The following is a 57,671-nucleotide window of genomic DNA, read 5'->3' on the forward strand; positions in this document are numbered from 1 at the left end:
AAGGTCAGCCAAAATACCCAGAGCATCAATTAAGTTATCTACACCAGCAAAAAGCATATAGATTGCAAAATGCTTTACTCCACCAGGATAAGGAACACCTGAAATAGCATAAGCTCCTGCTGCAGTAGCATAGGCTGCAGATGCAGCTGTATAATGAATCTTGCTCACTTTATCAGTTTGTACGGCTAAATCATATCGGCCCACGTGCCAATCCTCCGCAACATGCTTAAGTAGCTCAACACCTTTGCTCTGTACAGCCTCTAATGGATGGTAGGTCTTATCTATTAATAGTGATTTGAATGTACTGATAACATGAGTCAATGTAAGGTTGATTTGTTCACTCATTGTATTAACGTTAAGCCCACCTCCTCCTCCAAACTTATTTGATGGATCTAAGGCAGTTTTCACATCCTGTTTAATCATTGCCCCAATAGAAATCTGACTCCTGATAGCCTCAATTTTATCAGCAAGTCTATCTTTGGTGTTTGTAGCAGATTGAACAGCCTTTTGTTTCTGAAAACTGAGGTCTTTAATCGAGTTATAAACAAGTGTGAGTACTTGCTGCACATGTGTAGAGTCCGTACCCGCTATAGGAGTATAATCACTAGCGGGAGTGTGAAGTTCAGATTTTTGAAAAGAATCAATTTTCAACTTTAAGTCATCCTCAGCAGGCAAAACAATATTCGAGACATTAACATCACCACTCAGTAATGCAATAATCCAGTCATCCATAGCCTCTTTACTCTCAACATCTTCAACATCATCAGGAATATCAACAATCCAGTCATTATACATCTGTTTATGATAAGTGTATAAATTAGACTTTATACTCGTTTGCCCCAATGCAAATGTTGAAAATGACCAATTCTCAGGCATCGTGTTATTATTAATAGTTGAACTCACTTTATTAACAATAGCTTTAGTCGTTTGAATAATAGCATTCAACATCAATTCAACATTTTCTGCATTATTCGTAGCGGTTAGTTCTCCACAATTGCCTACAAAAGTAAATTTACCTCCAGTTACTCCAGTTATTGTAAACAAAGGATCCTCGAAAACAAAAGAATCCTCCGATTCAGTATTGTGATCTATTGCACATACCACACTCTGCATAACCTTTTTAAAGTCTTGAACTGATTTTTGCTCATTGGCGTAGTTCATAAAGCCCTCTATTGCTACTCCACTAGCTAACTGACTAGTTTCATCGGGCTGTGTTAGGTCGTATAGCCCAGTTGAGAGCCGAGCCACCAAAGCAGAGCTGCTTGTTACAACGCCTCCGACCATATGCTGAATAGTCCCCATACCATCTGATAACGGAATTAATGCAGCAAACCCAGCTAAAGTTCGCACCATTACCCAAGCATTTATTTTTCTACCTATTCCTTTCCCTTCAGATGCAGCCAATGCCCCTGCATAGAAAAGACTTCCTACCGCAACGGATGTAAGGACCAGTATAATTCCAGTATTAAATATTTTAATAATTAGATGCAGCAAATCCATTAAAGGTGAGGTCTTCTGGAGTGTTACATAATAAGCAATTTCAGCTGCAAATTTCGATTCCGTTGATACCACTTCAGCCCACGCTAAATTTGATAAAGTTAGCCCTAGCAATAACAATAAACGCATCATCCAACGCTCCCTGCAATTGATTTACCACCTTGCTGAGCACCCATTGCTGATTTTTGTACCGAAGCCAAGGCAGAAGCTTGCTGCTGATTAAACATTGAGTATATTCTTTGGATGGTTTGTTGATCCAAGTTACTTTCAACTTGCCCACCTACCCAGCGAATCACCATATTAGGAACACGATATGATGCGCTTAAGCAATAGGTCATCAAAGTAGCCGAAATGTAAACCATAAAGACAAGCGTTGATAGCACATAAATAGCACCCCAAGTGCCATCGGCCTCACTCACAGAATCCGCTAATATTGGGACTACCATTTTCAGCATCATCGCTAACCCTACTGATAAAAAGAGCATGCCGAAATAAAAACCAACTACAATTAATGGCGCTCTAATAAACACACTAAGTAACATTATCCCTGCTTGTTGTGCTGACCCCAACAAATCTTGTCCTTGTGGGAATGTTAAGCCCAGGGCAACCAAAGGTATCCCAACCACAGCTTCACCTACTGCTAAAATCCAGCCTAGTATCGCTACAAAATAGGTAATTGAAGGCAACATAGGTATCCAAATAGATAGCAAGTTAGTTAATACCATAATCGGAGATACACCGGCTATGATATAGCCAAAATATTGGTAATCAGCTGCCGTATTTGTTTTAACCATCCAGGTAACAGACATTAATCCCTCAGAAACACTTTTAGCTACAGTAGCTGCTATATGTATACCTGTAGTAACTCCAATTTTAATACCGTTTTGTATCAATTGAGCAAAATAAGCAGGATTAGGCAATGGTGCAGGAGCCGCTGGAATCATCTGCGGATTACACATAACGACCCTTGGACTTGGCTGTGGCGCTAATGGAACCAAGCAATAAAACTCATCCCATGCCTTTTGCTGATAATAACCTGAGATTGCAGTTGTAATTTTATTCGTAGATTGAACAGCGAGAAAAGTCCATAATGTTTTATATGCAATATTCATTTGATTTGATACTACATCCCGAGATATTGTTAATACAAAGTACATCAATGAGTCTGATAGCTGGTTACATAGCTTACCTACTTCAAGCGCTGGATTACGTATAACCTTATGTGTATTTTTCACAAAACTATCTAGCCATAAATCAACCGTTTCATCCATTACCGCATTCAATGGCTTGTCAATAGCATCAATCTCAGCAAAGGTTGACGTTTCTCCTTCGTAATCTATTTCAGGAGGTTTATCCCAATAATCCTTAACCTTAAACGAATTAACCACAGCGCCAGCCTCGGGAGGGTCCTTGATGCGAAGATGATTCAAAGACTCTTTTACATCTGATGAAAGCTTCAGAATAGTAGGTGAGCTTTCAAGATCATCTGAGGATTTAATTAGACTGTTAGATTTACTTAAATCCAATTGTAATAGCTCTGGAGGGTCGTAATCTATCCTGACATCAGCTAGCCCTCGAAAGGTTGGCCCCACAGCACTTGGTCTGCCTATTGAAGTAATAATACCTTCAGGACTTGATAAATTACTTGCACCAGCAGCAACAGACTGATACAGCCAGGGGAACTTAATCCAATCGTAGCTGTAATCTAAGCCCACATTATCTGAATTAGAAAATACGATTGGAACTACAAAATTAACCGCATATGACTTTGCTAAAAAGAACAACTTGCTTGCCAGGTTAGTTTTCCAGTCAAGTTGCGCCTGCTGGAGCTCAGTATCTGTTGCTTCTAAATCAATTTCCTCCATTTCAAAATATCGAATCAAATATCGTGTAATCGAATGAATGTTATCTCTGTAATTTCTTATATCTAATTCAGACAAATCATCCAACTTACTAATTGTAACCGGATTACCGCCACCCTCTGGCTGAATCGTGATACTATTGTTGCCCTTATTATTCTCATCATAATTATAAGTTACAGTCGGTTGACCACTAACTTCCTCATCCTTGTTTTTAAATGAATCATAAGTTACTTCTGCTAACTTATTATAGATAGACATAGCGGTTCCACCATAACCGGCTTCTACAACATTACTATAGCTCTGTTCATTATTTTCAGAACCCTCTTTTGTTCCCATTACATCAGCAATAACACGGGCTTGATCATACTCACTGTAGCTAGCCAGTATTTTCCCTGAAATCTGACTCGCCATATCGCTACTTGTGAGCACCAGCGAAATAACTAGGTACTGCAAAAAAGAGTAGCCATTATATACTGGCATAACCAGAGCTAAACCAGATACTGTCCTAAAAATGGTAAAATAGACTGACTGTATTCCCCGCTTACCCATCAAGACACCTTGAAAAGCAGTTTGAGCAACTCCTTGTATTACTGTAATGCTAGCAAAAGCTCCACCTATAAATGCAATAGCAATATTAAAAATCTGAAAGACCTTACCCAGAATAGTATCGCCTCCTCCCATTAAGCCATTTACTGACCCAAATATATCCTGCAAAAAGATATAGGATAACTGGTTACTAGCAATATCCTGGGCATAAACCAGAGCTGAGGTGCATAGGCATATTGATAGAAGCAAACGCTTGCTAAACTGCATAGACGACCACCAATAACCTTAATTTGTTTTTCATCACTTCACTCATTATCTAACACCATCGCCACCGCCACCGCCATCGCCATCGCCATCGCCATCGCTATCGCCACCTTCAGCTTCAGAACCCTCAGCATCAGCATCAGCACCAGGCTTATTACCCTCTAGGCTAGGTATAGAAACACTACCTTCTTTAGCACCCAGCTCTGGGCCTTTAGTCGATGAGCCAAGTCCAGAACCAACCTGACCAGCAGCTTGTTGCGACTCACCTTTAGCCTGCTCTGCAAGCTGTCCAGCCATCGACTGATCAGGTGGCCCACCAATCCATCTTAATATCCGATCTGGAACTTGATAGATTAATGAATAAGACTGCTCTATAACACTTAACATTGCATATACATATACCAAAATAATCCCAGCGCTAATCATCCCCAGAACAACCATACTACTCTCTTGCTCCACCTGTGTTGCATACAAGCTTATAGCAACAAATGCAAAACTCATGTTAAATAGTTTAAATACAACTTGCGCAACAACAATTGCAATTAAAATACCAAACAATAAAGTAATCGGCCTGATGAACACACCCAATAGAAGTATTAGCGCTTGTTCAGACTTTCCTAATAAATCATGTCCCTCAGGATGAGTCATCCCCAATGCAACCAGAGGTGCTGCTACGATAGCTTCTACAACAGACATTAACCAACCAACAGCACCAAATAAAAACAACAAGAAAGGTAACATAGGTATATACACACTCATTATAATCCCCATTGTAAGTAGTGTCCCTGCTATTGCTGTTCCTATAGGAATATACATCTCTAATGCAGTACGTGTTCCACCATAAGCCATTTTAAGACCATTAACCGTAATTGCTGCAGCAATCTTTGCAGCAGTACCAACAGGTGCTCCTGCTGTGCCATAAGGAGCTGCCGCGGCTATATCAGCAGCTAACGATGGTCCAGTTGTTGAACCATAATATGCCCATGCCATCTTTTCCATTTCTGCATACAGCGTAGTCAATGTATTTTTGAAATAGTCAGTAGAATATTCAATTAATTTTCTACCTATTTTCTCACACGCCTCCAAAGGATCAATAAACTCAGGTTTAAAACTAGATAGCATTCCCCCATCACCATTCAAAATGCTAGCAATATCAATATCAGTAGCATTAATGATAGCAATGTTGATAGCATTAAACAGTTTTCTTGATTTATTTGTTTCCAAGAGCCCAGTTACCTGGGTATTTGGCACCTTATATTCAGTTAAAAAAAGATTTGGATCAATATGAGCAAAAGAAACAAGATGATCACCCAGTATATCAACGCCCATAATCGCTTGCGCAGAGCTTATAGACATTCTTGCCAAAAACTGAATAGGCATCGTGACATCAATACCCCACATCCAACTTGTTTTACCAGCTAATTTACCCGATATCGGGGGAATTAATTCAAATGCTTCCGTACTTTTATAAGTATATTTGGAAACCATATTGATATTATCGCGCATCCTTACAAGGTTATTAAGATATTTTGAAGGAACTACTACAGTATCACTAACAATCATAGCTTTCGTAGCATTTATATCAATAATTAGTTGCTTAGAGTATCCACCCTGCTCTGCTTTAAACGAATCAAACTCTTTACTGAATTCCTCAACACTATTTGAGCCACTGAAGCTAAGAGGCTCGACTACATTTATTGGACTTAGTCCGCTTTTAGGCGGCGCTGTAGAAGCACCAGTTAACTTTCGATAATACATGCCTGAGGACAACCAGCCTTTTCTCTTTGCTTCTAAATGCCAAGAAGGTGTTTCTGTTTCTGCATCGATATCTGGCAGTTTTTTTGTAAACTTATAAATTTGGGACATATCATAGGCACGCTGATAAATTTGCTGCACTATACTTTTATGAAGCCTATTCTCATTCGAAAAAAACTTATCTATGAAAACTTTTTTTATATCTATGTCTTTGCCTACCCACTCATTACTTAACTCTGATTCTGACTTAGGAGGGTTATCCTGGTAATTACTTTGAATTAACATAAAACTATCAAAACTAGCACGTATATGATCAATAAATGCTTTTTTTCTAGTGGAATGTTCTAACTGAAATCTAACATTATTTTTTTCTTGATCTAATTCATGTACAGTTGTATCTTTACACTCAAATTTAGCAACCCCTGGAGCCGCACTCGGCAAAAATGAACCATGCTTCAGCGTATTCTTTTTAGTTTGTGATTGTAAACATTGAGCATATTGGTCTAATTCACTTAAGTAAATGTTTTTATAGGCGTTATTCATGGCCTCAATATTAGCTTTCTCATTCTCTAAACGTGCTGTCTGAACCTCATAAGTAGAGTCCACCGCCAGTGTCGTGCCCTGTTCTGACAAGTTAACAACCGTTACCCAGGCAGTATTAGCAAACCCTACCCCCATCAATACCACCTTCATCACCAGGATCTGTAGCGCGCAATACCCATTGCCTAATGGAACCATTAATGAAGCGCCCCCCACTGTTCGAGTCAGCACCCAAGGACTAACACGTGTTGAGAAGGCACCAGACCCATCTTGCGAAGAGCCAATGACACTCATAATTACAGTATAGCCAATTATGATACCTAAGACCGACAGCACTCCTAGATTGAAGATACGAAAGACCTCACCTGTGATTTTATTAAGAGAACCTGAGCCCACTATAGGCCCAAATAAAACGCTCAAAAACGTATACGACATGTCCGCTTTAGTATCAATCAGGTTGAAGATAAATGAGCCACCTGAAGTCTCTCCCATCGTTTGAATATCTAATAAATCAATTTGTTCAGGTGAAGTATATACATCAGAACTCTGTGCTAAAACAACAGAGCTACTTAGCCATGAAAAAACAACTAATAAAAAGACTTTGATACATTTAGTCATGAGTTTATGCCGTTCAACCAATCCATAAAGGTTAACCCTAGCTTTCGTTTACGAATTTGTAGCGCCCAGAAACTTTCTCTGAAATAAAAACTAAAAATCATTAACATGAACGGTATCATTACCATAGAAGCCATGTAACTTTTAGTATGCACTAACCAAATGGTATAACAAACTGATATGAACAATATACCGAAATAAACAGTTGCTGCTTGCTCAAACTTATCTTGTTGCTCTTTAAGGAATGACTCTGTATATCCATATTTTTCTATTGCTTCATCGAAAGTTTCTTTAACAAAGGATCGCTTTTGGCGACCGAGCAATAGCCCATATGATTTATGAATCATAGATGCATTACTTTTCATAGAGTCCCATGCAACCCATGATTTCACATCAAATAACGTTTTTACAGTGTGCTTGAATCCAAACTTCATTTGAATCTCCTACTTTCTCAATCATGCTACCAAAATGCGTTTATAATTGCACCTGGTAATTCGACTCTTAACCTCGCACGTTCGTATCTTGCTGTAATGCACCACCACCCGCTGAGGAAGCACCCGCTCCTGCGGAGCCTACATCCTGAGTTACACCTGAAGAAACAGCATGTATAGCGCCTGCACCAATTCCACTACCCGCAGCCTCAGATGGGCTACCAATCCACTTCAAGACACGATCCGGAATCAGATAAATCATGGCATAGCACTGCTCTACAATCACCATCAATGCATAAACATATAACACCACTAAGCCCGCGACAAAAAACATATTAATAATGTGATCTTCCGAATAGCCAGGACTTATGACAGGACTTATGGATTCAATAGACTTCATAAACACCACGATTGATGTTAAAAACGTCATATTAAACATTTTAATAGCGGTAAAGGATAGCGATATCCCTACAACCATCCCAATCAATGTCAGCAAAGGACGCAGGAAAACACCCAGTAACAGCATGACTGCCTGTTCAGACTTTGCCAGCACCTCATGCCCTTCTGGGTGCGCAACACCTAAAGCAATCAGTGGTGAGGCGATCATTGACTCAACGACTGAGAACAGCCAAGCCATTACCGCAAAGATGAAAATTAGGCTGGGTATAAACGGAATATACACCGCTAATATTAGACCTGCTACAAAGTACACAACTGATAAACCGTTCACCAACGGTCCATATACACCCACAATAGCTTTAGCTGATGTTGTAGCAAAATTAATAAGCCCTGCCACTACATCTGACATAATTGAGACCCCAGTTTTCCCAGCTACTAGGCCGGCTGTGCTTGTAGCATCCGCCGATGGCACTTTCAAATTTGCGTCGCGCCTAGCTGCAAGGTAATAATCTATCGTTCCTTTAGCCGACACTGCTGCTGATGTAATTCCAAGTCCAGCTAACTGAACATCTTTTATCTGCCCATAAATGTCCTTAACCGACTCTTTCCAATAGGTAGTAACAGCAGATATAAACTTATTCCCCATCATGCTGAGGACCTTTAACTGATTCACATTCTTTTTCCCATAGGACTCAAGACCATACGTTCCATTACCTATCAATGCATCCCTTACTGTTTTTGCCATTGTATAACCCAGCTTAATTGTACTTAATGAATCAATCTTCAAAGCACCTGTAGAGACTTTTGGTCCCGGCTTCCATAATGTAACTGTATCAACAAGCCCTAGAGGTGCTAAGTATTGCGAAATATTAATTCCATCTGCGGTAGGCATGGTCGATTTAGCGCGCCCTGAAGCACCAGACACTGACTCCAACAATCCTGATAACCAGCTATTTATATCTGCTCCCTTAGGATCAAGAATTAACGCCCTGGGCTTCCAAATATGTTTTGTTTCCCCACCATTACCATACTTAAACTCATAGTTTAATAACACTAAGCTATTTGGCACGTAAAGTTCAGATTCAATAAATTGCGATAACTCAACGCCCTCAGCATTTCCCTCAATGACCGCCTCTATAAAATCTAAATAATAAATGCCCGCACCTAACCAACCCCAGCCCCTTGCATCTATTGTCCAATCCTCTTCTGCAGCACCAACTGACATAGGAGCATCTTTCTTTAAGTGACCCGCACCCTCTCCCTCATCTGCTAGTACTTCAAAAGCTTGTTCTCTATATGTTTTAAACTTAGCCTTATCACCTGCTGTTCCTTTCATTGAAGCCGGGCGTGGTCCTTTCAAAGTCTGAGAATAATCATCCCAAACCTTATTAAAGATAGTCTCAACATAGCGAGTCATCGAGCCATGTAATAGAGTGTCTTTTACTCGGTCATCAGATTGTGACTGAATGGAAAAAAGAAGAATATCATTTGGACGGGCTGTTTTGCCCTCTGCTTGGCCATCTAAACCTATACCAAATTTTAACGTAAATTCTGTTTTCAAAACATTCTCGCCCACTTCACGTATGAGTTCATACTCAATACTTGGCACAAAGTCATACAAGTAACTTCCCGAAGCCTGACGCTTACTGTCAATGATTGAAATCGCATTTAAAGTAGCTATATCGAGCTTTGTTAATAAACCATCCAATGAAGAACTTTTCAGCAAATCATACTTATAGTGACTCCCACCGACCACCTCCTCTCCTTCCCAATTACGCACACTATTATTTAATATTGTAAAATCTAACGCTGTCTCTACTGGATCGGGCTTAGGCTTAATAGCATCTTTCTGATAATAATCCATCATGCTCCCCCAAGCGGTATTAGCAGCCATTACTCCAGAAACAACAACATACATCACCATCTTTTGCACCAATGAGTACCCACTTGCTGTCGGCACCAGAATGGCAAACCCAAATACAGCACGACCCATTGCATAAGGGGAAGCCCTATTAGAGCCAACAATTCCTCCATCATGTGCTGATGAGGATAGACCAAACATAGAGCTATAAATAACCAGTAAAACTAAAGCAGATAAAATCCCTGCATTAAATACCTTAAATAGATGCATAACCATAGGGTTGTCACCCACAAGGTCAGCGATATTACCAAATATCAATCCTAAATAAGATAACGAGATATCCCCAGCATCCACTTTATAAAATATCTGATCGATAATATTCTCATTGGAATTTTGTGCATAAGAAAAAACAGTGCTAAACAGCAACGAATACAGCAACCAATTATTTAGTTTTCGTGTACGCACGATCAAATCACATAAGACTTAATCTAGTGTACCAAATTTTAAATGAATACTCACCTACTATTCAAACCTGAATGATCATTGTACCAACTAGACCCCTTAGATGTATCAACTACAATCACATTTTTCTGTGATAATTGATCTCTAATTTCATCCGCCTTTACAAAATCTTTTTGACGTCTAGCATCAGCACGTAGTGCTAATAGGTTATTAACCCATTCTACATCGACCCCTGCTTGTAAAAACGCAACCGGGTCCTTATAACCTACCCCTAATATATTCAACATTTTGAGAAGGGTTGCCCGCTGATTAGGATGCGTCATACCATCTGCATAACGATGCATTAAGCTTAAAGCCTCTGCTATATTTAAGTCATCTGCTAAATAAGCCAAAAACTGTATCCAGTCCGGATCATTTGCATCATGAACCCCAACTTCAACCTTTAAATGTAAATAGAAGTTTAAAACATTACGCTGTGCTTGCAACATTCCTTGCTCAGAGAAATCTAATGGCTGTCTGTAATGCGTCTTGAGCATATACCAGCAAATAACTTCAGAATCATAGCGCTTTAAAGCATCAGCAACGGTAATAAAGTTCCCTAAAGACTTAGACATTTTTTCACCATCAACCAATAATGGGCTTACATGCATCCAGTTTTGAGCAAAGTCTCCACCAGTAGCACAACATGCTTGTGCAATCTCATTTTCATGATGTGGAAACTTTAGATCCAAGCCACCTCCGTGTAAATCAAAGGTATCACCAAAAATATCACATGACATCGCTGAACATTCTATATGCCAACCAGGCCTACCCAGGCCCCATGGTGAATCCCAACTCGGCTCTTGTGGCTTGGCTTGTTTCCATAAAACAAAATCATGTGCTGATTGTTTCCCCCCTTGATCAATGCGTGCAGCTTGCACCAATGCGTCAATTTTTTGCTTAGAGAGCTGACCATACTCTGGATAGGAAGCAACAGAAAAACAAACATCACCTGAGTCACTCACATAAGCGTGCCCTTTAGTAATGAGCTGTTCTATCATAGCAATCATTTGTGGGATATACTCTGAAGCCTTAGGCTCAACATCGGGTTGAATCAAATGAAAGATACCTTCTTGACGTGCAACATCTGCAATAACCTCTTGCGTTAAAGCTTCACATGAGATATTCCGCTCATTAGCCCGCTTAATAATTTTATCATCAACATCAGTAATATTACGGACATATTGAACAGAATAGCCTGATTGGCGCATTACCTTGACCAAAAGATCAAAGACTAACATTGTCCGCAAATGACCAATATGGGCTTGGTCGTAAACAGTTAAACCACATACATATAACTTAAATACCTGCTCACTTTTCAAAAACTCTGTTTTACTTTTTGAACGACTATCATAGACTTTCATCATATTTTCACTCATTTAAATTCTAAAATGCCCCACAGCGTATAGCCAAACTGCTTTAATACAATTTGATACACTACGATACCACTAACTATTTGAAACAACAACTCAAAAATTGCTCGGACACTCATGAATGAAAAATTATATTTCAGCATCGTAATCGCTAAACACATACTGAGAGTAGAACAAACTGTTGGCTTTAGTAATTTAACCTTCCGTAATGGATGCAAGCTTAAAGCTCGCCAGAACAATATGCATTGTAACCAAGCCGATATAAAAGTAGCCATTGGTATTGCTAAATACCCATACCTTGAAATTAACGAGTAGCACATACCTACATTAACCACAAATGCACACAATGTGACCCAAAAAACTTGATCTGTGCGTTTTTTAGCAAATGCAGCTGCAGTCAGTAACTTACTCAACATGAATGCCGGTAATGCTAATGATGAAATCTTTAAAGCTGAAGTAACTGAAACGATATCTATTGAATCTTTGAAAAAAACTGTGGCTATAGAATCTGCAACTAAATATAAACCACACATTGAAGGAATCGCAAATGCTAATGATACATTCACACCATAGCTCAAAGATTCATAGAATTGAGCAATATGATTATTATGAATAGATTTTGAGATCCTAGGCAATAACAAATTTGCAAGCGTAACCGAGAATACACCCAAAGGCATTTGCACCAAACGTTCAGCAAAGTATAACCAAGAAACACTTCCCACTGCTAAAAAAGACAAAAACCATAGCTCAACAATACTCGACAAATACTGCATAAGTTGTGCTAGAAACCCATGTGACACATTTAACATTAACTGCTTCATCTCTCCATTCATCATAAAACGTGATGGAACAATCACCTGTTGCTTGGCCTTACACAAATAGAGGCATAAAGCGAGCTGTAAAACACCCGATACAAATACAACCTTTGCAAGCATATTGGCGGTCAACGGGAAATATAAAAGCCCCGTAACAAAACCAATGTTCAAAATAACTGGCATCACTGAGGTCGGCCATAATTGATTACTCATATTTAATTGTACGGTATAAAACCCACAAAGACTGATCATAAACAAATAAGGAAAAACCCAAGGCATAATACTCAGCACCTTCTGGTATAAATCCGAGTTTAAATCAAGCCCCGGTAAAATATGAGGAAGAATATGATCTACCCCTAGCATAAAAACAAATGAAAAAATAGATAGAACAAGCAGCCAACCCGTAAGCAAGCTCCGCTTAAATGCTTCAGGACTTGAAGCAGACGTAACCGCTGGAACCATTGACTGCATAAACACGCCTTCCGCAAGAAAACGTCGAAACATATTTGGAATTTTAAAGGCCAATATAAAAGCATCTAAATCTAGAGAAGGTCCCATATAACGTGCAAACAAGAAATCCCTAGCAAACCCCAATAATCGCGAACAGAGGGTAATAGAAGCATTATTGATAAGCTGCCTCTTCACCCATCAATCCATTCATAAGATACATCAACCTGACATCCAATCACACAATCTGAACACGTTTGCCTTTGCTGTAAACCACCACGATTGAGCCAGAAATTTAACAGACTACTTGCTACTGAAAGCTCAATCCCATAGTACTGAGCAATCTGGCGAACCGTTAAGCGTCTCCTAACCTGAAACAATGCTTTTACTTTTAGTGGTGTCATAGACTTTCCTAAGCGCTACTAACGCAGCCATACTGAATAATAAAATAAATGTTTCAACCCCTAGCCCATTATAAGCAACTCGAGCACCCCATACCGCTAATATTGAAGACCATGTGAAGGACAAAACGGCCCAAAATGTGCCACACTCAGTGCGAATCGCTGCAATAGTTGATAAACACGGCAAATATAATAAAATAAATACCATATATGCTAGTGCTTGAGAAGGTGTAAACCAACCCTCTAATAAAACACTCGATGTAACCTCTCCGCTACCAAACCAGGATAGCAAAGGCCCTAATAAATTATAGAAAAAATCAGACCAAACTTCACAAAACTGATCAAAAAATGATATAGACTCAACCCCAGATATTTGAATCAGACTGTATAAAGTTGTTAACACCACCTCTTTAGCCACAACACCTGCAATAAGAGACACAATAAGGGGCCACTGATCCGCACCTATCCCCATAAATGAAAAAGCTGGAGCAATCCACTGACTCAATAGTGCCAGCACTGACTCCGAAGCGGAAACCACTTGCCCATTTATCCCTATGCTTGCAAGCACACCTATAACCCCAGAGAAATAGACAATCAAACGCGCAGTGCTCTTAAAAAACGATGCTACCCTAATGCGTACACTTTCTACAATATTAGTAAATGAGGGCTTCAAGTACGGAGGTAGTGTTATTACAGCACTTTGACTTACCTGCATCCCCAATAAATAACGAAACCATAGCGCACTCATTACCGCCAGAATAATACTCAATATATATAGAGACATAATGAGCAAAGGCGCACTATTTGAAAAAAAAGTAGATGCCATCACAACGAATATACTCAACCTTGCTGTACACGCCATAAAGGGCACCATCATAGCTGTTAAAATACGCTGCTCATTTCCTTCGATAAAACGAGTTGCACTAACAGCTGGAACATTACAACCAAAACCCAGCATTAAAGGTATAAATGATCGGCCATCCAACCCAAGCGGTCTCATTAATAAATCAGATAACAAAGCAACCCTAGCTAAGTAACCTGATTGCTCCATATAGGCAAGACAAAAAAACATAACTGCTAATATCGGAACAAACGATGAACACATTGCAATCCCTGACCCGACTGATTTAATCACGACCCAAATTAATGAAGTACTCGGTAATAAATTGATAAATAGCTCCATGAGTTGTGCACTCAGCTCTCCAAATGCGCCACCGACATTAATCGTTAAAAAAAACATCGCATACATAGCTAAAAAGAAGATCGGCAACCCAAACCATGTATGAAGCACCATCTTGTCGAGCCATAAGTAATTGTCTGTACGCTTCAGTATCAGCCCACTTCGATTGAGTCGCGTTAATACTGTTTGATAAAATGCCTCATGGGCTAAAACCCCAACCGACTCATTTTCAAAAGAATCTGAACTCTTCATTAAATGCTGCATACGTGCATATGGGGTGGACATCTCTAATTGATGCCAGTATTTTGAAAACCCTATGGGCCATTCTATAACTGAATCAAAAGCGACCGATTGAGCTTGAGAGACAATCGTGAACATGCGCTCTAATGTTAATTCAGGATCTAACAGGATAGTATTTGAAGGGACAACCTCTCTTAACCGCTGGACTTGTTTTCCTGATGTATGGCTTAACACTGAAATAATCGGCTTTTCCAAGACTAATAGCTGAGTTGCTAATACCAAATCACGATGCAAATGCCGCACATCGATTACATGAACAATAATATCTGCCGCATGAATACACGCTAACGCTTTTTGTGCATCCAACTGATCAAAGTCATCAAAAACACTTGCTATACCAGGCAAATCCGTAAGTTTAATTTTATTCTTGCCCTCCCCCACTGTTTTGCTAAATGCTTTAACAGTAACTCCAGACCAATTACCCGTCTTTAAATTATGATGTGTTAATCGGTTAAATAGTGTAGTTTTACCTACATTAGGTAGTCCTACTAAAACACACTCAATCATCACACACCTTATGTAGTTTTAATTTTTCTAACAAGCTGGTTCTTAAGCCATGCGTTTGTGTTCCTGCTGAAATAATAGCGTAATAACCAAAAAACCAGATATGTTCTATTTTCAATCCAATCCCTGGAATAAAACCCATAGAGATCAACTTATTTCTCAGATCAATACAGTCTGTCTCATAACCTAGAATATGATAAATCTGGCCAGCGTTCATTATCGGGACTCAATATGTTCCGACCAAAATAAAGCCACATCCGATAGTTTAGCTTGAACAGTTGCCCGCGAGATTAACAAATCATAGGCAGCACGCACTCTACTAGATCTTAACACCCGCTTCAGCATCTTATCCCTCATAAGGAACTGATACTGCAAATGCCAAATTTCTATAACTGCCTCTGAAACCCTAGGAGGAATTTCTAGCTTCACCTTTACCAGTATATCCTTTGCTAGTTCCTCTGAAAAACCTCGAACCCGCTTTTTTCTCATCATGGACTCACACACCGGCCAGTAAAGAACAGCCATTAAATACGCCACGCTTAAGCGTTCATTTTGTGCAAAGCGTTTATCAGCATGGCCTGTAAATCGAACTAAAATCTGTTTAGATAAATTTGTATTAGCTTTAACAGTTTCAGAAAATAAAATATCAAAAACACCATATTGCCACATTAAGTGATTGGCATCTCGCGCATAACCTGAATAATAAATCTTTACAACCTCTAAAAACATTCTCTGGGCTGGAACATCAAGCAAGAGATCCCGGTATTTACCAATAGCTTTCTGAATTTCCTCGTCTACCGTTAAACCTAACTTTGCCTCAAACCGAATAGCCCTCAAAATTCTAATCGGATCTTCTTTAAACCGCTCAAAAGCATTACCAATACTTCGCAGTCTTTTATGCTTTAAGTCGTCCCATCCACCTACATAATCTAATATTGCACTATCATGGTAACGTAAATAAAGTGCATTAATCGTGAAATCACGCCTAAGCACATCATCATGGATTTTCCCATAAACATTGTCTCGCTTAATCATTCCTTTTGCAGAGAACTCTCGACCTCGTTTTGCAACAGATCTAAACGTAGAAACCTCAATATAAGAGCGGCCAAATAATACATGCACCAAACGAAAGCGTTTGCCAATCATGATGCTTCGTTTAAAACATTTTAAAATTTTATTGGGCCGAGCTGAAGTAACAACATCACAATCCTTAGTCGTCAACCCAGAACCCAAATCACGTATCGCACCACCCACTAAATATGCATCATACTTATTTTTATTCAAAGTATGTAAGACTTTAATTGCATTGGGATCCACAGCATCAAATGTAATCCCATGAATACTTTTATCAATAATCTTCTGGGGTGGTTTAGACCCTTTGAATAATTGACAGATATAGCGCATCATGGTAAAATTCTCAATAATTGACATAGCATACTCTATACAATTAGAATTGTCATGGAAATTAATGATGAAGATTACAACCTTTGGATTTGCAATTAATGCTGATCCCTCCCAAATTGATCAATGCTTGGTTCCAGCGCTCTTAGCTCACGAACAATCACTCTCAAATTTAAATTGGGTTGACAATATTTACCCAAAAGAAGGTGACCGCTCAAACACACTTGCCAAGTCCAAACTATTAAATTATTTGGTGTTCTATAAAACACATACAATTTGCATTATTGCAGCCAGTGATCTAGGAATTACAACTTGTCTCGAAACCTATGATCAGGGACACAGCATCCTATTTTCTGAAAATCCACCTACTACCGTTTATGATGAACAAAACCTGCATAACCGTTATGTATTAATTGACCACAATAACAATAAGCATGAAAGCTTTCCAACATTGAACCTTTCTCAAACCAACCTGAAAAAATTAAACGCTATATATATTGATCTAAATTCATTCTTAAAGAATAACATACAACATATATATGAAATCATAGGAAGAACACAGCCTCAAATTTTATATTTATATGGCTTAAAGTCAAAAGATATTGATAAAGGAATTGAAGTTATTTCGAAACTAACACAAGCACTTAAATCCAATTCTTCATCTGACCTTTAAGTACTTCGCGCTCTTTTATAAAATCACCAGAGAGCGCAAAGCCAACTAGCTCATCCCCCTGATAAGCAACCGCTCTCACACCCTTGTCATGACGCTCTACCCTCCATTCAGCAGGAACCTCAGAGTAACAAAAGGTAACTGGATAATCTGGTGTCTTAACGCCCACAGGTAAAGGTGGGTACACAATGCCTTGCTTAACACCACAAATATGTTTTGCTATGGTGTCTGCGCAAATCTTAAGTGATGAGACATAATAACGTTTAATGCCGGATACTGAAGCGCAATCACCTAGCGCATATATGCTTGGATCTGATGTTTGACCATACACATCGACATTGATTGCATCATCACATATGATGCCAGCTTCTTGTGCTAATTTAATATTTGGCGACAAACCCAAGCAGGCCAGCATGACATCTGCGGAAATCTCCTCTGACTGTGTCCTGACACAAACCGAATCCTTTAACGCAGTCACTGCGGAAACTGCACAATTAACTTTTACATCAACCCCTCTATCCTTCAATGCAAGCGCCATCCCCATCCCTATTTCTTTTGGGACAAAACGTGATAAGAGTGTTGATTCACTTTCAAGTAAAGTAATTTTTCCCGCTATTGCTGATAAATCATGCGCAAATTCACAACCGATTAGACCACCTCCTAAAATCAACAAATGGCTCTTATCATCAATAGCTTGATGGAAAGTATCATAGGCATCTAAATCATTCACTCGATAAACGGGATGACTATCCGGCAACCAGTCATAGCAAATAGGGCTTGCACCTAATGCTAGAACCAGCCGGTCATAAGGGACTTGAGTATCTTTTAAATGAACCAACTTATTAATCTTATCTATACGTGCTACCTGCTGCCTAGTGATCATTTCACAGCCCCAGTCTTTCTCTATTTGCTGCTGAGTCATTTGCACCAAATCCTTTACCTTTTTTCCTTGCTTTACAACGTTCGACAAACTGGGCTTAGAATAGAACACGCCACGCTCTTGAGTAATGACTGAAACTGACCCAGAAAACTTTTGATCATGCAGATTTTTAGCAACCAGCAAACCTGACAATCCAGACCCTATAATAACAACCTTCATACTTATCCCCTATATACACTTACTACTAGTTTCAACTGCTGCAAGCTTTGGATAACCAAACTTAAGTGCTCAAGTGATTGCACACGGATGGTTAGATCGTACTGATTTAACTCACCATCTACAATACGTCTAAAGCCAATCACACTCACCCGCATATCAGTAAGCATCGCAATACAACTAGATAAACTATTATAATCATACTTTAGCTGTATCGAGCATACACTCGTATACAACTGCTCAGAGGGCTCGCCCCATGATACAGAAACACACTGATTTGATGGCAATACATCCAGCTGTCTACAACTCTTCCTGTGCACAGTTAAACCTGCGCTAGCAGAAAAACAGCCCGCAATACAATCGCCAAAAACAGGATAACAACAGGCTGCTAAAATATCTGTATCTCCGCCATTAACGGTTATGGGCTTAATAGAATCAGTATAACGACCTTCTGTGTAGTAGTCTCGGCATGCATCTACTACTTCTTCAACTAAAAGCTCACCTCGACTTAATTGACCGTAAACTTCAGGAATACGATATCCCGCATGGCTTAAGGTATCATCTACAATTTTTCGATGTGCCATATAGCCTAGGCCTGCTTGCTCCAAACGATAAACAAGTATATTGTGCCCAAGCTGATCCTGCGTACAGACCTCTTGCTCCTTTAGAAAAGCCTTAATACTTTGCTTTGCCTTTGAAGTAGTCACAAAATCAAGCCAAGATGGGCGCACCATCCGCTTATCACTTTGGACGATCTCTACCGTTTGTCCATTTTTCAACCTGTGAGACAGTGGAACTTTTTCACGGTCAATGATCGCATACTTAGCCTTAAAGCCTAAATCAGTATGAATATAAAATGCCATATCTAGCGCAGTTGCACCGACCTTCATCTCTACAATTTTACGCTGTGGAGTTAGCACATATACTTCATTTTCTCCCACCTTAGTCTTCAACAAATGCAAAGCAGTTGCATCATCTGAACACACCGTTTTAATTTTTGTTAAATCATCGAACCAGACTTGATGCTTACGACAATTAAATTCTGTTTGCCCACTTTTATACAACCAATGCGCAGCCACACCTTGTGTAGCAACTAAATGCATCTCCTGGGTTTTTACCTGTATTTCAATCATTGCTCCATTTGGCCCATATAGCACCGTATGAAGCGATTGGTAACCATTTCTTTTGGGAGAAGCAATATAGTCTTTAAAGCATCCCGCTTTGGGCATATACATGGCATGCACAATTCCGATCACCGCGTAACAGTCTTGTAATGAATTCACACATACCCGAAGTGCATATACATCCATAAGATCTGAAAAACGCTTTTTCTTGATCATTTTTTGATATATACCATAAAACTGCTTTTCACGTGCAGTAATCTCAGCAACTTCAATTTGCAAAGACTTTGCCTTTACTTTAATTTCACCTTCAATGTGTTTAAGCAACTCAACCTGACCGCCACTCACACGATACATATGTGCTAATAGTATTCTATAACGAAATGGATAAAGTGCAGAAAATCCTAAATCATCTAACTCTATAGATACCATTTGCATACCTAATCGCTTGGCAATCGGTGAGTAAAGTTCTAGAGTTTCCATCGCCATTTTCTTACGCTTAGGTGCAGGCAAAACCTGAATTGTTCGCATATTATGCAAGCGATCTGCCAGCTTAATGATAATCACGCGAATGTCTTTAGACATTGCCAAAAACATTTTACGATAATTTTCTACCTGATACCGCTCAACTGAATCATAGCGAACCCGACTAATCTTCGTTACTCCTTCAACCAAGTCAGCAACCACCGTGCCAAATCGATCACTCAAGTTCTCTCTAGTAACCTCTGTATCCTCTACCACATCATGTAGTAGTGCCGCCATTAGAGACTCCGCGTCTAATTTTAACCCTGCTAATATGTAGGACACCGCAACTGGATGACAAATGTAAGACTCACCTGATATTCTAGTTTGTGTAAAATGCGCTTGTTTTGCAACTAAATATGCATCCCGTACACGGGCACAATCTTCTGGTGATAAATAGGACAACCGCGTTTGAAGATATGAAAATGATAAAGGTGAATCCATTCTAAATCAGTATTAGTACTCAGAATCCTCGTCAAAATCTTGTTGGGCTAATCCTTCTGACGTCAGATTCCCAGCAGCAATCTCTTTCAATGCCACAACAGCCGGTCTATGTCCTTGCGCTTCTACGGTTGGCTGCATTCCATCATGTAATTGTCTTGCACGATCTGCTGCAACTTGAACGATTTTAAAAGGACTTTGAATGACTGCCTGACAGTCTTCCATTGTAATTCTGGCCATTTGTATTACCCTAAATAACTTATATCAAAAAGAATTATATACAATTATTCATATTTATCAAGAATAATTTAACCAATCTTTGACTGAGCCCATGTAGTAATATCTTGTTTTGCTGTTTGCAAGTCATCATTCACAAGCCGACAAGAGAACTGCTTGGCTTGAGCTAAATCAGACTCTGCGTAACGAATTCTATCATCATTGCCTGAACGTTTAACTAAGCGCTTTGACAATACTGAAATATCCTTAGGTTCTATAAAAACGACATCAGCATTATACTGCGCTTCAAGCTTTTTGGCACCCTCCCAGTTCATAACGAGCAGCACTGGACTTTTCAACAACAATGACTCTAAATCAGCCGATCGCAATCCATAGAAGGTACCGTAATGCTCATTAAATTCTACAAACCGATTGGATTGAATGAGCGCCTCAAAATCGAGTTTAGATAAGAAAAAATAATCGACACCATCTTTTTCAAACTTCCTCGGAAGTCTTGATGTACAAGTCACACAGCGCTTTATCCCCAGCTCCTCGACTAAATGATTGGCTAGCACTGTTTTCCCCACACCCGATGGACCTGTGATGACTAAAAGTCTATTCTTCATGCAAAACCCCAAAAAAAGTTCAAAATATCATTTACTTTACTCTAATTATCAGCAAGAATAAAGCGCTTAACACGGTGATAACATTCAGTATGATACGTACAATTAAATTCCAAGAACATACTTCACATCCTGCAGCGGGATGTGTTGAGGTTAATGCTGGCAACACAAAAATATTATGCACTGCCAGCATCATTAACCAGCATGTGCCCAGATTCCTTAGAGACCAGCACCATGGATGGCTTACTGCAGAATATAGTATGTTACCTGCTGCAACCCATTCCCGAACCGATCGTGATGCGACCAAAGGAAAAGTATCCGCTCGAAGCTCTGAAATACAAAGATTAATTGGTAGAGCACTTCGCAGTAGCGTGCGTTTAAAGCAACTTCCTCAGATGACCCTAATTCTTGACTGCGATGTCATACAAGCTGATGGTAGTACACGGTGTCATGCAATTAATGGCGCTCAAATAGCACTAGTTCGTGCACTACAACGCCTACAGATTACTAAATCATTACGTAAAGACCCACTCAAAAACCTGGTTGCTGCCGTTTCTGCTGGGATTATGGATGGTCAAATCGTACTCGATCTCGACTATCAAAAAGATAAAAATGCTGATGCAGATATTAATATAGTTATGTCAGAGCATGGAGATTTAATTGAGATTCAGGGAACTGCAGAAAACAAGCCTTTTAGCCCTGCACAGCTCAACCTGGTACTTGATAAAGCTTGGCCAGCTATCGAGTCTATTATCCACATGCAAAAACAATTACTTGAAAAACCCTACCCCTACACGATTGATTAAACTGTCATACGCCTTAAAACATATGGAAGTATGCCACCCTGTTGATAATAAAGTAGCTCTGAGTCGGTTTCTAAACAAGCACGTATCTTAAACTCAATATTTGAACCGTCAATTGTAGCAATCAACTCTGATTGTGGCTGGCTCATATCAGCAATACCTTTAATGCTTATTTTTTCAGAGCCCGTCAGTTCCGGAGCGGCGCCTACAAACTGACAAGGCAAAACGCCCATGCCCAGTAAGTTTGAACGATGGATGCGCTCAAAGCTTTGTGCAATCACCACTTTAACACCTAACATCATCGTACCCTTTGCAGCCCAGTCACGCGATGAACCCGTGCCATATCGACTACCTGCAATCAAAACCAAATCACAATTATCCTTTTGATATCGAGTTGAAGCATCGTAAATCGACATTACCTCACCACTAGGCATATGACGCGTATAGCCACCCAGCTGATCCTTAAGCATTAAATTATTAACTCTTGGATTAGCAAACGTTGCCCGGACCATGATAGCGGAATTACCCCGCCTAGAACCATAAGAGTTAAAGTCAGACTTCTCCACACCTTGTGCAAGCAAATGCTCTGCTGCAGGGCTATCATGTGCAATATGACCCGCTGGTGAAATATGATCGGTTGTCACATTATCGCCAAATAATGCAAGTATATGCGCCCCAGATACGTCTGATCGGCTACTAGGATTTGCACCTATATCAGTTAGAAACGGGGGCTTTTTAATATAGGTGGAACTTTGATCCCAATCATATAATAAGCCTTCCGGTGCAACGACTCGATCCCATGCTGACCCACCCTGCTCTATTGTTGCATATTCTTTTTTAAACATAGATTGACTCACAGCCATTAAGGCCTGATCAATATCAACCTGCGCCGGCCAAATATCATGCAAATAAATAGGTTGACCTTTGTGGTATCCAACGGGATCTTTGCTTAAATCCAAAGCCATTGTTCCAGCAATTGCATAGGCAACCACCAATAAGGGTGAAGCCAAGTAGTTAAACTGCGTCTGCGGATGTACCCGCCCTTCAAAGTTTCTATTCCCAGAAAGGACAGAGCATACATTCAACCCCTGATCCTTAACCTTCTGTGCAACCCATTCATCTAGCGGCCCTGAGTTGCCGATACACGTCGTACAACCATAACCCACTAGATAGAAGCCTAACTGCTCTAACTCACTCACCAAACCTAATTTATTCAAGTATTGCATGACGACTGTTGAACCAGGCGCTAATGATGGCTTAACCCACTTAGGTAGTGACAAACCTAATTCATTAGCTTTTTTTGCCATTAATCCAGCACCAATTAATACCGATGGGTTTGAAGTATTCGTACAACTCGTAATGGCAGCGATCACCACTGATCCATCTGACAACTGTTCTCGTGAGGCCCCATTATTTAATACTAATGTATCAGGAACATTTGGCAATAAAACCAATTGCTCTGGACGCTTTGGTCCAGCAATACAGGGATAAATTTCTGACAAATCAAATACAGCTGTTTGTGAATATTCAACCGCATGATTATTATCGTAGAAAAGCTGCATCTCTTTTAGATAAACCTCTACTAAACCTATATGCTTAGGATCTCGTCCTGTTAAGTTCAAATAGTCTAATGTTTTTTGATCACATGGGAAAAAAGCACTCGTTGCACCATACTCTGGCGCCATATTTGCTATGGTTGCCCGCTCTGCTAAATCAAGCTGTTCAAGACCCTCTCCATAAAATTCAACAAACTTTCCGACTACATTCATGCCTCGTAAAAACTGAGTCATGGACAACACCATATCCGTTGCGGTCACCCCATCTCGAAGCGCTCCCTTCAACTCAATACCTAAAACCTCAGGAATTACCATACGAATCGGCTGCCCAAGCATTGCGGCCTCTGCCTCAATACCTCCTACACCCCAACCTAAAACTGAAATACCATTAATCATCGTCGTATGACTATCCAGGCCTACTAGCGTATCTGGGTATAACCAACCTTTGTTGTTTTCAACCACTGTCGCTAGGTACTCTAAGTTTACCTGATGACAAATACCTTTACCTGGAGGAACAATCCGTACACCATCAAAAGCTGATTGAGCCCACTTTAAGAATGAATAGCGCTGCTCATTATTAACAACTTCCTCAGAAGTATTTTTCTCCAAAGCATCAGGTTGCCCGTAATGGTTGACCGTAACTGAGTGATCTGCAACCAAGTCTACACGGCACAACGGGTTAACACTACTCGGATCATGGCCCATAGCTTTACAAGCATCGCGCATTGCAGCCAGGTCAACAAGGGCTGGCACACCCGTCAGATCCTGCATCAACACTCGACCTGGGTAGTAATTAACCATAGGTGAACCCTCGCCCTGCACCCACTGCTTAAATGCATCGACTATTGCATCTTGCTCACTGAGCTGATTCCTACATGCATTCTCTAATAGAATCTTTAAACTATAAGGCAACCGACTCCAATACGCTATTTGGGATATATCGATCACATGATAGGTATTGTCATCAACGCTAATCCGTCCCTGGACCATAATTTACTCCTAACCAACCTTAAAAAGGAATATCATCATCAGCTATATCACTTGCAACCGGTGCTGCAGGCTTATTCATTGCTGGTGCTGGCATATCACCTCCAGCTGCTTGCATTCTGCTATCTAACATCTGCATTTCGTTAGCAACAATTTCAGTTGTATAACGCTCTGCACCCTGATTATCAGCCCACTTTCTAGTACGGATGCTTCCTTCAATATATAACTTAGTTCCTTTCTTAACATACTTTCCAGCAATCTCAGCTAGCTTTCCATACATAACAATCCTGTGCCACTCAACTCGATCTTGCTGCTGCCCGGTTTGCTTATCACGCCAACTTTCTGATGTAGCGATGCTCAAATTAACAACTGCCTGCTCATTAGCTGTATAGCGAATATCTGGATCTTGGCCTGCATTACCAATAATCATTGCTTTATTTAATCCTCTACTCATTTATATACCTCTCATACGTTAACTGCTCATACCTTACCAAATGATTCACACGCATGCTATAAGGTTATTAATAATTCTGACAAGAGATTTTTTTAAAGCATAACTCTACTAATAAAAACAGGAGAAAATCATGAGTGATTATCAAAAAATAAGCCCTTTAGCTTTTGGCTTAAGCTTTGGCATTTTATGGGCTATCGGACTAGTGATTATCAGCATACTTGCATTATACACTGGGTTTGCAATGAGCATGGTTAATGTATTTAGTACATTATACTTAGGTTATGAACTAACAATACTTGGCGTGATTATAGGAACATTATGGGCCTTTGTTGACGCATTTATTGGCGGGTTTCTTGTTGCCTACTTATATAACTTATGCCTAAAATGCATACGCTAAAGCTTCTATAATAAATTGCATGGTGTATACTCTGCACTATGCAATGCGTTATTTATTACTACATCGGGCAACTACCCGTTGCTCCTCAATCTTTTTTGCTGCTCCATCATGAGCAGCGAAGAATAGATTGCATGGAGAAAAATAAAGCACGCACCTATCAAAACAGCCGAAACTGGATTAAACACCTAATTATCCAAAACCAGTGGCAGGTTGAAGACTTTAAGTATAACACGGCAGGAAAGCCGATCATGAACACTCAAAACCAATACTTAAGTGTGACCCACTCAGCTCAGCTCTGGGCGGTAGCATTTAGCACAGTTCCTATTGGCATTGACTGTGAGTCAAAAACACCCAAAAATCTCGAACGTTTTGCAGACTATTTTCAAATTAAATCGACCCATCTACCCGATATTCAAAAAGACTGGATGCTCAGAGAAGCATATGCCAAGCTCTCTGGAGCTAGCATTATGCGACTAAGAAAAAAAAGTATTCAATCACTCCTAGATTCAGAAAACATACAGCATAGAATACTTAACCTAGAAGATTATATACTTACGCTCATTGGACAAACCCACCACCCTATTGATGTACATACCTACACCCTGAGAGATATTCTCAAATAGCCCACTCTAAAGCAGCTTTAAAGGTAGTGTATAAGGCGACACGAAATAAACGTATCTTTTAAGATTACTACTGGATTCACAGCAATAAATCGATTAATATTAACATTAGGAATCGGGAGTATACAATGCCAGAGCTGGACCTTAAAAGCACACGTGCTTTTTGGATGACACACATGAGCGGTAGTGTTTTCAATGTTATCAACTTTCTAGAAAAACATGAACAAGACCTTCTCGCTGACAACCCCGAAGTGCAAACCCATCTCTCATCGCTTGGATTTTTACTGAGCCAAGCCGATAAATTAAGTGATGACAGATTACAAGATGCAGTCAATATTTCAGCCAACCTGCATATGAGTCAAAAACTCAGATTAATGCAATTACTAGACAGCGTTCAGCCTGGGTTTGCGTCCAAAATGATTAAGCAAGCAGAAGTTGATATGGATGATGATGAAAACGCTGCTACCTTTATAGAACGTAATACAAAATTTGAAAGGGTGCGCATCTTACAAGAAGTTTATGCCCCTGAACGTATGACTATGATTTCGGAAATTTATGAGCAAAATTAAACCCCTTATCCTAACCCTTCTTTTAGTGCCAACTGTAAGTTTCGCTCGAAACTACGATGCATTCTGTTTAAACCCACCCTCCACTCATGCCAGGTTGCTCTGTAAGAAAATAGGCAGAAAGCAAAATTACCCCAGTTATGCACCAAAGTCATCTATTTCATCACCCAAGAGCACAAAAGAATCAACACAATCTTTTAAAACTGAGCGCATAGAAAAGAGGAATCAAGAGAAGCAAAGGATGAGTAGTCATTCAACACCTACTGCTCCAACCACTCATATTGAATTCAAACCTTATACTCGAGGCGCTTACACCAAAAAACAAACCAGTTAGTCAGTTATGTACATCCAAATGCTTACGTTAATCCTTCTTTCGACTTCCTTTGCACTAGCACAAGATACAGGAGGCGATAATAATACTCAAGTCAAAATTCTAAAGGAAATTCGTGACAATCTTGAAATAGACCCTTCAGAGACAATGGCAGTAAAAACCTGGGGGAGTGCTAATGTTAGTGCTAAACTTGATCCATTTTTGGGTAACCCAGGGGATTTAATCAGCGCACTTGTTGACACTTCATCATCTAGTGCTGAAACAAACATAGCATTCATTCAACTTACTCTAGACGCCATCTTATTTGACCTAGAGGAAACCAGCCCGATGAAATCAAAATCCGTTACCTCCTACCGTGAAGTAGTCGATATAAGAGACCGAGCTAAGAGTTGCCTTAGTTATTGGCATGCAGCTGACCCTAACCGTATAGATGATCCAACCTCAGCACCCCCATTAAAGATGTATGTTGGAACAGATAAAGATTTAAAAGCAAAGCTTGTAAGTCAACCTGACAAACTAGGAAGGTTTCAGTGCCTGGCAACTGATAATAACAAAAATAGCGGATACGATGTCCTCACAAAAGACGCGAAAAAGTTAAAAATATCCTTGGAAGGAAAAGAGACGCTGCTTACCAAAGAAATCGAGGATAGCTTTAAAAAGATAGAAAAGCAGTTAGATCCACCAAAACTCGAAGGCGATGATGCGCAAAAAAATACGACTGCTAAAGCATATATTGAAAATATAATATCAGCGCTAGAGCCGCTAGAAAACCTGTTGCAACTGCAAGTAATCAAAGAGATAAATGCCAACCCAGGTGTCAAAAAAATGCCGGCATCGTCAGACATTTACCGAGCACACCAATATGGTTTATCTCAATCGGTGCTACGTGAAACTGTAATTGCCGAACTTAACACTTTGAATACAATAAACGGTGAAGCAACCAATTTAATTTTTACCGAAGAGAAAGAAGTAGACAGCATTGCACTCATGAAAGAAGTTGCAAAATCTATGACCGGAATGGGGACTGTTCCCTTACCATTCCTACGAGGATTGCCTAATGGTGGAACAGAGAAAGAGGTTAAGGTCCTTGCATCAGGTGTGCGCTTAACATTCAAGAAATCCTCTGGATTTTGGGTTGCATCACTACCTGGCAACAAACGGAAAGTCGGACTCACTCATGATGTTATGACAAAAATACAATCTGATCGACAAAGTATTAGAAGTAGCATCGAGCAAAGCAGAAAAACCTTAACTGACATGGCTATACAGTCATTCCTGAAGAAAACCTCATCTTACGGCATTATTGAAGATATCATCAACTTGAGAGGCAATAAACAAGTATACAAAGGACAAGGCACTGAGATACAAGCAACTCCAATGGAGATTATTGCACACAACAGTAGCTGGAGACTCATGGCGAGTAAAACAGACTCCTGGATGGACAGCATTGCGACCATGGATACTGCAAACCTCCTCCGAGAAATAGCAGTATTACAAGCACAAAATCTACAAATGCAGTACTTCATTTTTGCTGAACAACAAAAAACCAACTTCCTAAACGCAATCAGCAACTCATCTGATGATGGCTCATCAAATACTGCAGGCGCCACCTATATGCATGTCGGGACAATTGATGACTTCAACTCTGGCGTAAAAGGAATGAGCCCCTTCACACCAGCAGATATTAGCGGAACAGATTTAGCTCAGCTTGCAGAAAACACCCCTTCTGGTAACGAATTATTACAGGGAAATCCAGAACCTGGCTCCAGCGGGATGGGTTATTAATAACTAACGGTAGTTAGCCCAGCTATTTTAGAGCCTTTTGCAGTGAGCGCACGCCCCCTTGGTGTACGAACTAAAATACCAGACTGAATTAAAAAAGGTTCGAGCACTTCTTCAATCGTTCCCTTCTCCTCACCTAAGCTTGCAGCCAGACTTTCTAGCCCAACAGGGCCACCATTAAAGTGCTCAGAAATAATAGCCAATAACTTTCTATCCATATCATCCAAACCGTGCTCATCAATGCCTAGCAACTCTAAAGCTTTATCAGCAGAAACCTGACCAATCTCCAGCTCTGAGCTTGATACCTGATGAAAGTCCCTAACACGTCTTAGCAATTTATTAGCGATTCTAGGCGTTCCTCTTGATCTATTCGCAATTGATTGTGCTGCCAATCCTGATATTTGAACATCTAATATCCCAGCAGAGCGTGTGATGATATCCGTCAGCTCTTCATAATCATAGTACTGCAGGCGTAAGTTAATCCCAAATCGATCTCTAAATGGTGCTGATAGCAGCCCTGATCGTGTTGTTGCACCAATGAGGGTAAAAGGAGGTAGATCAAGTGTAATAGTACGGGCAGAACTACCCTCTCCGATAATAATATCTAACTTATAATCTTCCATTGCTGAGTAGAGTGTTTCTTCTACTGAAGCATTCATACGATGGATTTCATCAATAAATAAAACATCACCCTTTTGTAAATTAGTCAATATTGCCGCTAAGTCCCCTACCTTATCCATCCCAGGGCCAGTGGCCTGAATAAGCTGTGCTGATAGCTCATTAGCCACAATATGCGCAAGCGTTGTTTTACCTAGACCAGGAGGACCACATAAAAGCGTATGATCTAATGACTGACCTCTAGCCTTTGCTGCCTGAATAAAAACACTCATCTGGCTTTTAACCTGATTCTGTCCTATATAATCAAGTAATTTTCGAGGACGCACACTGGCTGATACCGCCTGGTCGACCTCCATTACTGTTTCTTTTACAATACTCATATTAAGCCTGTTGTAATGCTTGTTTAATCATTTCTTCTACTGACTGCGCTTCAACGCCTTTTAACATATCACGGGCCTTACCCTCTGAAAAGCCCAACTTAGATAAAGCTTCTACCGCTAGCTCAATGGTATCTGGAGACTGCATGGAAAGATCAGGCTGCGCTCGACAGATAATCTTACCCTTTAGATCAATAACCAGTCGTTTTGCTAATTTTTGTCCTACTCCTTTAGCGCGCATCAATGCTTGATAATTCCCTTGAGCAATTAACAAACTCAATTGATTGGCATCATGAAAATCTAAAATACTCAGCGCCATTTTTGGACCTACGCCACTGGCTGTATTTAAAATAATAAATGCTTCTTTATTTTGTCCAGACAAAAAACCATATAGCGTAGCACTATCCTCTCTATAAATAGCAGCTGTATGCACTTGGACCACCTGATCATTTGCTGGCAAACGACCTAAATCAGATTGCATCATCAACACTTCATAACCAATACCCTGTACATCAATAATACATGAATTAAATGTACGACTATGGATAACACCCTTTAACCACGCAATCACAAACTTACTCCTCGCTTTTGAGATGTATATACCATATGACCACAGCTCAACGCAATACTGAGTGCATCAGAGGCATCCTCTGACAATATTTGATTTAGCCCCATAATTCTTCTAATCATACTCGCAACCTGCTGCTTAGTTGCAGAACCACTCCCAGTGACACACTGCTTAACAAAGCGAGCACTTAGCTCAATAGGCTCAACCCCATGTTGTGCACAAGCAAGCAGTGCAACACCTCTAGCCTGACCTAATTTAAGCGCTGACTGAACATTCTTTTGCACAAATACAGTTTCTATTCCAATATGTACTGGCTGGTGTTCTTGAATAACTTCAGTTAGCCCTGAATGTAAATGCATTAACCGCTCAGTAAAAGAGTTCTGTTTTAGCACTATTCTACCTGCAGCAATACAGTGCGACTGACTAGGTGCATAATCGATAACCGCCCAGCCAGTAAAACGGGACCCAGGGTCGATGCCAAAAACAATCATAACTCATCACAATTGTAATAAATATCCTGTACATCATCTAATTCATCTAGCGCCAGATACATCTTATTGAATGACTCCAATTGATCGGCATCTAGGCTCACCATTGCCGTTGGGAGATAAGTCACCTTACTCTCTTCAATTGTCCAATCCGTTTGTGATAAGGACTGACATAAGTCATTAAGGTCACTCGGCTCTGCTTGTATTAAAACTATATTTTCATCGATTTTTTCTACTGACTTAACATCAAAGTCTAATACGACTTCTAACACCTCATCGACATCATCATGTAGGCAAGTAATATACGCAACCCGCTCAAATAAATAGCCCACGGACCCTTCTGCACCTAATGTTCCACCATACTTATTAAAAATATGTCTAACCTCTGCAACCGTTCGATTTCGATTGTCAGTTAAGCAATGTACCCATAGCGCAACACCATTGGGGCCATACCCCTCATAGCTTACCTCATGCACAGACACACCCGGCAACTGCCCTGTAGCTTTTAATATTGCCTTTTCGATAGACTCTTTGGTCACGTTTGCTTTATTTGCGCGTTCAACTGCTAAACGCAGTGATGGGTTGGTTGCTTTATCTGAGCCACCCATTCTAGCAGCAACCATAACCTCCCGAATTAACCGGGTATTCAGGCGACCTCGCTTAGCATCCTGAGCACCTTTTCTATGCTTAATATTCGCCCATTTACTATGACCTGCCACATCAACCTCCTGACTTCACCTTTTTAAACTTCAATGATAACTCCTGCCACTGTATATCATCAACCAAACCAGGTGCTTTAGTCAGCGCACAGCTTGCCGTTTGTGTCTTTGGAAAAGCAATCACCTCACGTATTGAGTCAAGCCCCTGTAAAACCATACAGACTCTATCGATCCCAAACGCTAAGCCACCATGGATGGGTGTTCCTTGAGTTAAGGTATGTAGTAAGTGACCAAACTCTTGTTGCGCATGTGCCTCATCAATGCCTAGTAAACTAAATACTTCTTGCTGTAACTTTGTATCAGCAATACGAATAGACCCACCACCTAGCTCATAGCCATTGAGCACCAAGTCATAAGCTTGTGCTTTAGCCTGGGTTAAGTCTTGATAATCTTCCTCAGGTGCTGTAAACGGATGGTGCACTGCATGTAATGTGCCATCGACACGCTCAAACATAGGAAAATCTCTAATCCAAATAAAGTGTAACCCAGGTTCAAACAAATCAAAATCAGTGGCTAGCTGCTTAGCCAACGCGTGCAATGTCAAATTCACCAAACGGTTTTCACCCGCACCAAAGAATACGACATCACCCACTTCAACCTGTAGTTCATTGACTAAATTTTTCAACGTATCATCATCTAAAAACTTTAAAATAGGTGATGATATCCCAGCCCTCAAATCAGACAAATCATTTATTTTTAAATAAGCAAGTCCCTTAGCACCCAAAGCCATCACCTGTTTGGTATAACCATCTAAATCTTTTCTACTGAGTTTTTCACAACCACCCGCTAGCTTAATAGCGGCTACACGCCCACCTTCATCATTTGCAGGTTGACTGAAGACCTGGAAATCACACCCTTTTAATACTGAGTCTAAAGGAATGAATTTAACCGGGTTTGCTAAGTTAGGCGCATCCGTTCCATGGTAAAGCAATGCATCATCATAACTCATCACCGGGAATGTAGGCAAAGCTACATCCAACATTTCTTGAACAACATGCTTCATTAACCCCTCAGCCCATGCACAGACCTCATCTGCACTCATAAATGACATCTCAATATCTAGCTGGGTAAACTCAGGCTGCCTATCCGCTCGCAAATCTTCATCTCTAAAGCAACGTGCAAACTGGTAGTAACGATCGATCGCCGCCATCATCAGCATTTGCTTGAATTGCTGTGGCGACTGAGGCAATGCAAATGCATGTCCTGGATGTACACGACTTGGTACAATATAGTCTCTTGCACCCTCAGGCGTCGGCCTGGTTAATATAGGGGTTTCCACCTCGAGAAACTGATCATGATCTAAGTAACTCCGCATTGCGGCCATCATCTTAGCACGAAAACGTAAACTCTTTTGCATCGTATCACTACGGATATCGAGCACACGGTTGCTGGCACGTACCGCCTCTGTGACCTTAGGGTCATTAACATCATAGCCCAACGCTTGCGCTGTATTGTGCCAAGTAACTTTTTGGATGGCTACCTCTACCGAACCACTCGATAAATTTTTATTCTCAGTTCCTTCGGGTCTTGACTGTACCAAACCTTCTACACACAAAACACTATGTGTTGTTAATCTTTCTATTAATGAGAAGTCGTTCATTTCAGGATGGGCAACAATTTGAACTAATCCAGTATAGTCGAATAAATCAATAAAAATAACACCCCCATGATCACGCGCTCGAGAAACCCAACCACACAACCTAACTGTCTGATCAATATCATTTTTGCCCACTTGTCCACAATAGTGGCTTCGTCGTTTCATTTATTCTACTCCTCTCTATTATTGGTAATTAGCATACCCAGCTCATCTTGGGATATAGTGCCTAAAGATATGATATATTTCAAGGCCTCATCCACACTCATAGCAACTTTCTTCACGTCCTGCTCTGGGATTAATAAAACATACCCTGATGTTGGGTTAGGTGTTGTCGGCAAAAATACCGTCCATAATCCATTTTCGAGATCTTTTTGAGTCACAAGTGCAACCGCCCAACTGGTATTGTTTGGGAATGGGACCAATACCACTTCTGAAAAAGCATGACTATTAGGTGCTACTACAATTTCCAGCCCTTGCTTAACACCTTGGTAAACCGTTCTGACCAATGGAATTTTAGTCAGTATACGCTCCCAAACACGCATGACCCGTTTACCGATAAAGTTTGCTACTAAAACACCCGTAAACCATAATAAAAACAAGACCAGGAGAACCTCACTACCCGGTAAATCAACACCTAAATAAAACTCTGGATTAAGTGATTCAGGTACGTAAACCATTACACTAGAAAAAATATTCCATAAAAACTGTATGGTTACGACTGTAACCAGTAATGGAACCCAAAATAGCAACCCTGCGATTAAATGTCTTCGAATCATAGATTATCCACACAACTCCTTTTGCTTTACTATGTTATACCTCCTATTCACAAAGATAAACATTTATTACATAAAAACTACCCAAAGTTATTTCTTTTTGATAGATTGGCAACATGAACGATTACCAACACCTACAAAGACTGATTACTCAAGCAACACAACGTTACTTAGAGCATGCCGGCACATCCGGTAAACTATTGCACGACTTTACCCATAACATCGAAAAAAACATTATTGAAACGACGCTTTCATTCTGTGAGGGAAACTATAGCACTACAGCTCAATCCCTTGGCATTAGCCGAACAACACTATACAGTAAGCTCAAAAAACATAATATCATTAAATAATCTATCTTCTACCTAGCCCCGTGTTATCAACAACAAACCAAAGGGTTGATTTATAGACAATATTATTATAACATTCTTTAAAAAGAATAAGACAATGATTAATAGATACGAAATAACAAAAGCACTCAATCAATTTAAAAGAGCATTTAAGTCACAAATCTCTCCTTATGAGAACAACGTGGTAGAGGAGCATTTACTGTATAAGATACGCCGACATCATCTCAAACGATATAGTGATCAAGAACTCATTAGAGTCACCCAATCAATCATTAAGAGCATTAATCAGTTTCAATCCAACCGTACCAGCCCACATAAAGGACTATCTCAGTTTACTAAAAGTCTAAACGAACTCATTGAAGCATAAAAAAAGGGGCTGTAACGCCCCTTTCTTTGATTAAGCCAATAACTCATTCATCCGTTCAATAAAGACGTTAGGGTCATCCAACTGACCTCCTTCAGAGAGCAGTGCCTGATCAAACAGTACCAATGAGATCTGCTCAAACGCTTTATCAGACTGTTCAGCCAGCAACTTTTTCACCAAAGTGTGCTTAGGGTTTAACTCCAATACAGGTTTAAACTCTGGTACAGGCTGACCTGACTCCTTTAACAAACGATACATATGAGGGCTCATTTCATCAGAACCAGCAACCATGGACGAAGGAGCACTCACCAATCTTGCAGTAAACTTCACATCAGATACTTTTTCTGATAGCACAGCTTTAATGCGGTCTATATCACCTTGGTGTTCTTTTTGTGCTTCTTCACTAGCCTTCTCAAGCTTTTCATCCTTAACAGCATCATCTGGTTGTGCTACAGAATGAAACTGCTTGCTTTCATAATCCTTAAGTGTATTCATCATAAATGGATCAACACGGTCGGTAAGTAGCAACACATCGTAGCCCTTTTGACGATAACGCTCCACATGTGGGGAATGCTTAGCAATTTGCTCATTCTCAGCAATCAGGTAATAAATCTTATCCTGACCTTCCTTCATATTTTTAACATAGTCATCTAGCGATACCATACTACCTTGCGTACTATTAAAGCGGAGCAACTTTAAAATTGCATCACGGTTTGAAAAATCCTGTGCTGCGCCTTCTTTTAATACTGCACCAAATTCATTCCAGAACGTTTTAAAATCATCAGCTTTATCTTTAGCTAACTTAGCAACCATCTTCAATACTTGCTTGGTACAACTTGACTTAATAGACTTTATCTTAGCATTAGATTGCAACATTTCTCTTGAAACATTCAATGGCAAATCACCACAGTCAATGACCCCTTTTACAAAACGTAAATATGACGGCAAGAACTGTTCTGCTTCATCCATAATAAATACACGGGACACATAAAGCTTAAGCCCTTTTTTACTGTAGTCTCTAAAATAAATATCCATAGGCGCTTTAGCAGGAATATACATTAGGGATGTAAAAGCAACGTTCATGGTTTGAACATGCTTGTGATCATAAGTCATTGCTTGACCACTGTCATGCGTTAGTGCTTGATAGAAGTTTTGATACGCTTCCTCAGAGATCTCTTTAGGCTCTTGTGCCCAAAGTGCATTAGCATCATTAACTTGCTCATAACCTGACTCATCCTCACCCTGCTTTGCCATCATCACTGGAATATCTAAATGGTTTGACCAATTCGCAATGATCTGCCTAACCTGCCAATGCTGTAAAAACTTATCTAGAGACTCATCCTCTCTTAAATGCAAAGTAACAGTTGTACCTACCTCTGATTTATTTTCATAAGCAACCGAGTAATTTGCAATACCATCCGATGACCATAAAACCGCCTGATCTTCTGGACTACCTGCTTTACGACTGTGTACTGTAACTTTATCAGCAACGACAAATGATGAATAAAAACCGATACCAAACTGACCAATTAAACTTGATTTTTGGTCTTCCTTAGCTTCTTTCAATTTAGATAGAAATGTTTTAGTTCCGGATTTAGCAACCGTACCTAAGTGTGCAACAATCTCATCATGAGACATACCCACCCCTGTATCTTTAATAACAAAAGATCGCTTATCTTTATCAACATCTACATAGATGCAGTGATCCTGTGGTTCAAGACCTTCTTTCAGGCTTAATAAATCATACTTTTCTTTAGCATCTGCTGCGTTAGAAATTAACTCCCTAACAAACGCTTCTTGGTCACTGTACATTGAATGGGCAATTAAATGCATTAATTGCTCCATATCAGCTTCGTACTTATATGTTTGTGCTTTACTCACGGTAATCTCCTTAATTCATATCTGAAATATAGGAACACATTGAAAAAGCTCAACCATAAAGTTTAATATTCTAGCAACCCTTACTGCGACTCATTGATGAATCAGACTCTAAACTATAGTCCTCTGTGATAATCGGCGTCTTAGCTGGCGCTGAGAATAATGAAACACGAGCTAGACTATCAGAGCGCGTAGCTTGAACATTAAGCGTACCTTTATCATGGTTTGCAGCTTTGCGACTGAGTGTTAATAACAATGCATCTATTTTCACTCTAACACGCTCTTTGTTCCACTTCTTACTTGAAGCAGCCGTCATGGTATCTGCAATTTCTTGTAGATTATACTCACGCCCCTCAAGCCCATAACGCATAACCAACAATGACTGACTTTGTTGATCAAAATCACTAATAAAGCGTTTCACCAGTTCAATCTTCTCTTCACTTAAGCAGTGCTCTTCACTACTGGGTGTGCTCGCAGCAACTTGCTCATGTAAATACCCATCATGCTCAGAGGTATAAGCGGTATCCAAAGACTCAACTCTCGGGATCAGTCGTATGAGACTTTTAACGGTTTTAACCGACTCATTCAACAACTCGGCTATATCCTCAATCGACTTACCTTCTTGCACCTTAGCACAGACTATTGCAAACTTTTTATGCTTATTATCTGGTACACGAATGAAATCCACCTCCCCTTTAACACAACGTGTCATTGATTGTCTAATCCACAAATAAGCATGTGTTACTAAACGAACATCATACTCTGGATCAAAGCCTAATATAGCTCTTTGCAAACCTTCACAGCCTGCCTGAATTAAAACACTAAATTGTACACCCCTGCCGATAAAATCTTTTGCAAAGGATATAATGAGTGGAGAAAAATTCTCATGTAGAATTGCAGCAGCCTGATCATCGCCCTGCTGCGCTAAATGAATTAAATGATATTCCTGTGCTTTTGTTAACTTACCATGAACCTCAGCATTAAATGGCAGATCAAACTCAAAAAATGATTGCCTCACTCGATCGAACATATAATTAACAAATGCATAAGCATGCGCTAATGTGTTTTGCTCTACTTCAGGTTGAATCGCACCATAAGCTTGATTCACATTGCTTAGCTTAAAAGCAGACTCTGGGCAAACTGCGACTGCAAGCTGGCCAGAGTTATATTGATAGACTTCCATGTCCTTCTCCATAACAGTTGTCAACATCCCTATGATCATGGCTCAGACACACAATGTAGACATCCTTGTCCAGCACAGCCCGTCCTTATCAACTACCATAAACACTAGGGTATATAAAAAATTATATATATTTATCCATAAAAAGCAACACTTTATTAAGAATAAATGAAATTAATTTTCGACAGGCTTGCAAACCATTGTTTTTGATAGCTTTTTTATTGTGCCAAAAAAGTCAGGATAACCCCTTTTTATGACATTTATCTGTAAAATAGTAGATTTTTTCTCAGCTTTGCATGCTGCAATCACCAATGCAGCAGCAGATCTTAAGTTGTGCGCACACAAAGTAGCACCCTCTAAATCTAATACACCTTTTATAATTGCACCATTAGGAACTAATTGGCATTGGGCACCCATTTTATTTAATTCGACAAAATGATCCACTCGCTCACTATAAATCATATCTTGAATCTTACTCGTGCCTTCTGATACAGCTGACAGAACTGACCAAGGGGGCTGCAAGTCTGTTGGAAAACCTGGATAAGGTGCAGTAACGATATCTAGCGCCTTTGGTCTTTCAGTCATTTCCAAACTAATAAAGTCCGAACCGGTCTCTATCTTTGCACCCACTTTTGTTAAACAAGATAAAACGGTGGTGAGTAATTCAGGATTCATATCATTAATACGAATACTGCCACCCAATACTGCGGTTGTAATTAAAAAGGTACCCACCTCAATACGATCAGGGATCACCTTGTGCTCAACTGCTAAGTCCATAACCTGGCCAGACACTCTAACATTTACCCCTTCTCTAAGTACATTGAGCCCCATAGATTGTAACAAACAGATCAAGTCATCAATCTCAGGTTCTTGAGCTACATGCTCAATCAGAACAGGATTTTGATGCCTACACGCCGCTAAAATAGCATTCACGGTACCTGTTACCGTCACTTTATCAAAAGAAATATGATCTGAAATAACACCTGGGAAAGAGGCACTCACCACACCTTCTGTGACAGAAACTATTGCACCAAGCTCTTTCATCGCTTTAACATGCAGATCAATCGGCCTAACCCCTAATTTACAGCCACCTGGTGTACGTAGCTTTGCCCGACCAAACCGTCCCAGTAGCGCACCCAAAAACAATATGGATGTTCGAATATCCTGGCATTCATCCCCTAACAAATCTGAGTATTGAATATCTGACGGATCAATTAATAGTGAGTGTGAAGATAGATGCGTTATTTTAATATTCAGCTGCTTTAATAAGCGACACATTCTCTCAACATCAGAAATCCTAGGAACCCGAGTTAATACGATGGGCTTGGTAGCAAGTACTGAGGCTGCTAATAATAGTAAAACTGAGTTTTTTGCGCCCCCTGCTGTAAGAGAACCATTAATAGCACCTACTTGTGATACCGTCAAACTATCCATATAACCCCCTTAGTTAAGGATCAAGGAAGCTCAATCTTATTCTGGTCTATTACTTCCTGAACCAAGTCATTACACTCAAAGTGACATGATATTCCATCACCTGAAGCATACTGCCACCATGCGCACAAAACTGCAAGACCTGTAGAATCTATTTTCTTGACTTGTGTACAATCAATGACTACTTTTTTGCTTGACCCTTTTGCATGTTTTAATACAGAAAGACCCTCTATAAATGTATTTCTAACATTTTTTACAATTAAGTCATCATTTAAGACCGATAGCTCAATCATCAGACAGCTCTTTTTCTAAAAACTGAATCAAACCCTGTGCACCACCTGACTTTAATATTTGACTAAACTGTGAGCGATACGTTTGACCTAGACTAAATCCGTTAAAAATAAAATCATATAAGCGCCATTCTTTATTATCTGTACAGCGTAGCGCATACTTCATGCTATAAGACTCTTGATCAGATAAAGAAACCGTTGAGGACACTCGGAGATACTTACTAATATCATCGCGCAATGGATGGAACGTTACATCACCCGATAAAAATCGGCAATTAAATGCAACTGCATATTGATTCACCATCAAATCTTCCATCAATTCTTCTATTTTTTGATGCTCCTCTTTGGTTGCATCATACCAGTACTTACGACCGAGAACTTGCTTAACAATAAACGTTACGTCCACATGAGGGATGACAATCTCTTTTATCAGCTGCTTAATTTCTGATATGTCAGCTTCTTTGCAAACAGCACCCAATCGAGTCTGTAGCTCCTGAGCCATCTCTTCAACAACAGCAACAGGCTCCACACAAGCAACTGGATCCGCAGGTGCACACACACTGAGTGTTGCTAAAAAGACAGGTGCTAAAAAGTAAAGCCTACTCATCACTTGACCCTTTATTTAAACTCTCGCTACCTAGATTGATCAAAAATTGTGCAATCAAATTCTCAAGCACAAAACCAGAGTTTGTTTGTAGTATTTCATCATCATGTTTCAACGTACTTTCATCATATCCAGGGAATATAGCAACATATCTCACACCTAATAGTCCTTCAGTAAAGATATGAGCCGTTGTATCCAGTGGTAGCTCTGTAGATTTAGAATCAATCCTTAACGCAACTTTAGCTTGGTATGAAGGCGTAAGCTCCACAGACTCGACTTCACCAATCCTAACCCCAGCAATCCTAATGGGCGCTCGAGCACGCAGTCCTGCTGCCTCATCAAACTTTGCGTATACCGTATAACCATCATAACCCCGCCAATCTGGCGTAGATGCAAAGAAAGCGAGAAACATCATAGATACAGCAGCGAGCAATACAAATGCGCCAACCCCTGCATTTAATAAACGATTTTCTTTCATAACATACTCCCAAATAGTGCGGTGATGACGTAATCAATCCCCAAAATCAATAATGATGCAGACACAACCGTTGATGTTGTTGCCTTAGCCATTCCAGAACGATTTGGAACAGCACTCATTCCCTGATAAATTGCAACCCAAGCAATCACAAAACCAAATGCGAGTGACTTCCAAAACCCATGCATGACATCAACTGTAAACAACGTGTAGTACTCAAGTGAGTTCCAAAATATACCGGTTGAAACAGCTAACGCAAATTTACACACCATTAAAGAACTCAGTACTGCACTCAAGCAAAATACTATGGTTAATAAAGGCACTGAAATAACGATAGCTAGAAACCTTGGGAATAAAACCAACTGATAAGCATTAATTGCTAACATTTTAAGACAGGTAAATTGTTGATTGATATTCATCATACTCATTTCAGAAGCCAGTAACGACCCTACTCGTCCAATAAATAGCAGTGAGGTTACCACAGGTCCTAATTCCCGATAAATAGAGTAAGCTGTTAACCCACCTATTTCTGACTCAGCACCAAAACGTACTAATGAGGTATACCCTTGTAAGGAGATAACCATACCGATAAAAGCACCCGCTACGATAACAATCATCATGGTTTTATTACCATAAAAATAGATATGCTGAACAATCGTTTTAAAATGCTCTCTTCTTCTAGGAAATGCATAAAGAACGCTAAAGAGCATGGCTACTGCCTCCCCCATACGCACACAACGATCAAACAGTTTATGCACCACCAGACTCCAAAATATCTTCAGTTAATGAACGTTTGCTCAGTGATTGCACTGTTTTCCCTGTTCCTAAAATGAAATTACGCACATCATCATCTTTGGAGTTCATAATCTCATCAGTAGCACCTGAGGCAATGATACGACCTGAGCGAATCACAATCATTTTATCCACAACCTCACTTAAATCTCTAATATCATGAGATACCATTAAAGAGCTCACTTCAAAGCGACTATGTACCTGCTTCATTAAATCTTTTAATGTACTTTTAGTCACTGGATCTTGACCGGTAAATGGCTCATCGTAAATTAAGAATTTAGGGTCCAATACCATAGCTCTTGCTAGCGCTACTCTTCTAGCCATCCCACCAGAAAGCTCACTGGGCATTAAGTGTTGTGCACCTCTTAGGCCTACGGCATCCAGCTTCATTAATACCAACTGCTTTAGTACAGGCTCTGGTACTCTAAAATGATATCTAACTGGAAATGCAATGTTCTCATATACGGTCCATTCTGGAAAGAGTGCATTGGTTTGGAACATCATTCCCATTTCCATGCGCATGAGTTCTAAGGTATGATCATTAAGTTCCGAAACATCTTTTCCAAAGAGTCGAACCGTTCCTGACGTTGGCTTTAACAAGCCGAGGAATAGATTAATAAAAGTTGTTTTTCCAGCACCACTAGGGCCAATTAGACCAACGTGTTCCCCTTCTTCCATCGAGAAATCAAATTGGTTTACTAAAACTCGTCCTCCAATCTCTAGATGGACACGATCAAACTCAATCAGGCTCACACTCATCCTTGTGCGTAAATATATTAATTTAGCCTTAGATAGCCAAATAAGTCAAGTTATTAATGTATATTTAATACATCAATAGCAGGTGTACTTTTGATCCCTCAACTTAGGGATTAGAACCTGCTTGAAGTCTTACTAAGTTATCGTCATTAGCATTAACCCTTTCTGGCGTAGAATGTGATCGTGTTCTTTGCCTATCTTGAGCAGCATTCTGTACAACCTGAAGTGCATCCCGAGCGCTCCCTCCATCCTTACACACAGGGATAAAGGTTTTAACATTCTCATATGTCGGCATTGGGCTTGGTTCTACTCCTCCATCTCGAGTCTCAGGAGCATCAGAGGCTGGGCCACCACCTGCATGGACCTGGGTTGAGTCTATTTGTACATTTTGGAGACGCTCTAGCAATGCTTTCATCGCCTTCAGCCCTTGATGTTTATGTCCATCATGGACTACAGATATATCTACTTCCATTGGAATTGGATACAGTGTATCTTTATCCTGTTCCGATATGTTAATGTTACTATTCTCTACTGCAGCTATTGCTTTCTCCAAGTGATCCACCTGATTCTCTTTATTTTTTGTTAGAGTAACTTTAATCGGGTTTTTACTTGCTTTAATCAACTTATTAACCGCAGCATATAGCTCAACACTTGAGTTACAGTTGCGTTTTACAAAAGGAGGACTAGTATTCCACTTATTTGCAATATTTTTAACCTGCTTTAAGAGCGCTCTAGTCAATGGTTTTTCTCGATTAGGGTTCAAACCTTCTAGCGCACCAACTAATATTGGTTCTGGCACAAGTGCCATAGCATCTTTCCAGCGCCTTTTATTCTTACTTGATGTAGAAGCGCCTGTTTTGTATGTTTCCCATGGACTATTTGTAGTCATTCTATCCTCAGCCCCCGGCTCATATGGTTCATACAATGGGTTAGGAACGCGCCCTCCTACTGATTGTGCTGATGCTTCTGTTTGCGCCATTGCACTTCTTGTAGTCATGCTACCCCCAGCCCCAGAAATTGGTTCAGCATATATGGGCCCAAAAAAATCAGTGATACCCGCATCCTGCAGTATATCATCTGCTGTTTTATCACCACCATTCTTGACATCTTTATTAGCACCATACTTTACCAGCAGATTCGCAATAGCTTTGAGATCACCTAATTCACTCTCATTCCCTTTAGCCGCGGCTTTAGCTACCGCATGAAGCGGCGTATCTCTTTGTACATTTTCACTGCTAGCAATGTCAGCACCTTTAGCTATGAGCGCTTGAACACTCTTAAAATTACCATTATAAGATGCTTGGTGTAGTGGGGTCAAACCCGATGAATCCGTAGCATTAATATCAACACCTGCATCTTTGAGCGCATCAATAACAGAACTATCGTAACCTTTGATTGCCGCTAGATGCAATAAATTTAAACCCTTACCTTCTTCTTTTGCTGCACTTATATCATCAGATCCTACCTCTTTCAACTTCTCTAATACTTCAGAATCCTCCTCCCCACCGACAATAGCACCCCATAGTCGATTCAAGCTTTCATCAACAGGCATAACCTTCTCCATAATTAACTATGGAACGTTATAAACAAGAATATTACTTTGTCAGATTTTATTATGTTTCTGTATAATTAGGGCCACCACCACCCTCAGGATGCACCCATTTTATGTTCTGAGCAGGGTCTCGAATGGTACAGGCTTTACAATGAATACAGTTACTACTGTTAATCTGTAAATGATTCATACCCTCGGGTATCTCATAAACATTGGCAGGACAGAAATAGGTATAAATCTCTTGATTGATATCAACAGCTATATCCGGTTTCTTTAGCGTTATATGAGGCACTTGACCCTCTCTATGATGGGTATTTGAGTATTGTAGTAATGTTAATAAATCAAAACTAATTTTCCCATCTGGCTGATGCACAGGCTCAACCTTAAAGCCTTTTTGCTTTATACTTAAGTGATCGGGTTGATGCGTCAGCGTATATGGAATTAAACCCCGGAATAAAAACTGATCCATCCCCGAGCCCATAATGCCAATAAAACGCCCATACTGAAACCAAGGCCGTACATTTCGACAACGGTATAAGTCCAATACCACCGGATGCTGCTTAAAGTTCTCATCAAAGGATTCTTTTTTTAAGTATGCCTCAGCAGCCTCTATCCCAGAATAAATAGCCGCATGCACCCCCTTAATTTTTGCAATATTAACAAATCCACCCGCACAACCAATAAGGACACCCCCTGGGAATTCACACTTAGGAATAGACTGATACCCACCCTCATTTATAACCCGTGCCCCATAAGCAACTGGCTTACCATTTAAGAAATAATGCCGCCACTTAGGATGATGTTTAAACGCTTGTAAATAAGAAAATGGATTCATCGTTGGATTGGGTGCGTCCAACCCCACAATCATACCAACCATTACCCGATGATCCAATCCATGATAAATAAAGCCACCGCCATAGGCATCTGAGGGGACTGGCCAACCTAACGCATGAATCACCAACCCCGGCTGAAATACTTCAGGATCCACCTGCCAAACTTCTTTAACCCCCAACCCATAAGTCTGTGGCTGGTTCGCCAACTGATAGTGATCAATTAACCAACGACTCAATAAACCCCGTGCACCCTCTGCAACCATGGTATGCTTAGCATGGATCATAACCCCAGGGTCATCAGCACCCCCTTGCTCATCAACCCCTTTTGCTCCGGTTTGAATACCCACAACACGCGCTTGATCCAGTAAGACCCGGTCACCAACATACCCTGATAATATAGATACCCCGAGTTGCTCTGCTTGTTGTGCTAAATACCGAGTTAATTGTGATAATGAAATCACCACCCCGCCCTTTTGACTGGCCCCAGGAAAATGAGGTAAAGACCATGCACGCTTACGGGTTGTATAATACAAACGCTCCTCACTAACTGGCGTAACCGATTCATACTCATCCCGCCACTTAGGTAATAGCACGTCTAAAGCCTGAGGATTGATCACAGCACCAGATAAAACATGGTTACCCACCGAACGCCCTTTTTCCAATACTAAAATGTCTAAATTAGGGTTTCTTTGTTTTAAACGAATTGCAGCCGCTAAACCAGCTGGTCCAGCCCCAACAATCACTACATCTACATCTAACCGTTCCATGGATAAAATATTTCGGAATTAATTTCAAACTATGCTACAAGTGTAACGAATAAATAATGATTTGAACATCACTAATGGAGGAAAACCATGAAAGCTTTGGTTACCGTAAAAGAAACCATTGACTACCAAGTTAAAGTCAATGTCAAACCCGATGAATCCGGTGTTATCACCGAGGGTGTTCAAATGTCTATGAATCCATTTGATGCCATCGCATTAGAAGCATGCATTCAAAGACAAGAGCAAGGTCAAATCACCCATACCACTGCACTTAATATTGGACAAAACACATCGGTATTACAACAAGCCCTCGCTATGGGGGCTGACCAAGCAGTTCATATTGAGCAATCCTGCTCTGATCCCTTTTTAAAATGTTTGATGATTGAAGCGTATGTAAAAGAACATACCCCTGATATCATTATCATGGGTAAACTGGGTATTGATGGTGACCACAGCCAAATTCCATCCATGCTTGCTGGCATGCTTGATTGGTCCTGCGCCACCTTCGCCTCAGATATCCGAATCAAAGACAACGAGATTGAAGTAGACCGTGAAACCGATATTGGTATTCAAACCGTTACGCTTTCAAAACCCTGCATCATCTCCTGTGACCTCAGACTCAATACCCCTAGGTTTATTGCACTGCCTAAATTACTTGCCGCTAAAAAGAAACCACTAACCTCGTTTGACCCCAAGATTGAGCAATCCTCATTAATCACAACTGAAAAAGTATCTACGCCTATACCCAAAAAAGGCTGCACGCCTACTGATAACTTAGACACCTTTATTGATCAATTAAAATCAGCGGGGCTACTAAAATGAACACATTAATTGTACATACCAGTCAACAACCCCTATCTCTATTACCTGCTTTGATTAAAGCCGCAGAGCAGTTATCAGATCAAATTGATTTACTCTATATCGGACCACAACCCGACATTAAACACATACTCGGTGTTGATACACTCTACCATTATCATCATGAAGAGTTAGCGTATGCTTCTAATAAAACAATCGCCAACCTAATCCAAAAACATTCAGCGTATACCCATATTTTAGCGCATGCAGATACACATGGAAAAGACTTCCTCCCATATTACTGTGGACAACAACGTCTCCCCATGTTAAGTGATATCTGCCAAATCAATAGCCAGAATCAATTCACACGTCCCATCTATGCTGGAGAAGCACTAGAAACCATAACCCATCACGGGGAGCAACTGATTATGACCCTGAGAGGCATTTATTTTGAGCCCAGTGACCGAAAAACTCAACCCAAGATCCAATCGATAGGCACCTACGAAAGCAATCCACCGACTCAGATCAAAGCACCCCTTCTCCAAGACACCAGTGATCCCTCCCTTGCAGACATCGTCATCTCAGGAGGACGAGGACTAGGCTCAAAAGAGAATTTCCAACAAATCATCGAACTGGCGAAACACAATAATGCTGGAGTTGGTGCATCCAGAGCTGCCGTTGATGCTGGCTATATCAGCAATGATCACCAAGTCGGCCAAACCGGCCGCATCATCGCACCAAAGATCTATCTTTGCTTTGGAATTTCTGGTGCCATTCAACACTTATCAGGCATGCGTGATTCAAAAATCATTATTGCTATTGATAAAAATCCACAAGCCCCTATTTTCAAGGTAGCTGACTATGGTTTTAGTGGTGATTTATTTACCGCACTTGAGGCCATAAAAAATTACAAAATTTCTTAAATTCATTAATCTATAATTAATATTCAATCTGTATAATAAATTAAAAAAAGCTAATTTCTGAACCTTAAGATTTCTTCATTTTCAACCACACTGTTAAAAAAAAGCTATAATAAACAGGTGCAAATCAAAAAAGCGAAAGGCTAAAAAAATTAACCACACACAGAAAATAAGCAAATAACTCCGAAATCAGTACTTTTTATGCAAATCGCATGTAAGAAATTTCTCACAATAGCGCAAGCAATAGCTTCATCTCTTGCCATCCAAGACTCAATAAGATCATCAAGTACAAAACCAACCCTCAGATCAAATCTCCCACACTAGTCATACTTAATTTAAAAAGTAAAGACATACAGATCAATACACTCACTACAAGCCTTCTTTAAAATACAGCCTTACAATCCCGCCTAATATAAACTAAGCACACATTATTGATAACCGCATATAGATAAAACATTGTAAACATATAAAAAGTATAAAATATACCACTAGTAGAATGCATGTCCTATGCAATCGACTTAAAGACTTCAGTACATGTTCAAAGTTGCTGTTACGGCTTACCATTAGCCGAAGAGACATTTGCTAGTAGCTCAAACAACACTGTATTAGGTTGGGGACTAACGCACAATATCTCGGAAAAGATAAAGGAGTATGTCAATGCTGAATATACTATTCCAAATGCAGGTGGTATATATATAACCGCAAGCAAGTGCTGGAGTTAGTTCAAAACTGACGCTAACAGCACGTTATTCTATAAAGCAGAGGTACATACTTATTTATACACCTATTTTCTAGATCAAAAATGGGGGCGCACACTGGGTGCAGAGCTTTATTTAAGGTACGACCAAAGTGATTCCTTACATAATAAAGTTACTTTTCGCTTTTGACAAAATGAATATTGGCGATACTCATGACTATTTGGAAATTTCAAATATCTCATTCGGTGCTGTTATGTCAATACCATTTGATGGCTAAAATACTTCTTAGCGAATTGTATAATCAAGCCTCCTAGGGAGGGGGCATTAATAAGACAAAAATATAATATCTTGACAATTCACTCACATAAGCTACTTTAATAAAAAAGCAGGGAACAAAATGAACAAAAACATATTAATTTTACTTGCATTTATTTCAAACCTTTCGATCGCTGTTTGAATCGAGGCCAGTCTAGATCTTCATAACTCTGTAGAGGGTAATTTTAACAATTACTCTGACACAAATAAAGATGGGCATAGGGTTGAGTGTGACTGGAGAAATTGGCGAAACAGATCAAAGCATCTACTTTAACTTTAAATCTATACCAACAGATACCCATGTCAAATCGGTATGGGTCTTTTAACCAAAGCTGATGAAGACAGTTATCTAGCCTACAAAATCGGGTTTCACAGCACGCATGTATTTCTTGATCAGGAGATTGATGTGTACTATCCATCTTTTGGAGCTGATACCCCTACAACTATTACGGCGTAGAATTGGGTACGAGATATGAAGTGAGTGAAACACTAACTTTCGAGGCTGCCTTAGCTTGAGTAGCTGGTGGTTCTCTCAAATCACAATACTGACCACACATCTTTCACACTCAGTATTGTTAAATCAATCAAACTCACTGATGAAGACATTCAAGCAATAAGTGACCTCTGTGAGTCACTGAAGGATGATGACAAACCTTCAAATGATCAGCATAGTGAAATAACGATTAACCAAACAACAGTTAACCAAGCAGACAATGTGATTCAGTTATACACCTAATTGTCTATATCGATAAGAAAGCCTCCCGCTGGAGGCTTTTTTAATTTATCACCATCCATTGTTATATAACCCTAGATCCGATAGAATCAAACTGTTTAAAAAATGCATTACTGTGAATACCGATCATTTAATTAAAAGCCAGTCAGAAATTGAAAAGATGCGCCAAGCAGGACGTGCTGCGGCTCAAGTACTAGACTATTTAACACCTCATGTACAAGCAGGAATCTCAACCTCAGCTCTTAATGATCTAGCGCATGACTACATTACCAACACACTTAATTGTATCCCTGCTCCACTTAATTACAAAGGATTTCCAAAATCAATCTGTACTTCAGTGAATCACGTCGTTTGCCATGGAATACCTGATGATAAAAAATTAAAAAATGGTGATATTATTAATATTGATATTACCGTTATCAAAGATGGTTGGCATGGAGATACCAGTAAAATGTTTTTAATTGGTCAGTGTCCAGCACATGCCATACGATTATGTAAGGTAGCACAGGAGTGTATGCACGTTGGTATTAATCGAGTCAAGCCAGGTGTTTCACTGTATGAGATTGGTTATGCCATTGAGCAATATGCTAAAAAGAACTATTGTAGCTCTGTGCATGAATTTTGTGGACATGGCATTGGCCGTGATTTCCACGAAAAAAACTTTCAAGTCCTTCACTATGGGGACCCAGATCTTAAGTCCTTCATTCTTAGAGAAGGCATGACCTTTACCATTGAGCCTATGATTAACTTGGGTAAACGTCATATTAAAATTTTAAATGATGAGTGGACCGTCGTCACCAAGGATAAGTCTTTATCAGCTCAGTGGGAGCATACATTATTGGTGACTCACGATGGGGTGGAAATTTTAACTTTAAGAACTGAAGAGCAATAGTTTTCAAGTACCACAAAAAGTTTGATAACCATAACTGTCTGGTGGTGGATCTTGATAGGGTCCTAGCTCTGATCGGTTATTATATGGGTCTTTTAATAACGCCAATAAATGATTAAAGGGTGCAAAGTCTCCTTCTATCGCCGCTGATAGCGCAAACTCTACTTTTGCATTCCTAGGAATAATAGCAGGATTCACAGACCTCATTAAGTTCAAAGACTCTTTTTCTGAAATCTTATTCAAAGCGAGCCTAGTTGTCCAATGCGTATACCACTCAGAGAATCCTTCATCCTGATAAATAACACCGCTGGGCTTCCTCCCCTCACTTAAGCCTAAAAATGTATGCGTGTAATCCACACCGTTTTTCTGCATCCAAGTCAAAAGATCTAAAATTAATCCTTTATCACCTTGCTGCTCCCCCGACAATCCCAGCTTTTTTCTCATCATGCCTACCCATTTCTTATCGTAAGCACCCTCAAATTGATCCAATATATTTGTAACCAACTGAACAGCCTTTACTCGATCTGGGTCTACCAAAGGAAGCAAGCTAGAAGCAAATACTGCTAAATTCCACTTCACAATCTTTGGCTGATGCCCATAAGCATACCGCCCTTCAGTATCAATTGAACTAAAGACTGTTTTTAAATGATAGGCATCCATAAAAGCACACGGACCATAGTCAATCGTTTCTCCACATATGGCCATATTATCGGTGTTCATCACCCCGTGTATAAAGCCAACACGCATCCAATCAACCACCAGATCAATATGCTGATGCATCACCCTTTCAAACAGCTTTAGCGCCTTATTATCAGACTGACTTAGCTCGGGGAAATGCCGAGCAACGGTGTAATCAAGTAGCTCAGACAAAACCGAGATACCTTGCTCTTTAGCATACTCAAAGGTGCCTACTCTTATGTGTGAGCTAGCAACCCTTGTTAATATTGCCCCATCTAAAAGCTCATCGCGAATCACAGTAGTTGATGTTGATACCACAGCTAAGCTTCGCGTTGTTGCAACCCCCAGGTAATGCATAGCTTCTGAGATTAAATACTCTCTCAACATAGGAGATAATGCGGCTTTACCATCCCCACCTCGTGTATAAGGTGTACGCCCTGATCCTTTAAATTGAATATCATATCGTTTACCGCCTGGGTCAAGATGCTCACCCCATAGATGTGCTCGTCCATCACCTAGAACACTGTAATAACCAAACTGGTGTCCTGAATAGGCTTGTGAGAAAAATACCACACCCTCTGGTGGATGCGTGCCTGCAAATAAAGCAGCACATGCCTGATCATCCAAAGACGATAAATCAAGGCCTAAATCCTTGGACAGGTCATGGTTCACTATAATTAAGCTAGGATTTCGAACCTGCTCCGGATGATTAAACGTAAATAAAGTATTAGATAAGTGAATATACGTCGTATCAAAGTTAAAGCCAATATGATTCATCATTTAGTTCATCGCTTGAATAGCAAATTGTTTTAACACCGATAAAGGTATGATCTCAAGCGTAGACTCATGACACGCTTCTAGTACTACCTTAGGAGCCCTATTATGCTTCCAGGCTTCTTGCCAACGTCTTGCACACAAACACCAACGATCACCTGCTCTTAATCCTGGAAAGTTATAATCAGGGTTAGGCGTTGATAAATCATTACCTTGGCTTTTTGTAAAAGCTAAAAAATCATCCGTCATTTCTGCACAGACAATATGGCGACCCATATCTCCCTCTGAAGCACGGCAGTAACCATCTCTAAAATATCCTGTTTGTGGGTTATGACAACAAGCACGTAATGGGCTGCCCAACACATTCTTAGATGCCTCTCTGGTTTCACTTCTCATCTCTCTCCCCTATCTATAACCCTTTAAATGACAGCTTGAACAAATACTATTTCCATAGCTCAAACCTGGAGCGTAATTCTGGATGTAATGGTTTATAATCTGATTTATTATCTCTGTAAGAAGCCAAACAAACCTGCTTCATCTCTAAATTTTTTAAACGCTCCACATGCTTAATAATATCAGCACTCTGCTGCAAAGCCTTACTCTCAGCAAACTCACCGCTGGTTGCAAACAACAGAGAAAAATCTAGCCCCAACATCTGTTTAACTAATTTCACGTAGCCTCTTTTGACCGCAACAAAAAAAGGCCTGCCTAACTGGAAACTATGCCGACTATAGCGGTGAGGTGTTGCATTAATATCTACCCCCACTCGCATTAGCCGTCTTACAAGTCGTCTCTTGTTCGCTTGACAAGCTAGGAATGAGATATTTTTTTCGTAATTATCAGCCAACCATGGCTTAACTGGGGCTCTACGATTGGTGCAATAAGCAGCACACGCTAATTTTTGATCCGGAAGATCAGCTGTAATAATTGCATCAAGAGCACCTTCTAAATGTTTTGTATCAACTGATATAATTTTTCCAACCATACCAGACCCTGCCAATAGCACACGATGCAAACATCCTGCAAACTTGTGGAGCCGATCTAAATAATTAACCACCTCTTGGTGCTCTGCGGTGCGCGCACAGTCAACCGGGAAAGCACCGGCCTTATTCTTGAGTGCAAAGTCAGAAACTTTGGATAATGCTATAACTGATGCTAAATCACCTTTGCTCGCTGCTAAATGAATTGCTGTATTACCTAATGCATCTTGATAGGTTGCATTTAATTGAGCATAGCGACCTAATACTGATTTGATCGTATTACTCGAACCATTAATTGCCAACATATGTAATAACCTTTGGCCGTTTGGCAATATTGCACTGACAGAATACTGGTGACCACAGAGTTTAAACTGCATCAACAATGTCAAAATAGGCTCATGATGCTTTGAAACAGCCGCCACATCATGCCAGCCTGCTGCATAATGTAAAGGGTTTACCTGATCATAATCTGACAAAACCGCTACTGATTTCCCCACAAGATAAGGCGTTAACTGTCTAGCTATTTGATCTGATGCCTCTTTAGACTCAATCAGTTCTGCCTCTTCTTGCTGAATACTCGCCAAGTATTTTTGGACATACACTACATCACCTAGCTTTATTCGCTCTATAAAGTTAGCGTAGTTCAATGCTGTAAGAGGTAATCGTTCTTCTGCTTCTTCAGATAGCGTCGGCAAACGCTTTTTCCTAGAAGACGGTGGTGTGCTCAAATCTACACCCGTCATTTCCAAGACTGCACCAACCTGACTTTCATCAACACGATGGACTGTAGGTAGCGCTAAAGAACTCGAAGCGCCCTCAACTGATCGTTGTACCAATATCTGCTGCAGCTGCTGGCACCGCATCAAAAAACTGACCTCTATATCATCTTGATCCATAAACTGCTCAATAGCCAGCCGCAAAACTTGCCTTTGTTTTAAGCTAAGATGACTGATTGGCTGCTGGGTTGTGATGATATCCTTTGCCCAAGCCAACTGTTCATCTGTGATGTCACAATATAAGCTTTGTAGATATTGCTTTGCTTGATTAGCGATCTCTGGGTAAGAGCTTATTATTGGCAGCACTCTTGCTATTTCTGGCCATGTTTTTGCAATATACTGGCTATATCCAACCCCAGAGTTATCCAGGCATAGTCGGCTCAAATGCCATAAAAACTGAATAAAAGAACCCGTTACCTGACCAGCACGAATAGCCGCTAAATAAGCACGCGTATAAGCATCCAATGATGCTTTCTTCTCCACAACAGCGGATATATGCGCTCGACTTACGTGTCCAAAATGTAGCATTCTAGCCATACTCAATGCGATTAATTTAGGCTCTGTGACCCATTGCGTTTCACGACTCAATCTACGACTATTAAGCGCTGGATAATACCGAATCTTAACAATAGCCGACACCAACTGATTCACATGATCTTTAGCCGACTGTGTCACACACTTCATCACTTGATCGACTACTAAAGATTGATCGACGTCTTTAGCCAAACACATCCTTTTCCAATGGATGTACTGTTCCTCATTCATACCAAACTTTTTCTGATATGAAGCCGGCATATGCTCGGCATGGAAACTGGGCATTTCCATCGTTAACTCTGCAGCAATATACTTCTGATCAATAGTTCCTAGATGTGCAACCTCTGATTCACCCACAATACGATAATCAAATGCAGCTCCAGACGCATACATTGCTAGTACGTGATGCCAGTTGTTACCCACTTTAATAAAATCATTTACAGAGCCAACTATGACATAAAGACGTCCTACGACTTTATGAGAAACAGAACCATCTTCACCATAAGTAATGGGTAACCGTGCATCACGCCCTGAAGCACCAGACCATTTCTGTCCCAAAGCATACTTTATCGCAGGTTCAACCTCCAAACTGGTTGATACAAACGGGTGCGCCTGAAGACGAACATCCTGTAATCCATCTTTAGATTGAATACGCCGCATAAACCCATCTATATTATTCGTGTATGTCTGCTGGAATAAAGTAGCGTCAGTTTCAGATAACTGACGTATTTTCTCTACTTCAGATGCATATAAAGCACCAGATCCACGAAGCGATGGTGCCTTTAAATCTGTTGTTTTAGGTAGTCTATCCCCATGCACCCCTCTAAAAAACACAACTGATGGGGCCTTATCCACCCTCTGCCATAATGGATTAGCTGACAAATACAATGATTGCTTTTTTTTCTTTCTTGCTAGCGTGGTAGTAACATCAGAGTCATCAATAAAGCCAGATAAGCTATCTTTATCTCTTTTCCTTTTTTTATCCGGAGTGCTTCCAGCAGGCGCTGCTGAACCACCACTACTCTTGCGGTGTGCTCCGCCCTCGTCCGAAGAAGCACTTGAATATCTACCTGATGTAGAGCGAACATATCTTGCTTTTGAGCCACTTCTACTCCACAAGGCGGAACCCGTGCCCGCAGCTGAAAAAGCCCTCCTAAAGAAACCGCCCCCAGCCGCTGATGCTGTAGTGCGTGGCTCTGCATCAGCCTTAGGCTCAACAGCCTCTGCCGAGTGTTGCTGTACCCGATGCTTTGGTTGACTCATAGCATTTGGCGCCACCGCCTCATATAAGTCTGTTTTGTCTTCAAAAAACTGACACAAAGCACAATAAATAGCTGCGTACTGATCCTTTAGTGCAGGTGCATCACTAACACACTGTTCAAAAAAGGCATCTAAATTAGCTACATTTGGCTCATCATACGATAGGTGAAAGCTATACAATCCATCCTGTAAAGAAAGAACTGTTTTACGCTTTTTAGCCTCTTTGAGTAAAGCCTTTACACCGTTGACCGAACCCAACTTGATCCATACAAGCAATAAATGCTGCCCAGATATTAAATGATTCAAGTCATCCAAAATATGGAGCATATGCAGTATCATTCCTGGAGATTGAACGCATTGCTCTGAAACTGCATAAGACCACCAATGATCATAACTCCGCATCATTGAGCGTTTTTTATGCCCATCTGATACAGTCAATGGCTTTTCATAACGTATCTTTGCTAAACTCATCCACTTAAGTAGCTGCTTACTTGAAGTATGTGGACTATTAAGTAGTGTACGGTGTAATGCCACCATAAATTCAGTCACTGCTTTTCGATCCTTGGACCAATGCGCATGTTCCACCAACGCTTTGATAACACGATCCAAATACAAAGAAGTAGTAGGATCAACCTCAATATACTTTAATAAACTAACGGAATATCGCCCAATATTAGAGCTGCTTAGCTCAAGGGAAATATCTGAAGCAATATATGCGACTAAGCACTCAATTAAAGTTTTATAAGACGCCTCAGAATCATACTGAGTCAAATACCTTAAAACAGACAATTTAGCTGTAAAATCTTTTCCTTTTATGAGTTTCTGAAAATCATCTAAAGCACCAATATGGAGGACCAATAACTGATAAAGCTCATCTCTTTGCTTAATTTGTGGGCTCGTTAACCATGCTTTAAATATAGCGTTTGCATGGATACCTCTTTCAAGAACTGCCATATTGACCAACAAATATTCTACTGCTTTTATAGCTATAGACGTTGGTGCTATCGTAGCCTTTACAACCAGCCATTGAGGGACTGTAGCAATCTTTGTCTTACCAGTCTTCTTTTGCTCAAAAAAAGCCTTTTTTTGCTTTTCTATATAGTCCTTTATTTCCTTCTCTATCATCTACGCTCAATCTTTACGTAAAGCTATACTGCCAAAGTCTAACAACATACTCAAGATTAAATAACTATTAAACACTTTAATATTGACGCATCACTTAGGTAAACGCATCTGTGTCTACAAGAGCTACCCCCTCTGAGGAACTTCCTAACTCAATACCCAACGTGCTATATTTATTTAGATACCCTATAGAAACGATGAATAAGAATGAATGCTGCTTATCTAGATAAGGTATTTTACAGCACTAAAGGCGCTAAGTTTGATATAAAGCTGTATTTTAATCTAAGAAGATAGGTGTTAATAGATAAAGAATAACAGGAAATATTAAACAGGTTATCGAAATCATATATGGCTCTAGGCTATATGGGACAGCAGTTGAAGACTCAGATTATGATATAAAGGGGGTTTAATCTTTACGCATCACCCATACAAACGTGTCGGTATCTGTAAGATCCTCCAGCCACTTTTTTAAGCGTACACAAGACTGTTGATCAAACCATTCATTATTCGCTTTATAAGCCTGTCGAATAAATGGTAAACACGCAATGTCTATCCATGATAATGCGCCACACAGCCCCTGCTCTATATTCTGATCCAATAACATCATGAACTCAAGCAAACACCTTTTTTCCTGCTCTATATCTACATCTTGGTGACGAACAGCATACTTAAATCGGTTTAAGCTTGGAATAAAGGTATGATGTAATTTATCTAAAATAGCACAGGCTTCTGGATCTTTGAAATCAAGATCACCCCAACCCTCAGGAACCCCCTGACTAAAGGCCCAGCGCACAACATCCATACTTTCATCTAAAACCTGACCATCAGGAAGAATCAAAACCGGAACGGTTCCTTTGGGAGAGTGTGATAATAGCTCTTTGGGTTTGTTCTTAAGGTCAACCTCACAGACCTGAAATGGGATTCCGCAAAGTTTCAGCGCCCACCGTGCCCTAATCGCATATGGACAGCGCCTAAAAGAATAAAGTTGCATTAATAAACCGTATTCTTTCTCTTTTCCATATCTATGTAGTTCAATACAATAACAGAAGGACTCTGGTTAATTGGCACATACATATCTGGCTTATTCTTTACGTTGACTATTGAGCTGTCTTTTGAATAAGCATACAAGGTTTTTAGTGGAAACACCTGTACATTAGCATCACCTGAAGCAGCCACCCAAGTTGAATTAGAAATCAACCCTGTTGCATCTAGTAGAGCCTCATCCGATGCCCGTAACGTTAAGCGATCAACTCGCCCACCCAGAACCAAATCACCACGCTTCATATCTACATTTAGCTCATCAGAATTAACCCAATATATTTCTGACTCGCCAGAGTTATCCATAATCAAACGGTTTAAATTCATAATCCCTTCAATCTTGATATTCCCAGAAGTTTTTGTTTCAACAGACAATGAAGTTGCTCGAATGTCTTTTGCAACCAAGGTAGAGTCATCTCTTACAATCAATCGGCTTAAAGACCGAAACTGATCAATTGAACGGATAACAACCGTTGACTGTGACACACCAGGCACAGATGTAATCGTCATCACACCATCTGCATAAGTAAGACTCGCACCATCCTCATCATACTCCACCACATTGGGACTAGAGCTTTCTCCAAGAATAACATTTACATCACCCGTTACAACCAAGTTATATAACAGGTCATAAGTCAAAAAACTATCTACAGAATCTGTTTGAGCCTGAACCAGGTTGCAGCATAAAAATAAAGCTAGAAATCTTAGTTGACGGCTTATCATGTTAACCTCACCTCAATTCGTTGATTGGTGTATATTCCCTGAGCAGTATCCATAGAAGCAATCGACTCAGAAAACCCTTTGCCAGAGAACTCAATTTGTGTTGGACTTACCCCTTTGAACCAAAAGTAACCAGCAACCATCTCTGCTTGA

Annotated in this window: 52 protein-coding genes (2 of these 52 running past the window's edge); 13 read left to right on the forward strand and 39 right to left on the reverse strand. The window is 40.1% G+C overall.

Features of this window, described 5'->3' with window-relative positions:
* From MMH89_RS04200 to pcnB, 11 genes are all read right to left on the reverse strand, one after another.
* Window positions 1-1,629, reverse strand: partial view of a DotA/TraY family protein gene (locus tag MMH89_RS04200; protein ID WP_258568197.1) — the 5' portion only. Its footprint begins 960 nt before the window's first position; only the first 1,629 of its 2,589 coding nucleotides appear in the window; it begins with the start codon at window positions 1,627-1,629; its stop codon lies off the left edge, out of view.
* Window positions 1,626-4,172, reverse strand: a complete 2,547-nt coding sequence (locus tag MMH89_RS04205; RefSeq protein WP_258568198.1) for a hypothetical protein — start codon at window positions 4,170-4,172, stop codon at window positions 1,626-1,628. The genes MMH89_RS04200 and MMH89_RS04205 overlap by 4 nt, the downstream gene beginning before the upstream one ends.
* A 45-nt stretch (window positions 4,173-4,217) precedes the next feature.
* On the reverse strand, window positions 4,218-7,082 hold the full coding sequence (locus MMH89_RS04210; protein ID WP_258568199.1) for a DotA/TraY family protein: 2,865 nt from the start codon (window positions 7,080-7,082) through the stop codon (window positions 4,218-4,220).
* Window positions 7,079-7,513: a hypothetical protein gene (locus tag MMH89_RS04215; RefSeq protein ID WP_258568200.1), complete on the reverse strand. Its 435-nt coding sequence runs from the start codon at window positions 7,511-7,513 to the stop codon at window positions 7,079-7,081. Before MMH89_RS04215 ends, MMH89_RS04210 begins: the two co-directional genes overlap by 4 nt.
* Before the next feature lie 67 nt (window positions 7,514-7,580).
* Entirely contained in the window at window positions 7,581-10,235 is a 2,655-nt protein-coding gene (locus tag MMH89_RS04220; RefSeq protein ID WP_258568201.1) for a DotA/TraY family protein, read from the reverse strand.
* A 50-nt stretch (window positions 10,236-10,285) separates the two neighbouring features.
* Window positions 10,286-11,638 carry a cysteine--tRNA ligase gene (gene cysS, locus MMH89_RS04225; protein ID WP_258568202.1) on the reverse strand — a complete coding sequence of 451 codons (1,353 nt, stop codon included), beginning with the start codon at window positions 11,636-11,638 and terminating at the stop codon, window positions 10,286-10,288.
* 8 nt (window positions 11,639-11,646) lie between these two features.
* Window positions 11,647-13,104 (reverse strand): murein biosynthesis integral membrane protein MurJ, encoded by a 1,458-nt coding sequence (gene murJ, locus MMH89_RS04230; protein WP_258568203.1) that lies wholly within the window; start codon window positions 13,102-13,104, stop codon window positions 11,647-11,649.
* Complete coding sequence (locus tag MMH89_RS04235; protein WP_258568204.1) at window positions 13,101-13,310, reverse strand: FeoC-like transcriptional regulator; 210 nt, start codon at window positions 13,308-13,310, stop codon at window positions 13,101-13,103. Before MMH89_RS04235 ends, murJ begins: the two co-directional genes overlap by 4 nt.
* Window positions 13,273-15,294 carry a ferrous iron transporter B gene (locus tag MMH89_RS04240; RefSeq protein ID WP_258568205.1) on the reverse strand — a complete coding sequence of 674 codons (2,022 nt, stop codon included), beginning with the start codon at window positions 15,292-15,294 and terminating at the stop codon, window positions 13,273-13,275. The genes MMH89_RS04235 and MMH89_RS04240 overlap by 38 nt, the downstream gene beginning before the upstream one ends.
* A complete protein-coding gene (locus MMH89_RS04245; protein ID WP_258568206.1) occupies window positions 15,287-15,508 on the reverse strand; it encodes a ferrous iron transport protein A in 222 nt (73 codons plus the stop codon). The genes MMH89_RS04240 and MMH89_RS04245 overlap by 8 nt, the downstream gene beginning before the upstream one ends.
* Window positions 15,508-16,722: a polynucleotide adenylyltransferase PcnB gene (gene pcnB, locus MMH89_RS04250; protein WP_258568207.1), complete on the reverse strand. Its 1,215-nt coding sequence runs from the start codon at window positions 16,720-16,722 to the stop codon at window positions 15,508-15,510. The genes MMH89_RS04245 and pcnB overlap by 1 nt, the downstream gene beginning before the upstream one ends.
* Before the next feature lie 40 nt (window positions 16,723-16,762).
* Here pcnB and MMH89_RS04255 point away from each other — a divergent pair, with 40 nt between their 5' ends.
* Entirely contained in the window at window positions 16,763-17,365 is a 603-nt protein-coding gene (locus tag MMH89_RS04255; protein ID WP_258568208.1) for a hypothetical protein, read from the forward strand.
* Here MMH89_RS04255 and MMH89_RS04260 read toward each other — a convergent pair.
* From MMH89_RS04260 to MMH89_RS04275, 4 genes are all read right to left on the reverse strand, one after another.
* Window positions 17,337-18,461, reverse strand: a complete 1,125-nt coding sequence (locus MMH89_RS04260) for an NAD(P)/FAD-dependent oxidoreductase (RefSeq protein ID WP_258568209.1) — start codon at window positions 18,459-18,461, stop codon at window positions 17,337-17,339. The genes MMH89_RS04255 and MMH89_RS04260 overlap by 29 nt on opposite strands.
* Before the next feature lie 2 nt (window positions 18,462-18,463).
* A complete protein-coding gene (locus tag MMH89_RS04265; RefSeq protein ID WP_258568210.1) occupies window positions 18,464-20,545 on the reverse strand; it encodes a RelA/SpoT family protein in 2,082 nt (693 codons plus the stop codon).
* Between the two features lie 12 nt (window positions 20,546-20,557).
* Window positions 20,558-20,782, reverse strand: a complete 225-nt coding sequence (gene rpoZ, locus MMH89_RS04270; protein WP_258568211.1) for a DNA-directed RNA polymerase subunit omega — start codon at window positions 20,780-20,782, stop codon at window positions 20,558-20,560.
* A gap of 68 nt (window positions 20,783-20,850) precedes the next feature.
* On the reverse strand, window positions 20,851-21,384 hold the full coding sequence (locus MMH89_RS04275) for a guanylate kinase (protein ID WP_258568212.1): 534 nt from the start codon (window positions 21,382-21,384) through the stop codon (window positions 20,851-20,853).
* Between the two features lie 89 nt (window positions 21,385-21,473).
* Between MMH89_RS04275 and rph the strand changes: the two genes are divergently transcribed.
* Window positions 21,474-22,187 (forward strand): ribonuclease PH, encoded by a 714-nt coding sequence (gene rph / locus MMH89_RS04280; RefSeq protein WP_258568213.1) that lies wholly within the window; start codon window positions 21,474-21,476, stop codon window positions 22,185-22,187.
* On the opposite strand, the gene acnA is transcribed toward rph, so the two are convergent.
* The gene (acnA, locus tag MMH89_RS04285; RefSeq protein ID WP_258568214.1) at window positions 22,184-24,730 is read right to left on the reverse strand and encodes an aconitate hydratase AcnA; all 2,547 of its coding nucleotides are present in this window, start codon (window positions 24,728-24,730) and stop codon (window positions 22,184-22,186) included. The genes rph and acnA overlap by 4 nt on opposite strands.
* Before the next feature lie 19 nt (window positions 24,731-24,749).
* Window positions 24,750-25,181, reverse strand: coding sequence for a single-stranded DNA-binding protein (gene ssb, locus MMH89_RS04290; protein ID WP_258568215.1), 432 nt, complete (start codon window positions 25,179-25,181; stop codon window positions 24,750-24,752).
* A gap of 130 nt (window positions 25,182-25,311) precedes the next feature.
* Between ssb and MMH89_RS04295 the strand changes: the two genes are divergently transcribed.
* From MMH89_RS04295 to MMH89_RS04315, 5 genes are all read left to right on the forward strand, one after another.
* Window positions 25,312-25,578, forward strand: coding sequence for a bacteriophage holin (locus MMH89_RS04295; RefSeq protein WP_258568216.1), 267 nt, complete (start codon window positions 25,312-25,314; stop codon window positions 25,576-25,578).
* 38 nt (window positions 25,579-25,616) lie between these two features.
* Window positions 25,617-26,201 (forward strand): 4'-phosphopantetheinyl transferase family protein, encoded by a 585-nt coding sequence (locus MMH89_RS04300; protein WP_258568217.1) that lies wholly within the window; start codon window positions 25,617-25,619, stop codon window positions 26,199-26,201.
* A gap of 125 nt (window positions 26,202-26,326) precedes the next feature.
* Window positions 26,327-26,767, forward strand: a complete 441-nt coding sequence (locus tag MMH89_RS04305) for a type IVB secretion system protein IcmW (RefSeq protein ID WP_258568218.1) — start codon at window positions 26,327-26,329, stop codon at window positions 26,765-26,767.
* Window positions 26,754-27,098, forward strand: coding sequence for a hypothetical protein (locus MMH89_RS04310; protein WP_258568219.1), 345 nt, complete (start codon window positions 26,754-26,756; stop codon window positions 27,096-27,098). Before MMH89_RS04305 ends, MMH89_RS04310 begins: the two co-directional genes overlap by 14 nt.
* 6 nt (window positions 27,099-27,104) lie before the next feature.
* Window positions 27,105-28,880: a hypothetical protein gene (locus MMH89_RS04315; RefSeq protein ID WP_258568220.1), complete on the forward strand. Its 1,776-nt coding sequence runs from the start codon at window positions 27,105-27,107 to the stop codon at window positions 28,878-28,880.
* Here MMH89_RS04315 and ruvB read toward each other — a convergent pair.
* From ruvB to MMH89_RS04345, 6 genes are read right to left on the reverse strand one after another with little or no spacing between them, the layout of a single operon-like run.
* Window positions 28,877-29,875, reverse strand: coding sequence for a Holliday junction branch migration DNA helicase RuvB (ruvB, locus tag MMH89_RS04320; protein WP_258568221.1), 999 nt, complete (start codon window positions 29,873-29,875; stop codon window positions 28,877-28,879). The two genes, MMH89_RS04315 and ruvB, sit on opposite strands and share 4 nt — an antisense overlap.
* Before the next feature lies 1 nt (window position 29,876).
* Window positions 29,877-30,443, reverse strand: a complete 567-nt coding sequence (ruvA, locus tag MMH89_RS04325; RefSeq protein ID WP_258568222.1) for a Holliday junction branch migration protein RuvA — start codon at window positions 30,441-30,443, stop codon at window positions 29,877-29,879.
* Window positions 30,440-30,931 (reverse strand): crossover junction endodeoxyribonuclease RuvC, encoded by a 492-nt coding sequence (gene ruvC, locus MMH89_RS04330; RefSeq protein WP_258568223.1) that lies wholly within the window; start codon window positions 30,929-30,931, stop codon window positions 30,440-30,442. Before ruvC ends, ruvA begins: the two co-directional genes overlap by 4 nt.
* Window positions 30,928-31,647 (reverse strand): YebC/PmpR family DNA-binding transcriptional regulator, encoded by a 720-nt coding sequence (locus MMH89_RS04335; protein WP_258568224.1) that lies wholly within the window; start codon window positions 31,645-31,647, stop codon window positions 30,928-30,930. The genes ruvC and MMH89_RS04335 overlap by 4 nt, the downstream gene beginning before the upstream one ends.
* A gap of 1 nt (window position 31,648) precedes the next feature.
* The gene (gene aspS / locus MMH89_RS04340) at window positions 31,649-33,409 is read right to left on the reverse strand and encodes an aspartate--tRNA ligase (RefSeq protein ID WP_258568225.1); all 1,761 of its coding nucleotides are present in this window, start codon (window positions 33,407-33,409) and stop codon (window positions 31,649-31,651) included.
* Between the two features lie 5 nt (window positions 33,410-33,414).
* The gene (locus tag MMH89_RS04345; protein WP_258568226.1) at window positions 33,415-34,020 is read right to left on the reverse strand and encodes a DUF502 domain-containing protein; all 606 of its coding nucleotides are present in this window, start codon (window positions 34,018-34,020) and stop codon (window positions 33,415-33,417) included.
* 113 nt (window positions 34,021-34,133) lie between these two features.
* Here MMH89_RS04345 and MMH89_RS04350 point away from each other — a divergent pair, with 113 nt between their 5' ends.
* Together MMH89_RS04350 and MMH89_RS04355 are read left to right on the forward strand one after the other, a co-directional pair.
* Complete coding sequence (locus tag MMH89_RS04350) at window positions 34,134-34,367, forward strand: helix-turn-helix domain-containing protein (RefSeq protein WP_258568227.1); 234 nt, start codon at window positions 34,134-34,136, stop codon at window positions 34,365-34,367.
* 94 nt (window positions 34,368-34,461) lie between these two features.
* Window positions 34,462-34,731 (forward strand): hypothetical protein, encoded by a 270-nt coding sequence (locus MMH89_RS04355; protein ID WP_258568228.1) that lies wholly within the window; start codon window positions 34,462-34,464, stop codon window positions 34,729-34,731.
* 30 nt (window positions 34,732-34,761) lie between these two features.
* On the opposite strand, the gene htpG is transcribed toward MMH89_RS04355, so the two are convergent.
* The 10 genes from htpG to MMH89_RS04405 all read right to left on the reverse strand — a co-directional run bounded on the left by htpG (window position 34,762) and on the right by MMH89_RS04405 (window position 45,286).
* A complete protein-coding gene (htpG, locus tag MMH89_RS04360) occupies window positions 34,762-36,609 on the reverse strand; it encodes a molecular chaperone HtpG (RefSeq protein WP_258568229.1) in 1,848 nt (615 codons plus the stop codon).
* A gap of 70 nt (window positions 36,610-36,679) precedes the next feature.
* Window positions 36,680-37,801 carry a sigma factor gene (locus MMH89_RS04365; RefSeq protein ID WP_258568230.1) on the reverse strand — a complete coding sequence of 374 codons (1,122 nt, stop codon included), beginning with the start codon at window positions 37,799-37,801 and terminating at the stop codon, window positions 36,680-36,682.
* A 159-nt stretch (window positions 37,802-37,960) separates the two neighbouring features.
* Window positions 37,961-39,220 carry a UDP-N-acetylglucosamine 1-carboxyvinyltransferase gene (locus tag MMH89_RS04370; protein WP_258568231.1) on the reverse strand — a complete coding sequence of 420 codons (1,260 nt, stop codon included), beginning with the start codon at window positions 39,218-39,220 and terminating at the stop codon, window positions 37,961-37,963.
* Window positions 39,221-39,240: 20 nt separating this feature from the next.
* Window positions 39,241-39,510: an STAS domain-containing protein gene (locus tag MMH89_RS04375; protein ID WP_258568232.1), complete on the reverse strand. Its 270-nt coding sequence runs from the start codon at window positions 39,508-39,510 to the stop codon at window positions 39,241-39,243.
* Entirely contained in the window at window positions 39,503-40,114 is a 612-nt protein-coding gene (locus tag MMH89_RS04380) for an MlaC/ttg2D family ABC transporter substrate-binding protein (protein WP_258568233.1), read from the reverse strand. Before MMH89_RS04380 ends, MMH89_RS04375 begins: the two co-directional genes overlap by 8 nt.
* Window positions 40,107-40,589 carry an outer membrane lipid asymmetry maintenance protein MlaD gene (gene mlaD, locus MMH89_RS04385; protein ID WP_258568234.1) on the reverse strand — a complete coding sequence of 161 codons (483 nt, stop codon included), beginning with the start codon at window positions 40,587-40,589 and terminating at the stop codon, window positions 40,107-40,109. Before mlaD ends, MMH89_RS04380 begins: the two co-directional genes overlap by 8 nt.
* On the reverse strand, window positions 40,586-41,344 hold the full coding sequence (locus MMH89_RS04390; protein ID WP_258568235.1) for an MlaE family lipid ABC transporter permease subunit: 759 nt from the start codon (window positions 41,342-41,344) through the stop codon (window positions 40,586-40,588). The genes mlaD and MMH89_RS04390 overlap by 4 nt, the downstream gene beginning before the upstream one ends.
* A complete protein-coding gene (locus tag MMH89_RS04395; protein WP_258568236.1) occupies window positions 41,337-42,137 on the reverse strand; it encodes an ABC transporter ATP-binding protein in 801 nt (266 codons plus the stop codon). The genes MMH89_RS04390 and MMH89_RS04395 overlap by 8 nt, the downstream gene beginning before the upstream one ends.
* Before the next feature lie 103 nt (window positions 42,138-42,240).
* Entirely contained in the window at window positions 42,241-43,686 is a 1,446-nt protein-coding gene (locus MMH89_RS04400) for an ankyrin repeat domain-containing protein (protein ID WP_258568237.1), read from the reverse strand.
* Window positions 43,687-43,747: 61 nt separating this feature from the next.
* The gene (locus MMH89_RS04405) at window positions 43,748-45,286 is read right to left on the reverse strand and encodes an electron transfer flavoprotein-ubiquinone oxidoreductase (protein WP_258568238.1); all 1,539 of its coding nucleotides are present in this window, start codon (window positions 45,284-45,286) and stop codon (window positions 43,748-43,750) included.
* A gap of 87 nt (window positions 45,287-45,373) precedes the next feature.
* Here MMH89_RS04405 and MMH89_RS04410 point away from each other — a divergent pair, with 87 nt between their 5' ends.
* The 4 genes from MMH89_RS04410 (at window position 45,374) to map (ending at window position 49,639) form a co-directional block, all read left to right on the forward strand.
* A complete protein-coding gene (locus MMH89_RS04410; protein ID WP_258568239.1) occupies window positions 45,374-46,105 on the forward strand; it encodes an electron transfer flavoprotein subunit beta/FixA family protein in 732 nt (243 codons plus the stop codon).
* The gene (locus MMH89_RS04415) at window positions 46,102-47,004 is read left to right on the forward strand and encodes an electron transfer flavoprotein subunit alpha/FixB family protein (RefSeq protein ID WP_258568240.1); all 903 of its coding nucleotides are present in this window, start codon (window positions 46,102-46,104) and stop codon (window positions 47,002-47,004) included. The genes MMH89_RS04410 and MMH89_RS04415 overlap by 4 nt, the downstream gene beginning before the upstream one ends.
* Window positions 47,005-48,537: 1,533 nt before the next feature.
* A complete protein-coding gene (locus MMH89_RS04420) occupies window positions 48,538-48,750 on the forward strand; it encodes a hypothetical protein (protein ID WP_258568241.1) in 213 nt (70 codons plus the stop codon).
* 157 nt (window positions 48,751-48,907) lie between these two features.
* The gene (gene map, locus MMH89_RS04425) at window positions 48,908-49,639 is read left to right on the forward strand and encodes a type I methionyl aminopeptidase (protein ID WP_425491988.1); all 732 of its coding nucleotides are present in this window, start codon (window positions 48,908-48,910) and stop codon (window positions 49,637-49,639) included.
* A gap of 3 nt (window positions 49,640-49,642) precedes the next feature.
* On the opposite strand, the gene MMH89_RS04430 is transcribed toward map, so the two are convergent.
* The 6 genes from MMH89_RS04430 to MMH89_RS04455 all read right to left on the reverse strand — a co-directional run.
* The gene (locus tag MMH89_RS04430; RefSeq protein ID WP_425491989.1) at window positions 49,643-51,091 is read right to left on the reverse strand and encodes a protein adenylyltransferase SelO; all 1,449 of its coding nucleotides are present in this window, start codon (window positions 51,089-51,091) and stop codon (window positions 49,643-49,645) included.
* A 3-nt stretch (window positions 51,092-51,094) separates the two neighbouring features.
* The gene (locus MMH89_RS04435; RefSeq protein WP_258568244.1) at window positions 51,095-51,484 is read right to left on the reverse strand and encodes a DUF2237 family protein; all 390 of its coding nucleotides are present in this window, start codon (window positions 51,482-51,484) and stop codon (window positions 51,095-51,097) included.
* Between the two features lie 46 nt (window positions 51,485-51,530).
* Window positions 51,531-55,763: an ankyrin repeat domain-containing protein gene (locus MMH89_RS04440; protein WP_258568245.1), complete on the reverse strand. Its 4,233-nt coding sequence runs from the start codon at window positions 55,761-55,763 to the stop codon at window positions 51,531-51,533.
* A gap of 403 nt (window positions 55,764-56,166) precedes the next feature.
* Window positions 56,167-56,751, reverse strand: a complete 585-nt coding sequence (locus MMH89_RS04445; protein ID WP_258568246.1) for a glutathione S-transferase N-terminal domain-containing protein — start codon at window positions 56,749-56,751, stop codon at window positions 56,167-56,169.
* The gene (locus tag MMH89_RS04450; RefSeq protein ID WP_258568247.1) at window positions 56,751-57,521 is read right to left on the reverse strand and encodes a GIN domain-containing protein; all 771 of its coding nucleotides are present in this window, start codon (window positions 57,519-57,521) and stop codon (window positions 56,751-56,753) included. Before MMH89_RS04450 ends, MMH89_RS04445 begins: the two co-directional genes overlap by 1 nt.
* Window positions 57,518-57,671, reverse strand: partial view of an OmpA family protein gene (locus tag MMH89_RS04455; RefSeq protein WP_258568248.1) — the 3' end only. It continues 302 nt past the right edge of the window; only the last 154 of its 456 coding nucleotides appear in the window; its start codon lies beyond the right edge, outside the window; it ends in the stop codon at window positions 57,518-57,520. The genes MMH89_RS04450 and MMH89_RS04455 overlap by 4 nt, the downstream gene beginning before the upstream one ends.

The organism is Candidatus Comchoanobacter bicostacola, from assembly GCF_024172705.1.
Classification (GTDB): domain Bacteria; phylum Pseudomonadota; class Gammaproteobacteria; order Comchoanobacterales; family Comchoanobacteraceae; genus Comchoanobacter; species Comchoanobacter bicostacola.

Coding starts and splice junctions, on each gene's coding strand:
- MMH89_RS04205 (WP_258568198.1), bottom strand. CDS start 4,172: ATGCAGTTTAGCAAGCGTTTGCTTCTATCAATATGCCTATGCACCTCA.
- MMH89_RS04210 (WP_258568199.1), bottom strand. CDS start 7,082: ATGACTAAATGTATCAAAGTCTTTTTATTAGTTGTTTTTTCATGGCTA.
- MMH89_RS04215 (WP_258568200.1), bottom strand. CDS start 7,513: ATGAAGTTTGGATTCAAGCACACTGTAAAAACGTTATTTGATGTGAAA.
- cysS (WP_258568202.1), bottom strand. CDS start 11,638: ATGATGAAAGTCTATGATAGTCGTTCAAAAAGTAAAACAGAGTTTTTG.
- MMH89_RS04235 (WP_258568204.1), bottom strand. CDS start 13,310: ATGACACCACTAAAAGTAAAAGCATTGTTTCAGGTTAGGAGACGCTTA.
- MMH89_RS04240 (WP_258568205.1), bottom strand. CDS start 15,294: ATGATTGAGTGTGTTTTAGTAGGACTACCTAATGTAGGTAAAACTACA.
- MMH89_RS04245 (WP_258568206.1), bottom strand. CDS start 15,508: ATGAACGCTGGCCAGATTTATCATATTCTAGGTTATGAGACAGACTGT.
- pcnB (WP_258568207.1), bottom strand. CDS start 16,722: ATGTCAATTATTGAGAATTTTACCATGATGCGCTATATCTGTCAATTA.
- MMH89_RS04255 (WP_258568208.1), top strand. CDS start 16,763: ATGAAGATTACAACCTTTGGATTTGCAATTAATGCTGATCCCTCCCAA.
- MMH89_RS04260 (WP_258568209.1), bottom strand. CDS start 18,461: ATGAAGGTTGTTATTATAGGGTCTGGATTGTCAGGTTTGCTGGTTGCT.
- MMH89_RS04265 (WP_258568210.1), bottom strand. CDS start 20,545: ATGGATTCACCTTTATCATTTTCATATCTTCAAACGCGGTTGTCCTAT.
- rpoZ (WP_258568211.1), bottom strand. CDS start 20,782: ATGGCCAGAATTACAATGGAAGACTGTCAGGCAGTCATTCAAAGTCCT.
- MMH89_RS04275 (WP_258568212.1), bottom strand. CDS start 21,384: ATGAAGAATAGACTTTTAGTCATCACAGGTCCATCGGGTGTGGGGAAA.
- rph (WP_258568213.1), top strand. CDS start 21,474: ATGATACGTACAATTAAATTCCAAGAACATACTTCACATCCTGCAGCG.
- acnA (WP_258568214.1), bottom strand. CDS start 24,730: ATGGTCCAGGGACGGATTAGCGTTGATGACAATACCTATCATGTGATC.
- ssb (WP_258568215.1), bottom strand. CDS start 25,181: ATGAGTAGAGGATTAAATAAAGCAATGATTATTGGTAATGCAGGCCAA.
- MMH89_RS04295 (WP_258568216.1), top strand. CDS start 25,312: ATGAGTGATTATCAAAAAATAAGCCCTTTAGCTTTTGGCTTAAGCTTT.
- MMH89_RS04300 (WP_258568217.1), top strand. CDS start 25,617: ATGCAATGCGTTATTTATTACTACATCGGGCAACTACCCGTTGCTCCT.
- MMH89_RS04305 (WP_258568218.1), top strand. CDS start 26,327: ATGCCAGAGCTGGACCTTAAAAGCACACGTGCTTTTTGGATGACACAC.
- MMH89_RS04310 (WP_258568219.1), top strand. CDS start 26,754: ATGAGCAAAATTAAACCCCTTATCCTAACCCTTCTTTTAGTGCCAACT.
- MMH89_RS04315 (WP_258568220.1), top strand. CDS start 27,105: ATGTACATCCAAATGCTTACGTTAATCCTTCTTTCGACTTCCTTTGCA.
- ruvB (WP_258568221.1), bottom strand. CDS start 29,875: ATGAGTATTGTAAAAGAAACAGTAATGGAGGTCGACCAGGCGGTATCA.
- ruvC (WP_258568223.1), bottom strand. CDS start 30,931: ATGATTGTTTTTGGCATCGACCCTGGGTCCCGTTTTACTGGCTGGGCG.
- aspS (WP_258568225.1), bottom strand. CDS start 33,409: ATGAAACGACGAAGCCACTATTGTGGACAAGTGGGCAAAAATGATATT.
- MMH89_RS04345 (WP_258568226.1), bottom strand. CDS start 34,020: ATGATTCGAAGACATTTAATCGCAGGGTTGCTATTTTGGGTTCCATTA.
- MMH89_RS04350 (WP_258568227.1), top strand. CDS start 34,134: ATGAACGATTACCAACACCTACAAAGACTGATTACTCAAGCAACACAA.
- MMH89_RS04355 (WP_258568228.1), top strand. CDS start 34,462: ATGATTAATAGATACGAAATAACAAAAGCACTCAATCAATTTAAAAGA.
- MMH89_RS04365 (WP_258568230.1), bottom strand. CDS start 37,801: ATGGAGAAGGACATGGAAGTCTATCAATATAACTCTGGCCAGCTTGCA.
- MMH89_RS04370 (WP_258568231.1), bottom strand. CDS start 39,220: ATGGATAGTTTGACGGTATCACAAGTAGGTGCTATTAATGGTTCTCTT.
- MMH89_RS04375 (WP_258568232.1), bottom strand. CDS start 39,510: ATGATTGAGCTATCGGTCTTAAATGATGACTTAATTGTAAAAAATGTT.
- MMH89_RS04380 (WP_258568233.1), bottom strand. CDS start 40,114: ATGAGTAGGCTTTACTTTTTAGCACCTGTCTTTTTAGCAACACTCAGT.
- mlaD (WP_258568234.1), bottom strand. CDS start 40,589: ATGAAAGAAAATCGTTTATTAAATGCAGGGGTTGGCGCATTTGTATTG.
- MMH89_RS04395 (WP_258568236.1), bottom strand. CDS start 42,137: ATGAGTGTGAGCCTGATTGAGTTTGATCGTGTCCATCTAGAGATTGGA.
- MMH89_RS04400 (WP_258568237.1), bottom strand. CDS start 43,686: ATGCCTGTTGATGAAAGCTTGAATCGACTATGGGGTGCTATTGTCGGT.
- MMH89_RS04405 (WP_258568238.1), bottom strand. CDS start 45,286: ATGGAACGGTTAGATGTAGATGTAGTGATTGTTGGGGCTGGACCAGCT.
- MMH89_RS04410 (WP_258568239.1), top strand. CDS start 45,374: ATGAAAGCTTTGGTTACCGTAAAAGAAACCATTGACTACCAAGTTAAA.
- MMH89_RS04415 (WP_258568240.1), top strand. CDS start 46,102: ATGAACACATTAATTGTACATACCAGTCAACAACCCCTATCTCTATTA.
- map (WP_425491988.1), top strand. CDS start 48,908: ATGCGCCAAGCAGGACGTGCTGCGGCTCAAGTACTAGACTATTTAACA.
- MMH89_RS04430 (WP_425491989.1), bottom strand. CDS start 51,091: ATGAATCATATTGGCTTTAACTTTGATACGACGTATATTCACTTATCT.
- MMH89_RS04435 (WP_258568244.1), bottom strand. CDS start 51,484: ATGAGAAGTGAAACCAGAGAGGCATCTAAGAATGTGTTGGGCAGCCCA.
- MMH89_RS04440 (WP_258568245.1), bottom strand. CDS start 55,763: ATGATAGAGAAGGAAATAAAGGACTATATAGAAAAGCAAAAAAAGGCT.
- MMH89_RS04445 (WP_258568246.1), bottom strand. CDS start 56,751: ATGCAACTTTATTCTTTTAGGCGCTGTCCATATGCGATTAGGGCACGG.
- MMH89_RS04450 (WP_258568247.1), bottom strand. CDS start 57,521: ATGATAAGCCGTCAACTAAGATTTCTAGCTTTATTTTTATGCTGCAAC.